The 57,325-nt window shown below is 66.1% G+C and carries 50 protein-coding genes, 1 tRNA gene and 1 pseudogene (1 of these 52 cut by a window edge); 29 read left to right on the top strand and 23 right to left on the bottom strand.

The features are described 5' to 3' along the window. A protein-coding gene (locus CH339_RS05780) for a bifunctional 2-C-methyl-D-erythritol 4-phosphate cytidylyltransferase/2-C-methyl-D-erythritol 2,4-cyclodiphosphate synthase (protein ID WP_111433366.1) crosses the window boundary here: on the bottom strand, positions 1-1,123 show its 5' portion. The gene continues 110 nt to the left of window position 1, outside the view; the window shows 1,123 of its 1,233 coding nt (coding positions 1-1,123); its start codon is at positions 1,121-1,123; the stop codon falls past the left edge of the window. 179 nt (positions 1,124-1,302) lie between these two features. On the opposite strand from CH339_RS05780, the gene dusB reads away from it, so the two are divergent. From dusB to hflX, 9 genes are all read left to right on the top strand, one after another. Then, on the top strand, positions 1,303-2,319 hold the full coding sequence (gene dusB, locus CH339_RS05775; RefSeq protein WP_111433364.1) for a tRNA dihydrouridine synthase DusB: 1,017 nt from the start codon (positions 1,303-1,305) through the stop codon (positions 2,317-2,319). Next, positions 2,319-3,455 carry a two-component system sensor histidine kinase NtrB gene (locus CH339_RS05770; RefSeq protein ID WP_111433363.1) on the top strand — a complete coding sequence of 379 codons (1,137 nt, stop codon included), beginning with the start codon at positions 2,319-2,321 and terminating at the stop codon, positions 3,453-3,455. Before dusB ends, CH339_RS05770 begins: the two co-directional genes overlap by 1 nt. Continuing rightward, positions 3,452-4,894: a nitrogen regulation protein NR(I) gene (ntrC, locus tag CH339_RS05765; protein WP_111433361.1), complete on the top strand. Its 1,443-nt coding sequence runs from the start codon at positions 3,452-3,454 to the stop codon at positions 4,892-4,894. Before CH339_RS05770 ends, ntrC begins: the two co-directional genes overlap by 4 nt. Before the next feature lie 179 nt (positions 4,895-5,073). Further along, positions 5,074-7,341, top strand: a complete 2,268-nt coding sequence (locus CH339_RS05760; RefSeq protein ID WP_111433359.1) for a sensor histidine kinase NtrY-like — start codon at positions 5,074-5,076, stop codon at positions 7,339-7,341. Positions 7,342-7,346: 5 nt separating this feature from the next. Beyond that, positions 7,347-8,714 carry a nitrogen assimilation response regulator NtrX gene (ntrX, locus tag CH339_RS05755; RefSeq protein ID WP_111433358.1) on the top strand — a complete coding sequence of 456 codons (1,368 nt, stop codon included), beginning with the start codon at positions 7,347-7,349 and terminating at the stop codon, positions 8,712-8,714. A 141-nt stretch (positions 8,715-8,855) separates the two neighbouring features. Then, positions 8,856-10,232, top strand: a complete 1,377-nt coding sequence (gene trkA / locus CH339_RS05750) for a Trk system potassium transporter TrkA (RefSeq protein ID WP_111433357.1) — start codon at positions 8,856-8,858, stop codon at positions 10,230-10,232. Positions 10,233-10,252: 20 nt separating this feature from the next. Continuing rightward, complete coding sequence (locus CH339_RS05745) at positions 10,253-11,719, top strand: TrkH family potassium uptake protein (protein WP_111433355.1); 1,467 nt, start codon at positions 10,253-10,255, stop codon at positions 11,717-11,719. Between the two features lie 259 nt (positions 11,720-11,978). Continuing rightward, positions 11,979-12,236: an RNA chaperone Hfq gene (hfq, locus tag CH339_RS05740; protein WP_111433354.1), complete on the top strand. Its 258-nt coding sequence runs from the start codon at positions 11,979-11,981 to the stop codon at positions 12,234-12,236. Continuing rightward, complete coding sequence (gene hflX, locus CH339_RS05735; protein ID WP_111433352.1) at positions 12,237-13,643, top strand: GTPase HflX; 1,407 nt, start codon at positions 12,237-12,239, stop codon at positions 13,641-13,643. It abuts the gene before it with no gap. Between the two features lie 33 nt (positions 13,644-13,676). Here hflX and mazG read toward each other — a convergent pair whose 3' ends face one another. Together mazG and CH339_RS05725 are read right to left on the bottom strand one after the other, a co-directional pair. Continuing rightward, positions 13,677-14,501 carry a nucleoside triphosphate pyrophosphohydrolase gene (gene mazG, locus CH339_RS05730; protein ID WP_111433350.1) on the bottom strand — a complete coding sequence of 275 codons (825 nt, stop codon included), beginning with the start codon at positions 14,499-14,501 and terminating at the stop codon, positions 13,677-13,679. Between the two features lie 188 nt (positions 14,502-14,689). Next, positions 14,690-15,193, bottom strand: a complete 504-nt coding sequence (locus CH339_RS05725) for a hypothetical protein (RefSeq protein WP_111433349.1) — start codon at positions 15,191-15,193, stop codon at positions 14,690-14,692. Positions 15,194-15,388: 195 nt separating this feature from the next. On the opposite strand from CH339_RS05725, the gene CH339_RS05720 reads away from it, so the two are divergent. Continuing rightward, positions 15,389-16,036 (top strand): aspartate/glutamate racemase family protein, encoded by a 648-nt coding sequence (locus CH339_RS05720; protein WP_111433444.1) that lies wholly within the window; start codon positions 15,389-15,391, stop codon positions 16,034-16,036. Positions 16,037-16,365: 329 nt separating this feature from the next. Here the strand turns inward: CH339_RS05720 and CH339_RS05715 are convergent, their stop codons facing one another. From CH339_RS05715 to CH339_RS05680, 8 genes are all read right to left on the bottom strand, one after another. Next, positions 16,366-17,175 carry an MBL fold metallo-hydrolase gene (locus tag CH339_RS05715; RefSeq protein ID WP_111433348.1) on the bottom strand — a complete coding sequence of 270 codons (810 nt, stop codon included), beginning with the start codon at positions 17,173-17,175 and terminating at the stop codon, positions 16,366-16,368. 118 nt (positions 17,176-17,293) lie between these two features. Further along, complete coding sequence (locus CH339_RS05710) at positions 17,294-18,073, bottom strand: TatD family hydrolase (protein ID WP_111433347.1); 780 nt, start codon at positions 18,071-18,073, stop codon at positions 17,294-17,296. Continuing rightward, on the bottom strand, positions 18,073-19,635 hold the full coding sequence (gene metG / locus CH339_RS05705; protein WP_111433346.1) for a methionine--tRNA ligase: 1,563 nt from the start codon (positions 19,633-19,635) through the stop codon (positions 18,073-18,075). Before metG ends, CH339_RS05710 begins: the two co-directional genes overlap by 1 nt. Before the next feature lie 38 nt (positions 19,636-19,673). Further along, the gene (locus CH339_RS05700) at positions 19,674-20,759 is read right to left on the bottom strand and encodes a DNA polymerase III subunit delta' (RefSeq protein ID WP_111433344.1); all 1,086 of its coding nucleotides are present in this window, start codon (positions 20,757-20,759) and stop codon (positions 19,674-19,676) included. Further along, complete coding sequence (gene tmk, locus CH339_RS05695; RefSeq protein WP_111433343.1) at positions 20,752-21,420, bottom strand: dTMP kinase; 669 nt, start codon at positions 21,418-21,420, stop codon at positions 20,752-20,754. Before tmk ends, CH339_RS05700 begins: the two co-directional genes overlap by 8 nt. A gap of 140 nt (positions 21,421-21,560) precedes the next feature. Further along, positions 21,561-22,694 (bottom strand): D-alanyl-D-alanine carboxypeptidase family protein, encoded by a 1,134-nt coding sequence (locus CH339_RS05690; protein ID WP_146610119.1) that lies wholly within the window; start codon positions 22,692-22,694, stop codon positions 21,561-21,563. Between the two features lie 189 nt (positions 22,695-22,883). Beyond that, positions 22,884-24,455 carry a septal ring lytic transglycosylase RlpA family protein gene (locus CH339_RS24940; protein ID WP_244668973.1) on the bottom strand — a complete coding sequence of 524 codons (1,572 nt, stop codon included), beginning with the start codon at positions 24,453-24,455 and terminating at the stop codon, positions 22,884-22,886. 460 nt (positions 24,456-24,915) lie between these two features. Continuing rightward, entirely contained in the window at positions 24,916-25,584 is a 669-nt protein-coding gene (locus tag CH339_RS05680; protein WP_111433340.1) for a nucleoside/nucleotide kinase family protein, read from the bottom strand. Positions 25,585-25,717: 133 nt separating this feature from the next. Between CH339_RS05680 and CH339_RS05675 the strand changes: the two genes are divergently transcribed. From CH339_RS05675 to CH339_RS05635, 9 genes are all read left to right on the top strand, one after another. After that, complete coding sequence (locus CH339_RS05675) at positions 25,718-26,827, top strand: LacI family DNA-binding transcriptional regulator (RefSeq protein ID WP_170138419.1); 1,110 nt, start codon at positions 25,718-25,720, stop codon at positions 26,825-26,827. A 132-nt stretch (positions 26,828-26,959) separates the two neighbouring features. Then, positions 26,960-28,297 carry an extracellular solute-binding protein gene (locus CH339_RS05670; protein WP_111433338.1) on the top strand — a complete coding sequence of 446 codons (1,338 nt, stop codon included), beginning with the start codon at positions 26,960-26,962 and terminating at the stop codon, positions 28,295-28,297. Positions 28,298-28,474: 177 nt separating this feature from the next. Then, positions 28,475-29,335 (top strand): carbohydrate ABC transporter permease, encoded by an 861-nt coding sequence (locus CH339_RS05665; RefSeq protein ID WP_201240905.1) that lies wholly within the window; start codon positions 28,475-28,477, stop codon positions 29,333-29,335. Beyond that, the gene (locus CH339_RS05660) at positions 29,328-30,149 is read left to right on the top strand and encodes a carbohydrate ABC transporter permease (protein ID WP_111433334.1); all 822 of its coding nucleotides are present in this window, start codon (positions 29,328-29,330) and stop codon (positions 30,147-30,149) included. The genes CH339_RS05665 and CH339_RS05660 overlap by 8 nt, the downstream gene beginning before the upstream one ends. Before the next feature lie 40 nt (positions 30,150-30,189). Next, entirely contained in the window at positions 30,190-30,954 is a 765-nt protein-coding gene (locus CH339_RS05655) for an SDR family NAD(P)-dependent oxidoreductase (protein WP_111433332.1), read from the top strand. Positions 30,955-31,010: 56 nt separating this feature from the next. Further along, on the top strand, positions 31,011-31,901 hold the full coding sequence (locus tag CH339_RS05650) for a sugar phosphate isomerase/epimerase family protein (RefSeq protein WP_111433331.1): 891 nt from the start codon (positions 31,011-31,013) through the stop codon (positions 31,899-31,901). 119 nt (positions 31,902-32,020) lie between these two features. Then, positions 32,021-33,130 carry an ABC transporter ATP-binding protein gene (locus tag CH339_RS05645; RefSeq protein WP_111433329.1) on the top strand — a complete coding sequence of 370 codons (1,110 nt, stop codon included), beginning with the start codon at positions 32,021-32,023 and terminating at the stop codon, positions 33,128-33,130. A gap of 36 nt (positions 33,131-33,166) precedes the next feature. Next, positions 33,167-33,940 carry an SDR family NAD(P)-dependent oxidoreductase gene (locus CH339_RS05640; protein WP_111433443.1) on the top strand — a complete coding sequence of 258 codons (774 nt, stop codon included), beginning with the start codon at positions 33,167-33,169 and terminating at the stop codon, positions 33,938-33,940. Positions 33,941-34,193: 253 nt separating this feature from the next. After that, positions 34,194-34,283, top strand: a tRNA-Ser gene (locus CH339_RS05635). 229 nt (positions 34,284-34,512) lie between these two features. Here CH339_RS05635 and CH339_RS25365 read toward each other — a convergent pair. From CH339_RS25365 to CH339_RS05625, 3 genes and pseudogenes are all read right to left on the bottom strand, one after another. Then, positions 34,513-34,737 (bottom strand): annotated as a pseudogene (locus CH339_RS25365) (hypothetical protein); the annotation flags it as partial. A 4-nt stretch (positions 34,738-34,741) separates the two neighbouring features. Further along, positions 34,742-35,995, bottom strand: coding sequence for a cation:proton antiporter (locus CH339_RS05630; RefSeq protein WP_111433442.1), 1,254 nt, complete (start codon positions 35,993-35,995; stop codon positions 34,742-34,744). Between the two features lie 310 nt (positions 35,996-36,305). After that, positions 36,306-37,151, bottom strand: coding sequence for a LysR family transcriptional regulator (locus CH339_RS05625; protein WP_111433328.1), 846 nt, complete (start codon positions 37,149-37,151; stop codon positions 36,306-36,308). 95 nt (positions 37,152-37,246) lie between these two features. Here CH339_RS05625 and CH339_RS05620 point away from each other — a divergent pair, with 95 nt between their 5' ends. Then, entirely contained in the window at positions 37,247-38,206 is a 960-nt protein-coding gene (locus CH339_RS05620; protein WP_111433441.1) for a quinone oxidoreductase family protein, read from the top strand. Positions 38,207-38,237: 31 nt separating this feature from the next. On the opposite strand, the gene CH339_RS05615 is transcribed toward CH339_RS05620, so the two are convergent. Beyond that, the gene (locus tag CH339_RS05615) at positions 38,238-39,143 is read right to left on the bottom strand and encodes a LysR family transcriptional regulator (RefSeq protein WP_244668974.1); all 906 of its coding nucleotides are present in this window, start codon (positions 39,141-39,143) and stop codon (positions 38,238-38,240) included. Positions 39,144-39,240: 97 nt separating this feature from the next. Between CH339_RS05615 and CH339_RS05610 the strand changes: the two genes are divergently transcribed. Continuing rightward, positions 39,241-39,981, top strand: a complete 741-nt coding sequence (locus tag CH339_RS05610) for an SDR family oxidoreductase (protein ID WP_111433326.1) — start codon at positions 39,241-39,243, stop codon at positions 39,979-39,981. A 26-nt stretch (positions 39,982-40,007) separates the two neighbouring features. Here the strand turns inward: CH339_RS05610 and CH339_RS05605 are convergent, their stop codons facing one another. Next, positions 40,008-40,364, bottom strand: a complete 357-nt coding sequence (locus CH339_RS05605; protein ID WP_111433325.1) for a MerR family transcriptional regulator — start codon at positions 40,362-40,364, stop codon at positions 40,008-40,010. Between the two features lie 77 nt (positions 40,365-40,441). On the opposite strand from CH339_RS05605, the gene CH339_RS05600 reads away from it, so the two are divergent. Continuing rightward, positions 40,442-41,236 carry an alpha/beta fold hydrolase gene (locus CH339_RS05600; RefSeq protein ID WP_111433323.1) on the top strand — a complete coding sequence of 265 codons (795 nt, stop codon included), beginning with the start codon at positions 40,442-40,444 and terminating at the stop codon, positions 41,234-41,236. Between the two features lie 27 nt (positions 41,237-41,263). On the opposite strand, the gene CH339_RS05595 is transcribed toward CH339_RS05600, so the two are convergent. After that, a complete protein-coding gene (locus CH339_RS05595) occupies positions 41,264-41,746 on the bottom strand; it encodes a MarR family winged helix-turn-helix transcriptional regulator (RefSeq protein WP_111433322.1) in 483 nt (160 codons plus the stop codon). A 67-nt stretch (positions 41,747-41,813) separates the two neighbouring features. On the opposite strand from CH339_RS05595, the gene CH339_RS05590 reads away from it, so the two are divergent. Then, positions 41,814-42,275: a carboxymuconolactone decarboxylase family protein gene (locus CH339_RS05590; protein ID WP_244668975.1), complete on the top strand. Its 462-nt coding sequence runs from the start codon at positions 41,814-41,816 to the stop codon at positions 42,273-42,275. A gap of 66 nt (positions 42,276-42,341) precedes the next feature. On the opposite strand, the gene CH339_RS05585 is transcribed toward CH339_RS05590, so the two are convergent. Then, on the bottom strand, positions 42,342-43,376 hold the full coding sequence (locus CH339_RS05585; protein ID WP_111433321.1) for an aldo/keto reductase: 1,035 nt from the start codon (positions 43,374-43,376) through the stop codon (positions 42,342-42,344). A gap of 17 nt (positions 43,377-43,393) precedes the next feature. Continuing rightward, entirely contained in the window at positions 43,394-44,581 is a 1,188-nt protein-coding gene (locus CH339_RS05580; RefSeq protein WP_111433319.1) for an MFS transporter, read from the bottom strand. 101 nt (positions 44,582-44,682) lie between these two features. Here CH339_RS05580 and CH339_RS05575 point away from each other — a divergent pair, with 101 nt between their 5' ends. Then, positions 44,683-45,588: a LysR family transcriptional regulator gene (locus tag CH339_RS05575; protein WP_111433317.1), complete on the top strand. Its 906-nt coding sequence runs from the start codon at positions 44,683-44,685 to the stop codon at positions 45,586-45,588. Between the two features lie 22 nt (positions 45,589-45,610). Here CH339_RS05575 and CH339_RS05570 read toward each other — a convergent pair whose 3' ends face one another. Then, entirely contained in the window at positions 45,611-47,341 is a 1,731-nt protein-coding gene (locus CH339_RS05570; RefSeq protein ID WP_244668976.1) for a thiamine pyrophosphate-binding protein, read from the bottom strand. A gap of 198 nt (positions 47,342-47,539) precedes the next feature. Between CH339_RS05570 and CH339_RS05565 the strand changes: the two genes are divergently transcribed. Next, positions 47,540-48,109 (top strand): MarR family winged helix-turn-helix transcriptional regulator, encoded by a 570-nt coding sequence (locus CH339_RS05565; RefSeq protein WP_111433316.1) that lies wholly within the window; start codon positions 47,540-47,542, stop codon positions 48,107-48,109. Between the two features lie 99 nt (positions 48,110-48,208). Here CH339_RS05565 and CH339_RS05560 read toward each other — a convergent pair whose 3' ends face one another. The 3 genes from CH339_RS05560 to CH339_RS05550 are packed head-to-tail and all read right to left on the bottom strand — an operon-like array spanning position 48,209 to position 51,296. Next, positions 48,209-49,198: an ABC transporter substrate-binding protein gene (locus CH339_RS05560; protein ID WP_111433314.1), complete on the bottom strand. Its 990-nt coding sequence runs from the start codon at positions 49,196-49,198 to the stop codon at positions 48,209-48,211. A gap of 24 nt (positions 49,199-49,222) precedes the next feature. Beyond that, positions 49,223-50,389, bottom strand: coding sequence for a Gfo/Idh/MocA family protein (locus CH339_RS05555; RefSeq protein ID WP_111433312.1), 1,167 nt, complete (start codon positions 50,387-50,389; stop codon positions 49,223-49,225). Further along, positions 50,379-51,296, bottom strand: coding sequence for a PDR/VanB family oxidoreductase (locus tag CH339_RS05550; protein ID WP_111433310.1), 918 nt, complete (start codon positions 51,294-51,296; stop codon positions 50,379-50,381). The genes CH339_RS05555 and CH339_RS05550 overlap by 11 nt, the downstream gene beginning before the upstream one ends. Before the next feature lie 165 nt (positions 51,297-51,461). On the opposite strand from CH339_RS05550, the gene CH339_RS05545 reads away from it, so the two are divergent. The 4 genes from CH339_RS05545 to CH339_RS05530 form a co-directional block, all read left to right on the top strand. Then, a complete protein-coding gene (locus CH339_RS05545) occupies positions 51,462-52,745 on the top strand; it encodes a Rieske 2Fe-2S domain-containing protein (protein ID WP_111433309.1) in 1,284 nt (427 codons plus the stop codon). Positions 52,746-52,921: 176 nt separating this feature from the next. Then, the gene (locus CH339_RS05540; RefSeq protein ID WP_201240906.1) at positions 52,922-54,370 is read left to right on the top strand and encodes an aldehyde dehydrogenase family protein; all 1,449 of its coding nucleotides are present in this window, start codon (positions 52,922-52,924) and stop codon (positions 54,368-54,370) included. Between the two features lie 80 nt (positions 54,371-54,450). Further along, on the top strand, positions 54,451-55,434 hold the full coding sequence (locus tag CH339_RS05535; protein WP_111433306.1) for a TAXI family TRAP transporter solute-binding subunit: 984 nt from the start codon (positions 54,451-54,453) through the stop codon (positions 55,432-55,434). After that, on the top strand, positions 55,431-57,325 hold a 1,895-nt coding region (locus CH339_RS05530), incomplete at its 3' end, for a TRAP transporter permease (RefSeq protein WP_210207370.1). The genes CH339_RS05535 and CH339_RS05530, both read left to right, overlap by 4 nt.

The raw sequence follows: 57,325 nt of genomic DNA, 5'->3' as shown, positions 1-57,325 counted from the left end.
TGACGGAGACACGGTCGACGGCAAGGTCGCAGAGGTAGGCGAGGCTCTCACGGATCGCATCCCGGTGCGGTCCGATCTTCGGCGCCTCGCAGATGATCGTCACGTCGATATGGGCAATGGCGCCACCGCGTTTGGCGACCAGCGAAACGGCCTTTTCCAGAAAGATCTTCGATGCCGCGCCCTTCCATTGCGGGTCCGAAGGCGGAAAATGGCTGCCGATATCGCCGTCGCCGAGCGCACCGAACAGGGCGTCGGTCACCGCGTGCATGGCGACGTCCGCATCCGAATGGCCGCTGAGGCGCCTGTCGTGGGGAATCGCGACGCCGCCGAGGATGACCTCGAAGCCTTCGACAAAGGCATGGACGTCGAAGCCGGAGCCGACCCGGATGTCGGCCATTTCCATCAGCGCTTCCATCTTCAGTCTCCGGTCGGCGCTGGCGAGGTCGCCGGCCGTGGTCAGCTTGACGTTGTCGCGGTTGCCGGCGACGAGCCGCACCGCGGCACCGTACCATTCGGCCACCGCCGCGTCGTCGGTGAAGTCGGAGCGCTCCGATTCGGCTGCCGCGCGATGGGCGCCAAGGATCGGCGCGAAATGGAAACCCTGCGGCGTCTGCGCCGACCACACGCCGGCCCGCGGCACCGTCTTGGCGATGTGGCCGTCCTCGGTTTCCGTCTTCAGGGTCTCGATGGCGGGCAGGGCCGCGATCGCCCCCTCGCTGTCCGAGAGGGCATCGATGACGTCGTCGATGACGGAGGAAGCAACGAACGGGCGCACGGCATCGTGGATGAGGACGATGTCCGGCGGGGCGGGGAGGGCGGCCAGATGCTCCAGGCCGCACAGTACCGAGGCCTGCCGCGTCGCACCGCCCGGAACCGTCATGACGTCCCTGCCGGCCGCGCCGGTCGCCTCGGCGAAGGCCGCGCCGTCGTCCCGGTGGATGACGGCAACGACGGGGCCGACGCGCGGATGGTCCCGGAACACCTTGATCGAGCGGGCGATAACCGAAACGCCACCGATTGTGCGATACTGTTTGGGACTGGTGTCCGAGGCGCTAGCGGCCCGCGATCCGCGTCCGGCGGCAACCAGGAGGACGGCGACCGTCGTGTTTTCGTCGATTTTCATGGGCGACACGGAAAATGTGAGTGGTTCGGGGCCATTAATTTGCTATGTGATCGTTCCATATCACGATGCGGCGGCGGGCGCATATGTTGCAGGAATGCCGCGCTTCGTCACGCCGTCAAGGCGTCGCATTGACTAATATCAGTGCAGCCCGTATATCTGCCTATGAAGTGAGCAAAAGCATGCGACGGACCGTGTGGAACCACGCTCCCACGATCGGTGATCTGCGGCTGAAAAATGCCGTATTCCTGGCGCCGATGGCGGGCATTACCGATGCGCCGTTCCGGCGGTTGGCGCATCGCTTCGACGCGGGTTTGGTGATTTCGGAAGTGGTGGCAAGCAACGAACTGATCACCGGCGGTGAGGAGGCCCATCTGCGTGCCGAATCGGCCGGCGTCACCCCCCACGCGGTGCAGCTCGCCGGACGCGAGGCGACAGCGCTCGCCGAAAGCGCGCGCCGGCTGGAAGCCGCCGGCGCCGACCTCCTCGACATCAACATGGGCTGCCCGTCGAAGCGGGTGACGACCGGCTATGCCGGCTCCGCCCTGATGCGCGATCTCGACCACGCAACGCGGCTGATCGATGCCGTCGTCGGCGCCGTCTCCGTTCCCGTCACCGTCAAGATGCGGCTCGGATGGGACGACGACAACCACAATGCGCCGGAGCTTGCCAGGCGCGCCGAACAGGCGGGCGTTGCCCTCGTCACGGTCCATGGCCGCACCCGCTGCCAGTTCTACAAGGGCAGGGCCGACTGGAAGGCCATCGCCGCCGTCAAGGAGGCCGTCTCCATCCCCGTCATCGCCAATGGCGACTGCGAGAGCTTCGAAGATGCAGCGGAAATGCTCAGCCAGTCCGGCGCCGACGGCGTCATGATCGGGCGCGGCGCCTATGGCCGTCCCTGGTTCCCCGGCGCCGTCGCGCGCTATCTTTCGACCGGCATCACCCCGCCGGAGCCGGCCAATGACGAGATCGCGGCGATCGTCGCCGAACACTATGAGGGTATCCTCGACCATTACGGTCGTGACCTCGGCCTTCGTGCCGCCCGCAAGCACCTTGCCTGGTACATGGACCGCAGCCCGCGTATCGACGCCGACGCAAAAGCCTTGCGCAGGGACATTCTGACCGCAGAGAACCCGGACACCGTGCGCGCACTTCTGACAAGCTGGTTCGATGCGGCCGACCAACGGGATGCCGCCTGATGCTGAACCGCAAGAACACCCCCGCCAACGGTGCCAGCGAAGTGCAGGCGACCGCCATCATCAACGCCCTGCCGCATCCGGTGCTGCTCGTCGACGAGGACATGAGCATCATCACCGCCAACGATTCAGCCCAGTCCTTCTTCCAGGCGAGCCTTTCCAGCCTGCGCAAGCATGGCCTGTCCTATTTCGTGCCCTTCGGCAGCCCTGTGCTGGCGCTGATCGACGAAGTCGTGCGCCGGGGCACCCCGGTCAACGGCTACCGGGTCGACATCTCCTCGCCGCGCATCGGCTCGGAGCGCATCGTCGACATCCACGCAGCCCCGCTGATAAATCGCCAGCCCGGCACCGTCGTCATGCTGCAGGAACGCTCCATGGCCGACAAGATCGACCGGCAGCTCACCCATCGTGGCGCCGCCCGCTCGGTCATGGGCCTGGCGTCGATGCTCGCCCACGAGATCAAGAACCCGCTGTCGGGCATCCGCGGCGCAGCGCAACTGCTCGAACAGTCCGTCGGCGACGAGGACCGGGCGCTGACCCAGCTCATCACCGCCGAGGCCGACCGTATCGTCAAGCTGGTCGACCGCATGGACGTCTTTTCCGACGAGCGGCCGGTGGAGCGCGCGCCGGTCAACATCCATGTCGTGCTCGACCGCGTGAAGCGGGTCGCCACCACCGGCTTTGCCCGCGACGTGACGATCCGCGAGGACTACGACCCGTCGCTGCCGCCGGTCTGGGCCAATTCCGACCAGCTCATCCAAGTCTTCCTCAACCTCATCAAGAATGCCTGCGAGGCAGTGAAGGACCGGCCCGACGGCGAGATCGAGCTGTCGACGGCGTTCCGCCCGGGCATCCGGCTGTCGGTTCCGGGCAGCGCTGAAAAAGTCAGCCTGCCGCTGGAATTCTGCGTCAAGGACAACGGCCCCGGCGTCTCCGAGGACCTGCTGCCACACCTGTTCGACCCGTTCGTCACCACCAAGACCAACGGCACCGGCCTCGGCCTTGCCCTCGTCGCCAAGATCGTCGGCGACCATGGCGGCGTCATAGAATGTGACATGAAATCGGGCATGACCGTATTCCGCATCCTCCTGCCAGCCTTTACGCCCGCCACCGCGGGCGACGCCGGAGACACCCAATGACGCAGGGAAGAATCCTCGTCGCCGATGACGATTCGGCAATCCGCACCGTCCTCAACCAGGCCCTGTCGCGCTCCGGCTACGACGTCCGCCTGACCTCCAATGCCGGCACGCTGTGGCGCTGGATCAACGAGGGCGACGGCGATCTCGTCATCACCGACGTGGTGATGCCGGACGAGAACGCCTTCGATCTCCTGCCGCGCATCAAGCGCATCCGGCCGGACCTGCCGATCGTCGTCATGAGCGCGCAGAACACCTTTATGACGGCGATCCGCGCCTCCGAGAAGGGCGCCTACGAATACCTGCCGAAGCCCTTCGACCTGAAGGAGCTGATCTCCATCGTCGGCCGCGCCCTGTCCGAGCCGCGCCGCGAGCAGCGGGTCGGCGACGACGACGAGGGCGGCGAGAACATCCCGCTGGTCGGCCGCTCGCCGGCCATGCAGGACATCTACCGGGTCCTCGCGCGCTTGATGCACACGGACCTGACGGTGCTGATCTCCGGCGAATCGGGCACCGGCAAGGAACTGGTCGCCCGCGCCCTGCACGACTACGGCAAGCGCCGCAACGGCCCGTTCGTCGCCATTAACATGGCGGCGATCCCGCGCGACCTCATCGAATCGGAGCTGTTCGGGCACGAGAAGGGCTCCTTCACCGGCGCCCAGACCCGTTCCGTCGGCCGCTTCGAGCAGGCCGAGAGCGGCACGTTGTTCCTCGACGAGATCGGCGACATGCCGATGGACGCCCAGACCCGGCTCCTGCGCGTCCTGCAGCAGGGCGAATACACCACCGTCGGCGGCCGCACGCCAATCAAGACCGACGTGCGCATCGTCGCCGCCACCAACAAGGACCTGCGCCAGCTCATCGACCAGGGCCTGTTCCGCGAAGACCTGTTCTTCCGCCTCAACGTCGTCCCCATCCGGCTGCCGCCCCTTCGCGAGCGCACCGAGGACATCGGCGACCTCGTCCGGCACTTCTTCCTGCAGGCCTCCCGCGAGGGCCTGCCGGCCAAGCAGATCGACGCCGCCGCCCTTGAGGCGTTGCGCCGCTATCGCTGGCCGGGCAACATCCGCGAGCTGGAGAACCTGATCCGCCGGCTTGCCGCATTGTGCCCCGACGAGGTCATCAACAAGGAGCACATCGAGGCGGAGCTGGAGCGGCCGTTCGCCGAGCCGCTGCCGGAGCCGGCCCAGGAGAGCGAGTCGCTGACCGTCGCCGTGGAGCGGCACCTGGCGAAATACTTCTCCCAGTTCGGCGACGAATTGCCGCCGGCCGGGCTCTACCAGCGCATCCTCCGGGAAATCGAGCAGCCGCTGATCACGGCAGCGCTCGCCGCCACGAGAGGCAACCAGATCCGCGCCGCCGACCTCCTCGGCCTCAACCGCAACACCTTGCGCAAGAAGATCCGCGACCTGGAAATCCAGGTCTATCGCGGCATGCGCTGATCGGCCCGCAATCCGGGATTTGCCGGGCGGCTTCGGCCGCCCGGTCGCTTTCGCGCGCGCAACGGTAAACTTTTCTGCCCCGCTTCTGTCGCATTTTCGCAACATTGTTGTAGGATTGCGACTTTCCGGAATCATCGGACCTGCCTTCACCGACGACTGCCACGGGCCTTCTGCCGCGCATGACCTCTTCGGCCACCACATCGGACCCTTCCAGACAGACCGACCAGCGCACCGGCTCGGGCGGCGATGGACGGCGCCTGGTCCGGCGCATCGGCCTCATCACCGTGGTGGTGGCGCTGGTCGCGGCGACCATTTCCTTCATCGTCCTGACCGGCCTGTCGCCGATCAACCCGACGCCCGAGGTGATCCGGGCGGCGATGGTCATCAACGGCATCCTCGTCGTCATCCTGCTTGTCACCATCGCGCTGGAGGCCCGCAGCCTGCTGCTCGCCCGCCAGCGCGGCCGCGCCGCGGCGCGCCTGCATGTGCGCATCGTCACGCTGTTCAGCCTGATCGCCGCTGTCCCGGCGATCATCGTCGCCGTCATCGCCGTGATCACCCTCGATGTCGGCCTCGACCGCTGGTTCCAAGACCGCACCCGCCAGATCGTCTCCAACGCGGTCACCGTGGCCAACGCCTATGTGCAGGAGCACACGCGGGTGCTGCGCTCCGACCTCATCGCCATGGCGTCGGATTTTTCGCGCGCCAAGCCCCTCTATGACGAGGAGCCGCTGCGCTTCGACCTGTTCTTCAAGACCCAGCTCACGCTACGCCAGATCCCGGCCGCCTATCTCCTCGGCTCCGACGGCAGCATCATCACCAGCGCCGTCATCGACTCCGACGTGAAGATGCTGATGCCGCCGCAAGGGGTGCTGGAGCGGGCCGAGGACGGCGAGCCGGTGCTGATCGCCCCGGGACCGTCGAACCTCGTCGGCGGCGTCATGAAGCTGACCGGATATGTCGATACCTACCTCTACATCGCCCGGGCCCTGGACAGCCGGGTCGTGGAATATCTGAGTGTCACCAAGGAGAAGGCCTCGGAATACGCCCGCCTGGAGGAGAGCCGGTTCGGCGTCCAGGTCGCCTTCGGCATGATCTATGTGGGCATGACCCTGGTGCTGCTGCTGTCCGCGATCTGGATCGGCCTCGGCTTCGCCAACCGGCTGGTGACGCCGATCCGCCGGCTGATCGGCGCGGCCGACCAGGTCTCGCGCGGCAACATGGACGTGGAGGTCGCCATCGGGCGCCGGGAAGGGGACCTGTTCCGGCTCGGCAACACCTTCAACACCATGATGAAACAGCTCCGCAGCCAGCGCGGCGAACTGCTCGCGGCCAACGACCAGATCGACCGCCGCCGCCGCTTCACCGAGGCGGTGCTGGCCGGCGTTTCCGCCGGTGTCCTCGGCATCGACGAGGACAGCCGCATCTCGCTCGCCAACAACTCCGCCCAGCACCTCCTGGCGCTGTCCTTCGACGAACTCGTCGGCCGCCCGATCGACGAAGCCGTGCCGGAATTCTCCGGCATCGTCCCCGCCGCCCACGCCGCGGCGACGGGCAACCGCACCGAGGAAGTGGTGCTGGTGCGCGACGGCCGCGAGCGGACCTTCTCCGTCCAGGCGACCAGCGAACAGTCCACCGGCCGCGACCACGGCCTGGTGCTGACCTTCGACGACATCACCGACCTCGTCGCCGCGCAGCGCTCCACCGCCTGGGCCGACGTCGCCCGCCGCATCGCCCACGAGATCAAGAACCCGCTGACGCCGATCCAGCTTTCCGCCGAGCGCATCAAGCGCCGCTACGGCAAACAGATCGAGGACGACCGCACAGTGTTCGACCAGTGCATCGACACCATCGTGCGCCAGGTCGGCGACATCGGCCGCATGGTCGACGAGTTCTCGTCCTTTGCCCGCATGCCGAAGGCGGTGATGGAGGAGCGGGACCTCACCGACACCGTCAGCGAGGCGGTGTTCCTGGTCGGCGTCGGCCGCCAGGACGTGGAGTTCACCACCGAATTCGAGGAGCAGCCGATGATCGGCCGCTTCGACCACCGGCTGATCGGCCAGGCCGTCGGCAACGTCGTCAAGAACGCCACCGAGGCCGTGGAGGCGGCGATTGCCGCCGACGAGCGCGAGGGGCACATCCACGTGCGCGTGCACCGCGACGGACCGCGCTTCGTCATCGACGTCATCGACAACGGCATCGGCTGGCCGAAGGAAAACCGCCAGCGGCTCCTGGAGCCGTATATGACGACGCGCGAGAAGGGCACCGGGCTCGGCCTCGCCATCGTCGGCAAGATCGTCGAGGAACATGGCGGGCGCATCGAGTTGCGCGACGCGCCGGCCGTCGCCGAAGGCGGCAGCGGCGCCATGGTCCGTCTCACACTGTTGGTCAATGGCGGCGGCGCGGCCGCGTCCGATGCCGCCGAAAGCCTGACCGAGGGAGCATAACCACAATGGCCAGCGATATTCTCATCGTTGACGACGAAACGGACATCCGCGACCTCGTCGCCGGCATCCTGGAGGACGAGGGGCACGCGACCCGCACCGCGGCCGACGCCGACGGCGCCCTTGCCGCGATCGGCGACCGCCGGCCCTCGCTCGCCTTCCTCGATATCTGGCTGCAGGGCAGCCGCCTCGACGGCCTTGGCCTGCTCGACGAGATCAAGGCCCAGCACCCGGAACTGCCGGTGGTGATGATCTCCGGCCATGGCAACATCGAGACCGCCGTCTCGGCCATCAAGCGCGGCGCCTACGACTATATCGAAAAGCCGTTCAAGGCCGACCGGCTGGTGCTGATTGCGGAACGCGCGCTGGAAGCCTCCAAGCTGAAGCGCGAGGTCCGGGACCTGCGCCAGCGCTCCGGCGAGGCGCTGCAGCTCGTCGGCGATTCCTCCGTCATCAACCAGCTCGGCCAGACCATCGAGCGCGTTGCCCCGACCAACAGCCGCATCCTGATCACCGGGCCGTCCGGCTCCGGCAAGGAGCTCGTCGCGCGCACCATCCACAACAGCTCGGCCCGCGCCTCCGGCCCCTTCGTGGTGCTGAACGCGGCCACCATCACGCCGGAGCGCATGGAGGAGGAACTGTTCGGTATCGAGGCCGAAAGCGGCGCCCAGCGCAAGGTCGGAGCGCTCGAAGAGGCCCATGGCGGCACGCTCTACCTCGATGAGATCGCCGACATGCCGGGCGAAACCCAGAGCAAGATCCTGCGCGTGCTGGTCGACCAGAAGTTCCAGCGCGTCAATGGCGGCACCAAGGTCCATGTCGACGTGCGCATCATCTCTTCCAGCGCCCGCAATCTGGAGGCCGAGATCGCCGAGGGCCGGTTCCGCGAGGACCTGTTCCACCGGCTCGGCGTCGTCCCGCTCAGGGTGCCGTCCCTGTCGGAGCGGCGCGAGGACATCCCCGGCCTCGTCGATTTCTTCATGGACCAGATCTCGCTGGCGACGGGCCTGCCGAAGCGGCGCATCGGCGACGACGCCATGGCCGTCCTGCAGGCCCATGACTGGCCCGGCAACATCCGCCAGCTCCGCAACAATGTGGAGCGGCTGATGATCCTGACCCGCGGCGACCCGGAGGCGACGATCACCGCCGACCTGTTGCCGGCCGAGGTCGGCTCCATGCTGCCCTCGCTGTCGTCGTCGGCCGGCGGCGAGCACCTTCTCGCCATGTCGCTGAGGAACGCCCGCGAGGCCTTCGAGCGCGACTACCTGAAGGCCCAGATCGACCGCTTCGGCGGCAACATCTCGCGCACCGCCGAATTCGTCGGCATGGAGAGATCGGCCCTGCACCGCAAGCTGAAATCCCTCGGTCTCGGCTGACCGTCCGGCGATCGGGGAACCGCGCCGTTTCCACGGCGTTCTCGCTTTCCTGCTGCTGCGCTGTTTCGTGCGCCCCGCTAACCCGCTAAAAGGGCAGGAGCAACAAGCGCGAAAGGCGCCGCCCATGAGAGTCGCAACCCCATGAGAGTCATTGTCTGCGGAGCCGGCCAGGTCGGCTACGGCATCGCCGAAAAGCTCGCCGCCGAGCAGAACGACGTCACCGTCATCGATTCCTCGCCCGAACTGATCAACCGCATCCGCGAGGCGCTCGACGTGCGCGGCTTCGTCGGCCACGGCGCCCATCCGGACGTGTTGTCCCAGGCCGGCGCCGACCAGGCCGACATGATCATCGCCGTCACCCTCTATGACGAGGTCAACATGGTCGCCTGCCAGGTGGCCCATTCGCTGTTCGCGGTGCCGACCAAGGTCGCCCGGGTGCGCGCCCAGAGCTATCTGCAGCCGCACTGGCAGGACCTGTTCTCGCGCGATCACATGCCGATCGACGTCATCATCTCGCCGGAGATCGAGGTCGGCGAGATGGTGCTGCGCCGGCTTGCGCTGCCGGGCGCGGTGGAGACCGTGCGCTTTGCCGACGACAAGGTCGTCGTGGTCGGCGTCGTCTGCGAACCGGACTGCCCGATCGTCGACACGCCGATCCGCCAGCTCACCGAGCTGTTTCCCGATCTCGGAGCCGTCGTCGTCGGCATCTTCCGCGGTAACAACCTGTTCGTGCCGCACATCAACGACGCCATGCTGGAAGGCGACCTCGTCTATGTCGCCGCGCGCCGCGAGCAGGTCGCGCGCACCCTCGGCATCTTCGGCCACGAGGAGCCGGAGGCGAACCGGGTGGTGATCGCCGGCGGCGGCAATATCGGGCTCTATGTCGCCAATGCCCTGGAGCAGCGCCATGCCGGCTCCAAGGTCAAGATCATCGAGACCTCGCGCGAGCGCGCCATCGACATCGCCGACGGCCTGAAACGCACGGTGATCCTGCACGGCAGCGCGCTCGACCAGGCCATCCTGACCGAAGCGGACGTGCGCCACGCCGACACCATGATCGCGCTGACCAATGACGACGAAGCCAACATCCTGACCAGCGTCATGGCCAAGAAGCTCGGCTGCCGGCGCAATCTCTGCCTCATCAACAACACCAGCTACCACGCCTTCGCCCGCGCGCTCGGCATCGACGCCCACATCAATCCGCGCGCCGTCACCGTCTCCAAGGTGCTGCGCCACGTCCGGCGCGGCCGCATCCGCGGCGTCCATTCCCTACAGAACGGCAGCGCCGAGGTGATCGAGGCCGAGGCGCTGGAAACGTCGCCGCTGGTCGGCAAGCCGCTCCGCGAGCTCGACGTCCCGGACGGCATCCGCATCGGCGCCATCTACCGCGCCGGCAACGTCATCATCCCGCGCGGCGACACCCAGATCCTCGCCAACGACCGGGTCGTCATCTTCACCGTCGGCGGCCGGGTGCGCCAGGTCGAGCGCATGTTCCGCGTCAGCCTCGAGTTTTTCTAGGATCCGGGCATGGCCGGTTCATGAGCGGTATCCTCTACCATTTCTCGCTCGTCCTGACCGGCATCGCCGTGGCGCTGCTCCTGCCGGTGGCGGTCGCCGCCAGCTATGGCGAGACGGTGGCGCTCGTCGATTTCGGCCTGACCGCCGCGCTCACCTCCGTCGTCTCCGTCTCCGCCGCCATCGCGCTCACCGGGCGCGAACGCCGGCTGGTGCACAAGAACGGCTACATCCTGCTCATCATGGTCTGGGCGCTGGTGCCCGCGATCGCCGCGATCCCGGTGGTGCTGATCACCGGGCTGGCGCCGATCGATGCCTATTTCGAGACCGTGTCCGGGCTGACGACAACCGGAGCCACGGTCTTCAAGACCCTCGATCCGCTGCCGCGCGCGGTCATCTTCTGGCGCGCGGAGCTGCAATGGATCGGCGGCTTCCTGACCTTGCTCTCGATCGTGCTGATTCTCGCCCCGGCTGGCGTTGGCGGTCTTCCGGGGCGCCAGATCCGCCTGCTGGAGACCAGCGAGCGCACCGATATCAGCCGCGCCACGCAGATCGTGCTGGACACCGCAACCGCCTATGGCGCGGCCACCTTCATCTGCTTCGTCGGCCTGTTCGTCATCGGCGCACCGGCCTTCGACGCCTTCTGCCTGACCTTTTCCACCGTCTCGACCGGCGGCTTCATGCCGCGCGACGGCGACCTGTCGGTCTATGGCCTGCCGGCGCTGGAAGTCTGGCTCGCCATCTTCATGGTCATCGGCGCCACCAGCATCCTGTGGCACCGGATGGTGCTGCAGCGCCGCTTCCAGCTCCTCAGGGAGCACCGGGAAAGTTATGTCCTGATCGCCGGCATCGTCGTCCTCGGCGTGCTGACGGCCGCGGTGCTGTTTCAGGCCGCGGGCTCGGCCAGCGTCCTGTCGCCGCTGTCGGCCCTGCGAGAGGGGCTGGTGACCGCCGCCTCGATGGTCTCGACCACCGGCTACGAGACCCGCACCGGCGGCCTTGCGCTGCTGCCCCTGCCGCTGGTGCTGATGGTCATCTTTATCGGCGGCAGCGCCTTTTCCACCGCCGGCGGCATCAAGGCCTACCGGTTCGGCGCCATGGCGACCCAGTCGGCGCGCGAGCTGACGCGGCTGCTCTATCCGCACGGCATCCGGCCGGCGAAATTCGGCAGCCAGCCCTACGACATGCAGCTCATGAAGGCGATCTGGAGCCATTTCGTGGTGACCGTCATGGTCCTCGGCATCATCACCCTCGTCGTTGCCGGCGAGGCGATCGACTACGAAAACGCACTCCTGGCAACGGCCGCGACCTTTTCCAATATCGGCCCGGTCTATGAAAGCCAGTGGCAGACCGGCGTGCGCCACTGGCAGCTCTTTGAGGAGTTCGGCGTCGTCGCCAAGCTGGCCCTATGCCTGACCATGATCGCCGGCCGGCTTGAGATGCTCGCGCTCCTGGGCGCGGTAAACGGTCTCATCTGGTTGCGCAGATAGCCGTAATGGCGTTAAAACTGCGGCAAATCGGGCTGTGGGCGAAAAACCTGCACGTGTACCTTGAATTCGTGCGGCATTTGCGTTTGCATTTCACAAAATAATCGTAGTTTCATTCCAGCGATGCGTCGCCTATGATTTGCTATGCTCGCAGGTGACCGATGCCCGCTTGCGGCAATATTATTCGTCGGCATGGCTTCCGGCGGCATAACGACAGAGAACGGACGCAACGTCCGAAGAAAGACAAAAGGCAATAACAACAATGGCGGACCGCGGACAGAATCTCCAGGACACCTTCCTGAACAATGTACGCAAGAACAAGATCCCCCTGAAGATCTTCCTGGTCAACGGCGTGAAGTTGCAAGGGGTGGTGACCTGGTTCGACAATTTCTGTGTCCTGTTGAGGCGAGACGGGCATTCCCAGCTCGTCTACAAGCACGCTATTTCGACGATCATGCCGAATCAGCCCGTTCAGCTTTTTGAACCGGGCGAGGAAACGGGCGAAAAGGCCGCTGACTGATTGAAGCCGCAAGACGGGCAGGGCGGGGCCGAAAAACCACCGGCCGGTGAGCAGGTGGCGAGCGATCCCGTGCGCGCGCTCGTGCTGGAACCGGACCTGACCCACCGCAAGGGCGGATCCGGACGCGGCGAGGCGGCGCTCACCGAGCGCTCCGCCGAGGGCCGGCTCGCCGAGACCGTGGGCCTTGCCGAGGCGATCGCGCTCGATGTGATCGGCTCGTCGGTGGTGCGCGTCGCCGATCCCAAACCGGCAACCCTGTTCGGCTCCGGCAAGGTGGAGGAGATCGGCCTTGCCGTGCGCGTCGACGACATCGGCCTCGTCATCGTCGACCATGCCCTGACGCCCATTCAGCAGCGCAATCTGGAAAAGGCCTGGAACGCCAAGATCCTCGATCGCACCGGACTGATCCTGGAGATCTTCGGCGAGCGGGCGCGGACCAGGGAAGGCCGTCTCCAGGTCGAACTGGCGCATCTCAATTACCAGAAGAGCCGGCTGGTGCGGTCCTGGACCCACCTGGAGCGCCAGCGCGGCGGCTTCGGCTTCCTCGGCGGCCCGGGCGAGACCCAGATCGAGGCCGACAGGCGGCTGATCCAGGAACGCATCACCCGGCTGGAAAAGGACCTGTTGCAGGTCAAGCGCACCCGCGGCCTGCACCGCAAGGCGCGCAAGAAGGTGCCGCGGCCCGTCGTCGCGCTCGTCGGCTACACCAATGCCGGCAAGTCGACGCTGTTCAACCGGTTGACCGACGCCTCCGTGATGGCCGAGGACCTGCTGTTCGCGACTCTCGATCCGACGCTTCGCCGGGTCGAGCTGCCCGGCGGCATGGAGGTAGTGCTGTCCGACACCGTCGGCTTCATCTCCGACCTGCCGACCCATCTCATCGCCGCCTTCCGGGCAACGCTCGAAGAGGTGATCTCGGCCGACATCGTGCTGCATATCCGCGATATCAGCCATCCGGAGACCGAGGCTCAGGCGACCGACGTCGCCGACACCCTCGACGCGCTGGGCATCGACGCAAGGGACACCAGCCACGTCATCGAAGTCTGGAACAAGATCGACCTTCTCGTGCCCGACCAGCGCCAGCGGATGCTGGACAGGGCCGAGGAGGGCGGTCCCTACCCGGTCTCGGCGCTCACCGGCGACGGCGTCGCGCCGCTGCTCGCCGAAATCGCCCGCCGGCTGACCGCCAACCGACAGGTGCTGCGGCTCACCCTGCCGCCGAGCGACGGCGCGCTTCTGGCCTGGCTCTATCGCAGCTGCGAAGTGCTGGAGCGGGACGACGACGAGGACGGCATCCACCTCACCATCCGCATTCCCCCGAAATACGCCGACGAGGTGCGACAGCGCTGTGCCATCTATGTCGACGGCCGGATGCGGCCGCAAAAAGATGCGGAACGATCACTTTAATTTTCTTTTCTAGATAATTGTTTTAAAAACGTTCTACGGCTTCGGCGACTTATGCTTCTTGGCCGCCTGCCAGAGCGCTTCCATCTCGTCGAGCGTCGCGTCCTCCGGCGTCTTTCCCTCAGCCTTCAGGCTCGCTTCGATGTGCCTGAACCGGTCGCAGAACTTGTCGTTCGTGCCCCTCAGCGCCTTTTCCGGATCGACGTCCAGATGGCGGGCGAGATTAGCGACGACGAAGAGAAGGTCGCCGACTTCCTCCTCGATGCGCTCCTGGACCGGTTCGGCCGCGTCCATTTCGGCTTCCAGCTCGCCCAGCTCCTCGTGCAGCTTGGCGATGACGGCGCGGACATCGTTCCAGTCGAAGCCGACCCGGCCGGCGCGCTGCTGCAGCTTCACAGCGCGGGTCAGGGCGGGCAGGGCGACGGTGACGTCGTCGAGGATGCTGCGCGTTGCCGCATTGCCGTGGCGCTCGGCCTTTTCGCGCTTCTCGACCGCCTTGATCGCCTCCCATTGCGCCTTCGACATGCCGGCGGTGCGCGCCTCCGCATCGCCGAAGACATGCGGGTGCCGGCGCACCATCTTGCGGTTCACCGCCAGCACCACGTCGCTGAAATCGAAGCTCTTTTCTTCCTCCGCCATGCGCGCATGAAAGACCACCTGGAGGAGGAGGTCGCCGAGTTCGTCGCACAGGTCGCCGCGGTCGCCGCGACCGATCGCGTCGGCCACCTCATAGGCTTCCTCGATGGTGAAGGGGGCGATGGTCGCAAAATCCTGCTCCAGGTCCCAGGGACACCCGGTACCCGGCGTCCTCAGCGCCGCCATGATTTCCAGAAGGCGTGAAATGTCCCGCGAGGGCTCCATGGCAAGGCTCCGGATTTTTTCTCGGGCGGAAGGAATACGGCGGAAAGAGTCGCGGTAAGGAGCCTAGCACGACCGGCTGCGCGCGCGCACCGGCGGCGAGGGCGCACATCCGGCCCTTTGGGAGACGCACGAAAAAAAGAGGGCGGCCGAAGCCGCCCCCGATCAACTCCTCGGAGCTTTCTAAAGCCTCAGCGGCTGCACTGGCGCGCCAGCCGCCGGATGTTCTTGGCCGCGCCCTGGACCGTGCCGCGCGTATTCTTCAGGCACCAGTCGTAATGTCCCTGATAATAGCTGTGAACGCCCCGACTGGGATCGAGACAGTTCGGATTGCGGTCAATGGCGTTTTGCGACACCCGGGCGGCATTGGTCGCATATTTTTGGCAGAACTGGGGACTCGTCCGGCCGTTCGGCCCGCCCGCCTGGCGGGTACACTGGCGCGCCAGGCGCCGGATGTTGTCGGCTGCGCCTTCGACCGTCTTGCGCGGGGTCTTGCGGCACCAGTCGTAGTGCGCCTGATAAACGCCGTGCACGCCCTTGCTCGGGTTGAGGCAAGCGGGGTTCTTGTTGATGGCGTCCTGGGCGACATCGGCGGTGGTTGAGGCGTATTGATGGCAGAAACGGTCGCCGGCGGCCAGCGAAGGGCCGGTCAACACCGCCAAGGCGAGTACAGTGGCAGAGAAGATCCTGATCATTTTGCGATCGTCCTGAAAAGGGAAGAAAAGCCAAGTAGGAACAGGAACTATTCTTATTTGCAATTTAAACTGAACACAATGTATTCCAGTAGCGGTGCCGGTATTTCGCAACGACCGGGAAAGCGGCGGAATTCCGGCCCGTTGCCGCGGCACCGCCGCCAGGAAAAGCCGCTCCAAACCAGAAGGGTGACCCGAGTGCTGCTCAAATGCCTCCATAGCGCGGCGAGCAACGTGGCGATCTTCGACGCCGCAGCCAGACACCTCGGACTGCCGGACGGCACGCTGGAGCATTTTGTGCGCCCGGAGCTTCTTTTTGCCGCCGAGGCGGCAGGCGGCCTGACGCCGCAGATCGCCGACGACACCGCGGCAATCCTTTCCGGACTTGCTGCGAATGCCGATGCGGTTCTCCTGACCTGTTCGACGCTCGGCCCCGTCGCCGACGCCGTTGCTCCGACATCGGCAGTGCCGGTCATCAGGATCGACAGGGCGCTGGCGGAGGAGGCGGCAGCAAAGGGCGGCACCGTCGTCGCGCTATGCGCCGTGGAGACGACGCTGGAGGCGACCAGACGGGTCTTCGAGGAGGAAGCGACAAAGACAGGCGCCACGGCCGACATCCGGCTCGTGCCCGGCGCCTGGGAGCGTTTCAGGGCCGGCGACACGGGCGGCTATCTCGCGGCCGTCGCAACGGCCGCCGATGCGGCCTATGCCGACGGGGCGTCGATCGTCGCCCTGGCGCAGGCCTCCATGGCCGGTGCAGCACGGTCCGTCAGGAACGGCCCGACACCGTTGACGAGCCCGGCCGCCGGTCTGGCCGCGGCAATGGCGCGATGCGCATCGCGGTGATGCTCCGGTGCGCAACACGACATGCCGAAGGCGCGCCAGGGACATTGGCAGCGATCACCCTGAAGAAACGGGAGGGGAAGAGCGGCGAACGTCAATCCCGGCAGCCGCAGGGCACCCTCCCGTTACCTACACACAATTCGCATAAGATATATTATGGAATATTTTTGTATGGGAAAGACGGGAATTCGGGAGGTTCTGTCGTGGCGGCGCAGCGACGTTGTGACAGTCCCCCGGATTGCCTCGGTGACATGCTCGACGTTAGGCGCGGCTCGCCCATTGTAGCGCCGTCCGACGCGGTGGAAATAAATGAACGACCGAAGACGCGGCGATCAATCGGCGGCCGGCCGCACGATCGTCAGGCCGTCAAAGCCCGGCTCGATGCCGTCCGGCAGTTCGGCGCCGAGCGTCTCGTAATCCAGATCCACATGCATATGGGTCAGGATCGTCCGCCGCGGCCCGAGGCGCCCGGCCCAGTCGACGGCCTCGGCAACGGAAAAATGGCTCGGATGCGGCTTGTGCCGGAGCGCGCCGACGATCCAGGTATCGAGGTCGCGGAGATATGGCAGCGTCTCGTCCGGGAAGTCGCTGGCGTCCGTCGAATAGGCGAAATCGCCGACACGGAAGCCTAGAGACGGGATGCTGCCGTGTATCTGGAGGAATGGCTGCATCTCGATCGCACCGCCCGGTCCGTCGATGGTCACCGGTTCAAAGGCGCGGATCCTGTGCTCTTCCAGGATCGGCGGATAGTTCGAGGCCTTCGGCATGCGGAAACAGTAGTCGAAGCCGCCGCGCACGCGCTCCGACGTCTCGATGTCCATATAGACGTCGACGCGCCGCCGGTGGTTGATCGCAAAGGCCCTGAGGTCGTCGATGCCGTGGATGTGGTCGGCGTGCGGATGGGTGTAGAAGACGGCATCGACCCAGCCGATGCCGGCATCGATCATCTGCTCGCGCAGATCCGGTCCCGTATCGACGAGGATGCGCGTCGCCACGTCGCCCGAGCGCCGCTCGATCAGCAGCGCGCTGCGCCGCCGTTTGTTCTTCGGGTTTTGCGGATCGCACGCGCCCCAGTCATTGCCGATCCGCGGCACGCCCGGCGACGCCCCGCAGCCGAGCAGCGTGAAGACGTACTCACTCACAGCCCCGCGCTCCCGTGGAGTCCTGGAACGGGCTCAGGATGGCGAAGCGCTCCTCGAACCCGCAGGGTTCGCAAGCCCGGCCGGGCGCCGCGCGAAACTGCCGTGAGCGAAAAAAAACTCAATCTCTCGGCACCTTGGCAAACAGCCGGAAAAAATTCTCCGTCGTCTCCGCGCCGATCTCCTCCTCGCTGGCACCAACCGTCTCGGCCAGCACCTTGGCGGTATGGGCGACGAAGGACGGCTCGTTGCGCTTGCCGCGCTTCGGAACCGGGGCGAGATAGGGCGCGTCGGTCTCCACGAGCAGCCGGTCGCGCGGCAGTTCGGCGGCGATTGCCCGCAGTTCTTCCGACTTCTTGAACGTCAGGATGCCGGAGAACGAGACGTAGAGCCCGAGTTCGATGCCGGCGAGCGCGAGGTCCCGGCCGGAGGAAAAGCAATGGAGGAGGGCCGGGAAAGCCCCCTTCCCCATCTCGTCCCTCAGGATCGCGATCATGTCGTCGTCGGCATCGCGCGAATGGATGACCAGCGGCAGGCCCGTCTCGCGCGCCGCGGCGATATGGACGCGCAGGCTCTGCTGCTGCGCCTCGCGCGGCGCGTGGTCGTAGAAATAGTCGAGCCCGGCCTCGCCGATGGCGACCACCTTCGGGTGCTCGGCCATGCGCACCAGATGCTCGGTGGTGACGTCCAGCTCCTCCGCCGCGTTGTGCGGGTGGGTGCCGACCGAGCAAAAGACCGGATCGTAAGTCTCGGCGATGGCGCGCACGGCGTCGAACTGACGGACGCGGGTTGAGATCGTCACCATGCGGGCAACGCCGACGTCGAGGGCCCGCGCGACGATGTCGTCGCGCTCCTCGGCGAAATCGGGAAAGTCGAGATGGCAGTGGCTGTCGACGAGCATTACTTGCCCTCTTCCGGGGTCTCGTCAACGTAACGCGGATAGACCGGCTGCGGTTTCGGCAGCTCGGTGCCGGCCTTCAGCCGCCCTGCGGCGCCGAGCGTTGCGAAGGTCCGCTCCTCGGCGCCGAGCGCCAGGAGGTCGAGCAGCTTCTCGCTCGACGTCGGCATCACCGGCTGGGCGAGGATCGCCACCTGGCGGATGATTTCCGCCGTCACGTAGAGCACAGTGCCCATGCGCTCCGGATCGGTCTTCTTCAGCGCCCAGGGCTCCTGGGCGGCGAAATAGCGGTTCGCCTCGCCGACCACCTGCCAGACCTCGCCGAGCGCCAGATGGATCTCCTGGCGGTCCATGGCGGCCCGGCATTTCTCCAGCAGCGCGTCGGTCTGGGCAAGGATCGCCGTGTCGTCCTCGGTGAGCGGTCCCGGTTCCGGCAGCACGCCACCGAGATTCTTGGCGATCATCGACAGCGAGCGCTGGGCGAGGTTGCCGAGGTCGTTGGCGAGATCGGCATTGATGCGGTTGACGATGGCGTCGTGGCTGTAGTTGCCGTCCTTGCCGAAGGGCACTTCGCGCAGGAAGAAATAGCGGAGCTGGTCGACGCCATAGGCCTTGATCAGGGAATGCGGGTCGATGACGTTGCCGACCGACTTCGACATCTTCTCTCCGCGATTGAACAGGAAGCCGTGGGCATAGACCCGCTTCGGCAGGGCAACACCCGCCGACATCAGGAAGGCCGGCCAGTAGACCGCGTGGAAGCGCAATATGTCCTTGCCGATGACATGGACGTTCGCCGGCCAGTAGGTCGAGAAAAGCGCGCTTTCGGTGTCGGGATAGCCGACCGCGGTGATGTAGTTGGTGAGCGCGTCGACCCAGACATACATGACGTGCTTTTCGTCGCCGGGCACCGGGATGCCCCAGTCGAAGGTCGTGCGCGAGACGGAGAGGTCCCGGAGCCCGCTTTTCACGAAGCTGACGACCTCGTTGCGCCGCTCATCCGGGCCGATGAAGTCCGGATTGGCGGCGTAGTGGTCGAGCAGCGGCTGCTCGTATTTCGACAGGCGGAAGAAATAGCTCTCCTCCTCCACCCATTCGACGGGCGAGCCCTGCGGGCCGAGGCGCACGCCGTCGTCGTTCACGGTGGTTTCCGATTCCGCGTAATAGGCCTCGTCGCGCACGGAGTACCAGCCGGAATATTTGTCCAGATAGATGTCGCCGGCATCCACCATCGCCTGCCAGATCGCCTGGGTGGAGCGCGTGTGGCGCTCCTCGGTGGTGCGGATGAAGTCGTCGTTCGAGCAGGTCAGCACCCGCGCCATCTCCTGGAACAGCGGCGCCTGCTGGTCGGCGAAGTCGCGCACCGAAATGCCGTGCTTGGCCGCCGTCTGGATCATCTTCTGGCCGTGCTCGTCGGTGCCGGTCAGGAACCGGACGTCGAAGCCGTCGAGCCGCTTGAAGCGGGCGAGCGTGTCGGTGGCGATCACCTCATAGGCGTGGCCGATATGCGGCGCGCCGTTCGGATAGGAGATCGCGGTCGTGATGTAGAATTTCGGTTGGTCGCTCATTGGCGGAAAACTTTCGGGAGGTCGGCGCCTGTCCAGCGCTAGGTCGACTGGGGAGATAGCGAATTTCGGGCCGCTTCCGCAAGGGTGCGGAAGGTATCGAGCACCAGTTGCTTGCGGTCGAGATTGAGGACGGCGGCCGTGCGGTTGGCCTGGTTGATGGTCTCCCAGGCCTCGCTCCAGGCAATGAGATCGCCGGCCGAGGCGCCGGCCGCGGCCCCGTCGCGCACCCGCGCCGTCAGCCAGTCGCGGACGATATCCTTGAAGGTGGCAAAGACGTCGTCGGCATCGCGCGCGGCGACCCGGTCGGCCAAGGCGTGGATCGCCGCCCGGTCCATCTTCGGCAGGCCATGGGCGATGTCCTCGAAGGCATCCCAGAGCGCAACGCCGTCGGCGCGCAGGAGCAGGACGGAACGGCGCAGGCTTCCCGAGCCGAGGACGCTAACCCTGTGCAGCGTGCGCTCGTCGATGCCGCCGGCAAGGCCAAGCGCCTGAAGCTCGCCGGCGATCGTCTCCGGCGCCAGCGGGTCGAGCGCCAGCTTACGGCAGCGCGAGCGGATGGTCGGCAGCAGCCGGCCGGGATTGTGCGAGACGACGAGGAACAGCGCGCGCGGCGGCGGCTCTTCGAGGACTTTGAGGAGCGCGTTGGCGGCATTGGCGTTCATATCGTCGGCGGCATCGACGATGCAGATGCGCCAGCCGCCCTCTCCCGCCGTCGTACCGAACAGCGACGCGGTCCGGCGGATTTCGTCGACGGGAAGCTCGGTCTTGAAGCGTTTGCGCTTGTCGTCATAGGGCCGGCGCAGGTGCAGGAGGTCCGGATGGGACCCGGCAGCGACCTTGCGCGCCGCCGGGCGTTCCGCATCGACGGAAAAGTCTTTTGCGCTTGCGACCTCCGGCGCCTTCGGATCGGGGTGGGCGAGCACGAAACGCGCCATCCGGAAGGCCAGCGTCGCCTTGCCGATACCGCGGGTGCCGGACAGGATCCAGGCATGGTGGATGCGCCCGGAGCGGTAGGCCTCCAGCAGCTCCGTCTCGGCATGCGCCTGCCCGGCAAGCCGTTGCTGCTGCCTCGGATGCGGGACGCCGTCGATGGCGTCGGCATCGAGCGGTGCGGCATCAGCCATGGCGAGCCTCCGCAGGACTGGTCCCGGCAGGCAGCTCGAGGCGCCCGGCGACCGCGGCCCAGATGCGCCCGGCCACCGTGTCCTCGTCGCCCGAGGCATCGATGACCGCGCAGCGTTCCGGCTCGTTCTCGGCAATGGTCAGGAACGCCTCGCGGCGGCGGCGGTGGACGGCATCTGCCTCGCCCTCGAAGCGGTCGGGGTTTTCATCGCCGCGCCGCGCCGCAATCCGCTCCAGCGCCACTTCCACCGGCAGGTCGAGGATGAGGGTGAGGCCGGGGCGGACGTCGTCGACGGCGATGCGCTCAAGCTCCGCCACGGTCTTGGCATCGACCCCGTCGCCGTCGCCCTGGTAGACGCGGGTGGAATCGGTGAACCGGTCGCAAAGCACCACCGCGCCGCGCTCCAGCGCCGGACGGATGGTGTTCGCCACATGGTCGATGCGCGCGGCGGCAAAGAGCGTTGCCTCGACCAGCGGCCCGAGCGCCTTGGCCTTGCCGGAGAGCAGCACCTCGCGGATCGCCTCGGCGCCGGGAGACCCGCCCGGCTCGCGGGTCGTCACGACCTCAAGGCCGAGCGTTTCCAGCCGCGCGGCCAGCCGGCGGATCTGCGTCGACTTGCCGGCGCCCTCGCCGCCTTCGAATGTGATGAACGTTCCGGCCACCTGGCTGGGTCCCAATACCTATAACGCGCGCCCGCGCACTCTCAGCCCTTATATCGACCGATCGGCCGCGCGAGGAAAGCCCCCGGCCCGGATCGGCCGCAAACGGATTGCCTTTTTGCAGAGGACCGACGGTGACGGCGTCAGTACCAGAGCCCGGCGACGGCCTCGATCAGCGCGTCGAACGCCTTGCCGTGGAAGCCGCCGATGCCGACCGATTCGCCGGCAAAGAGCGGGATCTTCTGGACCACCGCCTTGTCGCGGACGATTTCCAGATTGCCGATCGGCTGGCCCTTTTCCACCGGCGCCACGACCGGACCCTCATAGGCGATACGGCCGTGGTAGCCCTTGACGACGTTCTCTTCCAGGAAGGCGATGACGGCGCCCTCGCCGACCAGCGGCACGTAGCTCTTTTCGCCGCCGAAGACACGTGCCTCGCCGACCGTCTCGCCGGCCTCGAAAAGCCGCACGGCCTCGAACGACCCGAATGCCCAGTCGAGCAGCGCCTTCGCCTCCTTCAGCCGGGCCGCCTTGGAGGGAAGCCCGTAAAAGGCGAGGATAAGCCTCAGGTCGCCGCGCTTTGCCGAGGTCACCATGCCGAGCCGGTTGATGCTGGTGCCGCCGATGACGAGCCCGTCGACCTGGAACGACGACATGGTCAGCATCGGGTTCTTGTTGCGCTGGGTGATGTCGTTCCAGGTGAATTCCGGCTCCGCGAACAGCTTGTAGAGCTCCGGATAGGTGCGGATGACGTGGCGGGCGAGAACGGCGAGGTCCTTGACCGTGGAGTAGTTCTTCGGGTCCTCGTAGCCGGTCGGATTGACGAAATTGGAGTCGGTCATGCCGACTTCGAGACCCCGCAGGGTCATCTGCTCGCCGAAGGCGGCCTCCGAGCCGGCGATGCCCTCGGCAAGGGCGATCGCCCCGTCATTGGCGATCTGGATGATGACGCCGCGAAGGAGATCGATCACCGGCACCGTGGAGCCGAGCTCGGCGAACATGGTGGTGCCGCCGGCCGGCGCGCCGCCCGTGCGCCAGGCGTGCTCGCTGATCTTGAATTCCTGCTCCCGGCTGAGCTGGCCGCGCTTGATCATGTCGAACACGGTCTCGGCCGTCATCAACAGCGTCAGCGAGGCCGGCGGGATGCGCTCTTCGGCGTTTTTCTCGAAAAGGATGGCGCCGCTTTCGGCGTCCATGATGATCGCCTGTTCGGCCGCCGTCTCGATCGGCTGCGCCAGGGCCGCGCCATGCGCGGAAAGGATCAGGCCAAGGGCCACGACAAGGGCAACGACAGGATGGCTGGACCACAGCCTCCGGCCGGCCCGAAAGCCCGGCCGCGACACGCGAAAAAAAGAAAACGGCACGGCTCACCCGCACTTATACCGACTGTCCCCCTCCGTTTTGAACGAAATCCGGTGAGATAAGTCAATCGGCAAATGGGGCGGAACACGTCGCGGGATGTCCGATCAGCGGACCGGATGGGCGCCCGCGGCACCGAGCCGCTCGGCGACGGCAATGGCTGCACCGGTCGACACGCCGGCCTTGATCTCGGTCAGCGACAGCAGCGTCAGCGCCTCGCCATTGGCCGTGACGGTGCGCCGGTCGATGCGGCCGAGATGGGAAAGACCGCGCTCCAGCTTGGCGATGCTCTCAGGATTGCGGAAGACGCCGAGGCGGATGTCGGCCCTGGCGGCGACGGCGCGCTGGCCGGCCGCTGCGATGCGCGCTTCCAGGGTGCTGAGCGGCACCGAATCGTCAGCGACCCTGGCAATCACCTGGTAGCCCGCCTCGATGCGGTCCGGACGGGCATAGAACAGGCCGCCGGACGTGAACACGGCGCCGGCATCGGCCGAAATCGGAACGTAGGGACCGCCGACATTGGCGGGCGGCGTGGTGCCGACGGGAGCCGGCGGTACCGGCGCGGAGCTGCGGCGCAGACGCAGGCCGGTGTCGTTGGCAACGGCCTGGCGCACCGGCTGCTGGCGCACCTGGGGCTGAAGATTGATGGGATTCGACGCGACACGCACGGGTTCGGCGCGTTGGACCGGAGCGGCAGCGCGCTGCGGCTTCGCGATATTGTCCTGCCCCGGCATGCGGTAGGTCACCGTGCGCACGCGGCGTGCATCGTCGGCCGCGTTCTCGGCAAGGGCGACGGTCGCATCCGGCGCGGCGCCATCGTCCGGGCTGTAGGTGCCGGTCACGGCGCTTTGCGCGGCACCGGCCGGCTCCGGCGTCGGAGAGGCAACGGGATTTTCAAGCGAGGCCACCATCACGCCGTCCTGGCCGCCGGCAAAGGCGGACGCCGGATCGAACGCGACCTCGGTCGGCGCGGTCGCGGCCCAGAACGGGCGCGGCTTCGGCACCGGGGCCTGGGCCAGCATGACAGGCGGCACCGGGCGCGCGGGCGTTGCGACCTCGGCGGCCGCAGGCGTCTTCGGCGTGGCGCTGGCGATCATCGTGCCCGGGAAGGTGCCGCCCGGCGTCGTCTGGCCCGGACCGCGATAGGAGGCCATCAGCATGGCATGGTCGTGGCCTTCCAGCGGCGCATCGCCGACATAGTCGACCTTCACCTTGGCAACGCCATGATGCCTGAAATCGAGCAGATCGGCGGTGCGTTTCGACAGGTCGATGACGCGCTTGCCGTGGAACGGGCCGCGATCGTTGACGCGCACGATCACCGACCGGTTGTTCTTCAGATTGGTGACGCGGACATAGGACGGCAGCGGCAGGGTGGTGTGCGCCGCCGACAGCCGGTTCATGTCGTAGACCTCGCCATTGGCGGTCAGCCGGCCATGGAAGGCGGAACCGTACCAGGAGGCGTAACCGGTCTTGGTGTATTTGCGGACCTTGCGCGGCTTGTACCACTTGCCGGCGACCTTGTAGGGCTTGCCGACCAGGTAGCGACCACCGCCGGAGCGGATCTTCTTGCCGTTCTTGGCGACCCGCGGGCTCGCCTTCACGCCGTACTTCTTTTCGGAGAAATATTCCTTGGAGCGCTTGCCGCTGCCCTTGTTGTCGGTGGCGCAGGCAGCAACCATCGCGCTGACCGCAAGGACCAGGACGACCTTGACCGGAAACTTTGCGAATCGCGCTACCCCAAGCGGTGTGTCCCCCGCCGGCGCTGTCGCTGACTGGTCGTTGATGCCGTGACGCATGCCGCCCTTACTCAATACGCTGTGTCGGCCTACGGAACGCCTGACCCGCTTGTCGCGTCCCGCCAAACCGACAGCAACGTTGCCATCCGCTTTGCGGTTGATGCGCCACGTTCGGGCGCGTCGGGTATCAAGCGCCGGATGCCTCCCCACACGTGCATCCGACACCCAACATCCACGAGGACTCTTACATCATCGTTAAGGTCGCGTCGAACTCTGCCGATCGACCCGTCGACAGTGCTCCGCTTCGGGTCAAAAAACGGCACAAATGTGGTCGTTCGGACCAATTTGAGAAGAATTTGACGCATCCGCACGCAGATCCTCGGAAAAATGCGCCCGGGCGCCACTAGGACGACGATGCGTCGCAGGCAATCCTGAGATCCGGCGCCAAGCTTTCGGCCACCACAAGGCGGGCGTTCGGCAGGTCATTTTCGGCGATCTTGGCTGCGGCCTCTGCAGAACTGAGTCTTTCCCAGCGTTGCTTGAGGCGTGCTTCGAGGACCGCGATATCGCAGTCGAGACCGACCGTCACGTCGAACAGCGGGGCGAGGTCACGCCAGCGCGGCCGGTCGAGCAGCAGGTAGTTGCCCTCCACGATGAGGGTGCGGACGCTCCGGGGAATGATCCGCGCCCCGGCGCGGGCGATTTCCAGACTACGGTCGAAGACGGGGACGGCGATCCCCTCCTCTTCCGCATTCGCCTTCAGCCGGACCAGCATATGGGCGAAGCCGGCGACGTCGAAGGTCTCCGGCGCGCCCTTGCGAGCCCGCAAGCCCCGGGCCTCCAGCACCATGTCGTCGAAATGGTAGCCGTCGAGGCCGAAGACGGCCGTGCTTTCCGGGGCGGCGACATTGAGGGCGTCGGCCAGACGGTCGGCGAGCGTCGACTTGCCCGCCGCCGGCGGACCGGCCAGCGCGACCATCAGCCTGCCGCCCTCGCCGCTCTCGCCGCTCCGGGCGCCGAGCCGCCCCACCAGGTCGTCGAATGCGATCGTTTCGGCCTTTCCCAGGGCCATTTTCCGTCTCCGTCACGGTGAGGCAGGATCCGTCGTCAATTTCGCCTTGCGTTGTATACTACGGTCCTGTAAAACGTTTTTCAGTAAATCGTTTTTCTAGACCGTGATCAAGCGGCAAACGATGCGAGAGGAAATGTCCGACAAGCCGGTATCCATCCGCGACGTGGCCAAAAAGGCTGGGGTTTCCCCCGGAACCGTGTCCAACGTCCTGACCGGCCGCAAGCCCGTCAACAAGGACCTCGCCGACCACGTCCGCAAGGTCGCCGCGGATCTCGGCTACCAGACCGACCGCCTCGCCTCGCAATTGCGCACCGGCAAGGCCCAGATCATAGCCGTTCTCGTTCCCGATCTCGACAACCCGTTCTTCACCTCCATCGTCGCAGCGATCGAAGGCTGCGTCAGCCAGGAGAATTACGAGATCATCGTCGCCAATTCCAATGACGACGAGGAGACGGAGCGCTCGCGGCTGGCCGCCATCCTCGCCTGGCGCCCGGCCGGCATCGTCGTCATTCCCTCCACCGACCGCTTTCCCAACCGCGACCTCATCGAGCGCGCCGGCGTGCCCTATGTCATCGCCGACCGCGTCACCCACAGCCCGCAGGCCGACACCGTCTCGGTCGCCAATGAGGAAGCCGGCGAGATGGCCGCGCGCCACCTCCTGGAACTCGGCCACCGCCGCATCCTGCTCGCCGCCTCCGTCCTCGGCCTTGGCAACATGCGCGAGCGCTGCGCCGGCGCTGCACGGGTCATCGAAGCGGCAGGCGCGCCCGCGCCGGAAGTGCTGGAGACCGGGCTCACCTTCGATGTCGCGTCCGAGCGGCTGTCGAAATGGCTCGACGGCCACGAACGGCCGACCGCGATCATCGGCTTCACCAATTTCACCACCCTCGGCGTCCTCACCGCGCTCGTTGAGCGCGGCATCCGCATCCCGCACGAGATGTCGGTGATCGGCTTCGACGATTACAAATGGATGTGCGCGCGGTCGGTCCCGATCACCGCCATCCGCCAACCGATCCAGGCGTTCGGCCAGGCCATCTGGTCGCGCCTGCGCAACCGCATCGACGGCGACACCGGCCCGCCGATGCGGGTCTACCTGTCCTGCGAGCTCATCGTCCGCGCATCCGCCGCGGCGATCGGGCCCAAGGGACCCAGAACCAGCAATGCAAACGATGGAAACGAACAAGACAATGTCAGGGAGATGGCCCGCCCCGATGCGGGAACGGGCGTAAAACCCGGCGCCTGACGCGCCGGCATCACACGAAAAACCGAGTCCTTCAGAAATGCCCGACGCGGCCCTTGCCGCGAACGGAGAGGCTTTGTCGATGCGGGCGCGATCGCAAAGCCGGCTACGAGCGCCCATCAATCGGAGGAAGCAATGACCAAACAATTGCTAATGGCAACGGTGGCGGCGTCGGTTGTCCTTGCCGCAGCGCCCGCTGTCGCCGAAACGGACTGGGATTCCCTGCTCGGGGATCACTCCGGCAAATCGATCAACATGATGGTCGTCAACGATCCCTATATCGAGGCGATCCGCAAGATGGAGTCGAAGTTCGAAGGCCTCACCGGGGCCGAGGTGACGACCGACGGCTTCGGCTACGACCCGCTGCACGAAAAGGAAATTCTCGGCTGCTCGCAGCAGGATGACCAGTATGACGTGCTGTTCATCGACGGCATCTGGGTCGGCGAGTTCGTCGAGGCCGACTGCCTGGAGCCGGTCGAGGATCTGTGGGGCGACACCGACCCCTCGATCATCGCCTGGGACGACTTCGTCGGCTCGATCGCCGGCCAGGCGCAATGGGACGGCAAGACCTACTGCCTGCCGGTCGGCGCCTACTGGCAGGTCATGCACTACCGCAAGGATCTCTTCGACAAGGCCGGCCTGAAGGTGCCGGAGACCTTCGAGGAGACGATGGAAGCGGCGAAGTTCTTCACCGACAACCCGGACTATCCGGGCATGTCCGGCTACGCCATGAACAACCGCCGGGGCGCGGCGGCCGGCCAGCAGTATTTCGAGTGGATCTACTCCGCCGGCGGCAAGCCCTGGGAGAGCAACTATCCGGGCTCCGAGGAACCCTATGCCGACCAGACGCCGCTGCTGAATTCGGAGAAGTCGGTGGAGCTGGTGAAATTCTTCCACGACATGGTGGCCTACGGGCCTCCGGGCGGCGAGCAGTACCAGTGGGACGACCGCTTCAACGCGTTCGCCCAAGGCAAGGTCGCCATGATCAATGCCTGGTCGGTGCGCACCCCCGGCCTCAGCGACCCGGACAAGTCCAACATCGTCGGCAAGTGGGCCTCCGCCCAGATGCCGCACGCAAAGGGCGAAAAGACCGTTCCGCCCGTCGGCGGCTGGATCATGTGCCTCAACAAGCACTCCAAGAACAAGGAAGCCGCCTGGGACTTCATGCGCTGGTTCGCCAGCCCGGAGATCCACAAGGAATGGGCGCTGATCGGCGGCGTGCCGAGCCGGCACTCGGCCTTCCAGGATGCGGAAGTCCAGCAAAAGCTGCCCTGGACCAAGGAACTCTACACCGCGGCCAAGACGGCCTGGACGGAAGGCCGTCCGCGCCATCCGCTGACCTTTGAAATGATCGATGCCATCGGCCTGCAGGTCAATCGCGCGATCATCGGCGAGGCGAGCCCGCAAGAGGCCATGGATACCGCCCAGGAAAAGGTGACCGAGATGCTGAAGTCCGAAGGCATCCTCCAATAGCCCGGCATGCAACGACCGGCGGACGCGGGAAAGGCACCCCTCGCGTCCGCCACCCCGAATGAGCCTTCAGGAAACGCGCCCGCAAAGGGCCCGGCAGAACGAGAAACCCCGATGTCGGCGAGCGAAATAACCATAGCCCGTCCCGCCAGCCGCCGGCTGGCCCGCAGCAAGGACCGCATGGAACGCCTGATGTTCCTCGTTCCCGCTGGCGTCTACCTGGTGGCGCTGACGATCTTTCCGTTCGTCTATTCGGTCTATCTGAGCCTGCACCAAGCCAAGCTGACGAAGCTGCACCGCATGCGCTTCATCGGCTTCGACAACTACGCCGAACTGTTCACCGACAGCCTGTTCCTCGATGCCTGCCGCAACATCGCGGTGCTGACGGTCGCCTCCATAACGGTGGAGATCCTGATTGGCTTCTTTGCGGCCAAAGTGTTCTTTTCCCTGCGCGAGACCCGTATCGGCGCGGTGCTCAGATCGGCATCGATCATGCCGATGATGATCACGCCGATCTGCATCGGCCTGATCTTCTCCTACATCTTCAATCCCAATCTCGGCATCGCCAACTTCCTGCTCGGCGAGATCGGCATTTCCCCGCTCGGCTGGTTCAGCGATCCGAGCCTGGCGCTCGCCACGGTCATCCTGATCAATTCCTGGCAGTGGACGCCGTTCATGATGCTTTTGATGCTCGCCGGGCTGATGTCGATCCCTGCAGAGCAGTACGAGGCGGCCGAGATCGAGGGCGCGAAGTGGTATCACATCGCCGCCTGGATCGAGATCCCGGCGATCCGCGGCATCGTCCTGGTCGGCATCATCCTCAGGGTGATCGACAATCTGCGCCTCTTCGACATCGTCTACGTGACGACCCGCGGCGGCCCCGGCTCGTCGACGGAGATCGTCACCTTCTTCGCCTACAAGCAGGATTTCCAGTACTTCCAGGTCGGCTACGGCTCGGCCGCGGCGGTCGTCATCCTCTTTGCCAGCGTCATCATCACCGCCATTACGGTGAAATACCTGCGGAGCGCCGAAGATGACTAGACGCACCCGGTCCGCCATCCTGCCGCTCATCGGCGCCCTCGCCATCACGCTCATTTTCGTGGCGCCGATGCTGTGGATGTTCCTCGCCTCGTTCAAGACCGTGTCGGGCATCTTCTCGATCCCGCCGCAATGGGTCCCGGACTTCACCTACACCGACAACTACGTGACCATGCTGAAGGACGACTGGCCGTATCTTCTGAACTCGGTCATCGTCACGGTCGGCGCCACCGTCTTGTGCGTGGTGCTTGCCCTGCCCGCCGCCTTCGGCCTCACCAATTTCCGCTTTACCGGCCGCAACTTCCTCGCCGACTGGATCCTGTCGACAAGGATGATGCCGCCGATCGCCGCCGGCGTGCCGCTCTACATGGTGTTCAACGGCTTCGGCATGCTGGATTCCATCTGGGCGCTGATCCTCGTCTATGCCGGCTTCAACATCCCGTTCGCGGTCTGGGTGGCAATGTCCTTCTTCCGCCGGGTGCCGCGCGAACTGATCGAAGCGGCCCAGCTCGAGGGCTGCTCCTGGACGCAAACGTTCCTGAAGGTCGCCCTCCCCGTCTCCAAGAGCGGCATCGCGACCGTCGCCACCTTCGTCTTCATCTTCGCCTGGAACGAGCTGCTGATGGCGCTGTTCCTGACCACGCGCGCGGCCAAGACCTTCCCGGTCGTCATCTCGTCCTACGTGACGACGGGCAACACCTTCTGGGAGCTGGTCGCTGCCGCCTCCGTCATCCAGGCGATCCCGCCGATCGTCTTCACGCTGATCATGCAGCGGCACATCGTTTCCGGCCTGACCATGGGCGCCGTCAAGGACTGACGCCCAGGGCCACGGCCATTCGTCGAAAGGAAAACACCCAATGATTCCGAGAAGAGGTGACAACCAGACGGTTCTGATCACCGGATGCTCGCGGGGTATCGGCCGTGCGATTGCCGAACGCTTTGCCGCAGAAGGATATTACGTGATCGCCAACGACCTGGACCGGCAGGCCGACGACCTCGCCGGCCTGAAGGCGGCGATCGAGGCCGCCGGCGGGCGCTGCGACACGCTGTTTGCCGACGTCAGCGATCCGGCATCGGTCGAGGCGCTGGTCTCCAATGCGCTGAAGCTCTCTCCGCGCATCGACGTTCTCGTCAACAATGCCGGCGTCCTGTCGGTCTTCAATGTGGAGGACATCGCGCCCGACGAGTGGGACCGCATCTTCGACGTCAACGCCAAGGGCACCTTCCTCGTCACCAAGGCGCTGCTTGCCCATTTCCGCGCCAACGGCAAGGGCCGCATCGTCAACATCGCCTCGGTCGGCGGCAAGCGCGGCGCGCCGGGCCAGGCCCACTACTGCGCCTCCAAGGCCGCGGTGATCCGATTCTCCCAGATCCTCGCCCAGGAAGTCGCCCATGACGGCATCACCGTCAATTCGGTCTGCCCCGGCATCATCGATACCGACATGGGCCGCAACAACTACCCGGACGAGGCGTCCCTGCAGGCGGTCAAGGACAAGACCGCGCTCGGCCGTCTCGGCTACCCGGAAGACGTCGTCGGCGCGGCGGCCTTCTTTGCCTCCGACGACGCCGCCTTCATCACCGGCCAGGCCCTCAATGTCTGTGGCGGCATCCTGTTCGACTGACCACACCTCCCCGGTCGCTCCACAGGAACAAACGAAAAGAATGAAAGGCAAATAAAATGAACAAGTTGGGTGTGCATGCCCTGGTCTGGACGGGTGGCTGGAGCCACGACGAGGCGGCCCGCGCGATCGGCTCGAGCGCCGAGCTCGGCTTCGACATCATCGAGATCCCGGCCCTCGACCCCAGGGGCATCGACATCGAATTCACAGCTAAGAAGCTGGAGGAGAACGGCATCGGCACGACGATCTCGCTCGGCTTGGACGCCTCCACCGACGTCTCCAGCACCGACAAGACGATCGTTGCCCGCGGCGAGGAGCGCCTCAACGACGCCCTCAACGTCGCCATCGGCATCGGCGCGACGCACATGTGCGGCATCCTCTATTCGGCGTTCCAGAAATACATGGAGCCGCCGACCGAGACCGGTATCGCCAACTCCGTGGAAGTACTGCAGCGGATCTGCGAGACCGCGGCAAAGCACGACATCACGATCGGGCTGGAAGTCGTCAACCGCTACGAGTCCAACGTCATCAACACGGCCGAGCAGGCCGTCGCCATGTGCCGGCGCATCGGCGCGCCCAACGTCAAGGTCCACCTCGACACCTACCACATGAACATCGAGGAGGCCGACAACGCCCGCGCCATCCGCGAGACGGGCGACGACCTCGGCTATTTCCACATCGGCGAATCCCACCGCGGCTATCTCGGCTCCGGCAATGTCGACTTCACGAAGATGTTCCGGGCGCTCGCCGAAATCGACTACCAGCATCCGATCACCTTTGAGTCCTTCTCCTCGGTGGTGACCGGCCAGCCGCTGACCGGCATTCTCGGCATCTGGCGCAATCTCTGGGACGACGGCGCCGACCTCTGCCGCCACGCCCAGGAGTACATCCGGACGGAAATGAAGTCGGCTAAGGAAAACGTCGCCGGCAGGGGCACCGCCGCAGTCTAAGGCGCGCCCTGCCGGACAAAATACTTATCCGGCTAAGGGTGTGCAAAACAGCAAATAGACCGGGGCATGCCGCATCGCCAACGCCGAACGCGGCACGCCTCGGAAAACGGGAGAGGAAGATGGGCCAGATCACGTTGGATCACGTCGTCAAGCGGTTCGGCCACCAGGAGGTGATCAAGGACGTCAGCCTGACGGTGGATGACGGCGCCTTCGTCGTCTTCGTCGGCCCGTCGGGCTGCGGCAAGTCTACGCTGCTGCGCCTGATCACCGGGCTGGAAGAGGTGACCAAGGGCCGGGTGCTGATCGACGGCGAGGATGTCACCGAGCTGCGGCCGTCGGAGCGCGGGCTCGCCATGGTGTTCCAGTCCTACGCGCTGTTCCCGCACATCACCGTGCGCGACAACATCGCCTTCGGCCTGAAGATCGCCGGCCTGCCGAAGGCCGAGATCGCGGCGAAGGTCGACGAGGCCGCGCGCATCCTTGCCCTTGAGGACTATCTCGACCGCAAGCCGCGCGAGCTCTCTGGCGGCCAGCGCCAGCGCGTCGCCATCGGCCGGGCGATCGTGCGTTCACCGGTGGCGTTCCTGTTCGACGAGCCGTTGTCCAACCTCGATGCGGCCCTTCGCGTCCAGATGCGGGTGGAGCTCAGCAAGCTCCGCGACACCCTGAAGACGACCATGGTCTATGTCACCCACGACCAGGTCGAGGCGATGACCATGGCCGACCGCATCGTCGTGCTCAACGAGGGCCGGGTCGAGCAGTATGCGACACCCCTGGAACTCTACGACCGTCCGGCCAACCTCTTCGTTGCCGGCTTCATCGGCTCGCCGCGCATGAACCTGTTGCCGGTCGACGGCATCGACGGCGATACCTTGAGGCTGCCCGGCGACCATGCCCTGCCCCTGCCCGGCCTTGCCGCCGACGGCGGCGCCCGCCCGGCGACCCTCGGTATCCGACCGGAACACATGACCTATTCGGCGACCGAGGGCCTGTGGTCGGGCGTCATTTCCGTCGAAGAGCAGCTCGGCAGCGACGCCTTCTTCCATGTCGAGGTCGGCGGCCTCGGCATGGTGACGGTGCGCGCCGTCGGCGAACGGGGGTTCAGGACCGGCGACCGCATCTGGCTCAACCTGCCGGCCGACAAATGCCACGTCTTCGATGACGCCGGCCGGCGCATCGACTTTTCCTCCGACGGCGCGGCCGCGCCGGCAGAAGCCGCGGCTGGCTGACCCTTTTCTCCCCCAAGAAAAATGGTGCCGAAAACCATGTACCTGGAAAAATTCTCCCTGAAGGACCGCATCGCGGTCGTCACCGGTGCCGCCCAGGGCATCGGCTTCGCCATCGCCGAGGCCTTGGCCGAGGCCGGCGCGTTTATCGTCGTCGCCGACCGCAACGTCGGGGCCGGCAAGGCCGCGGCGGACAAGCTCAAAGCTGCCGGCGCGACGGCCGAGTTCGAAGCCCTCGACGTCACCGACCCGGCCGCCGTCGATGCCGCGCGCGACGCCATCCTTGCCCGCCATGGCCGCGTCGATGTGCTGGTCAACAATGCCGGCATCGGCAAGGCCTTCGAGCCGGCCGAGGACATGGCCGACGACGTCTGGCGCTCCGTCATCGAGGTCAACCTCAACGGCCTGTTCTGGTGCTGCCGGAGCTTCGGCAAGAAGATGCTGGAGGCGGAAAAGGGCGTCATCGTCAATCTCGGCTCCATGTCCGGCGAGGTCGTCAACCGGCCCCAGGAGCAGTCCCAGTACAACGCCTCCAAGGCCGCGGTGCACCACCTCACCCGCTCCCTCGCCGCCGAATGGGGCGGCCGCGGCGTGCGCGTCAACGCCGTCGCGCCAACCTATATCGAGACCGAGTTGACCGCCTACGTCCACGATAATCCGGAGCTCAACCGCTACTGGATCGGCGGCACGCCGCTCGGCCGCATGGGGACGGTCGACGAGGTCGCCGCGGTCGTCCTCTTTCTCGCCTGCGACGCCTCGAGCCTGATGACCGGTTCGGTGGTGCTGGCCGACGGCGGCTATAGCTGCTGGTAGCTCCTCCTGGGAAGAAGAAGCCGCAACCTGGCACCTGGGGCGCGCCCGCCGCGCCCCTTTTCTTTTCAAGCACCGCGGACGGCGCCCATCGGTTCAGGGACGCGAAGCCGAAACGGCAACTCGCTCAACGCGATGTTGATCGCAAAGAACCATCCGGCTATGGATGCCCCGCGCTTCAGGCGCCGATCACACTGACCCGCTTTCTTTCGGGGATGCGGCGTAAATCAAAAGGCGTCATACTGAAAAGCGGCCTGGACGGGTGGCCGAGTGGTTGAAGGCACTGGTCTTGAAAACCAGCAGGCGGGCAACCGTCTCGTGGGTTCGAATCCCACCCCGTCCGCCATTTTCTGACTTCGCGCTGTCGCCCTCCGGGCTTCGCTCCAGTCAGGACCTCGCATCGGCTCGGGCGGCTGTTCGCCTTGCGAACTCTTTGAGTTCGAACGCTCTCCCCATTTGCCCGCCATCTTTCGTAACTCACGCCAGTGCGCTTCCTCGATGGCTTGCGCGTCGCGCAGGATGCGGCGGGCATACCGCAACGGCGTTCGTGCCGGATGCATCGGGATCATCCCCCGTGTCGTGCGCTTGAACAGGGTGACGCCGAGGTTCTCTTCAGCGTCGGAAATCCGCTTGCTGACCGCCGAGGCGAGATGTTTTCCTCCTTCGCAGCCTCGGCGATGCTGCCGGAGACGGTGACGGCGAAGCGAAGGGTCGTCGGATCGAGCGACATTTCCGGCCCTGCTTCGCGACGAAATCGCTCGAAACTCTCTAACTGTCTGCTTGTGCGTGTGTCTTTGCATCCGCTTAGCCCTGGGGCAGTTCAGGAGCCCGGCCGACCCGTTCGGCGAGCCGGGTCACGGTCAATCCCTGAACGACGATCGAGAACACCACGACGATATAGGTGGCCGTCAGGATCAGAGGCGTCCAGTCGCTTTCGGGCAGCGCAAGCGCCAGGGCGACGGAAATACCGCCCTTCAGCCCGCCCCAGGTCATGATCGGGATCACACCCCTGTTGAACGCCCGGAACGGTTTCAGCATCAGAACGGGGACCGCGACGGCAACCAGCCGGGCCAGCAGGGCCAGGACGATGGCCATGCAGCCTGACACAAGGAAATCGAATTCGAACGCCACCGCAAAAACCTCGAATCCGATCATCAGGAACAACACCGCATTGAGGATTTCGTCGATGAGTTTCCAGAAGGCCGCGACGTAGAGCCGGGTTTCCTCCGACATGCCGTATCTGGTGCCGATATCGCCGATCAGAAGCCCCGCGCAGACCGCCATGATGGGCGCGGAGACGTGGAGCCAGACGGCCAGCTCGTAGCCGCCGAAGGCAAGGCCGAGGGTGATCAGGACCTCCAGGGAATAGTCGTCGATCCGGCGCATGACCCGGAAGGTCAACCAGCCAAGGACGAGACCTAGGATCGCTCCGCCGAGCGCCTCGCGCACGAACAGAACCGCCGCGTCGGCAAGGCCAGAACCGTGGCCGTCGCCGGACGGAAACGCGAGCCCGATCAGCACGAGGTAGACCACATAGCCCACGCCATCGTTGAAGAGGCTTTCGCCGGCGATCTTGGTCTCCAGCGATTTCTGCAGTTCCGCCTCGCGCAGCACGCCGAGCACGGCCACCGGATCGGTCGGCGAAATCAGCGCGCCGAAGACCAGCGCGACCATCAGCGGCATGCCCGTGAGCCAGGAGAACCCGGCGCCGACGATGACGGTCGACAGGCCGACGCCGATCGTCGCCATCAACAGGATCACGAGCCAGTCCTTGCGCAGATCCGAAAGCTTGACGTGCAAGGCACCGGCGAACAGCAGGAGGCCGAGCATGCCCTCCAGCAGCGCTTCGGAGAATTCCAGCTCCAGCACCTCGGCGCGGATCGCTTCCTCGACGGTCAGCGACGGGAACAGCGCGTCCGTGCCGATCACCGCGAAAGACGCGACAAGCGCCACGACAAGGATGCCGATCGCCGAGGGGAGCCGCAGAAAGAGATAGTTGATGGTCCCGAAGGCCCCGGCCAGCACGATCAGCAGCGAAGCGATTTGAAGAAGCGACATGGCGGTCCCGTTCGAATTGAGGACGGTCATACTATCCGTGGCCCCGAGGAACCAACAGATCGAAATCCGCGGCGGACGTCCCGATCTTCAGTACGGTGTTGTCCAAGAGGCAGACGGGGCCGCGATCGGCTTCACGGCCCGGCCGAAAACCGGTGTGCCGGCAGACAGCAGGAACGATGGCTGTGGCCGAACGTCCGCCAGGGCCGGATTCGCGTGCCGCCCCGTTCTGATTGGGTCCACGATGCGGAAACCGCAGGGCCGCCGCGGCATGATTTGCGAATGGCCGTTTCGCTCCCCGCCATGGTTGGCCTTATCCGGCAAGCCCGGCCTTCAAGGCGTCGATGGTGGCGCGGATGCCCGGCGCGGTCCTCATGTCGGAATGGACGACCAGCCAGATGTCGCGGCGGAAGACCGGGTCGTCGGGGTTCACGCATTGAAGCGCGGCGTCCGCCTCGGCCAGGAAATCCGGCAACATGGCAACGCCCGCCCCGGCCCTTGCTGCCGCCGCCTGTATCTCCGTCGTGCTCGCTGTGAAGGCGATGGGTCGGCCTCGCGCGATGTCGCGAAGCTTCACCTGTTGCGGCGCGGCGGCCATCGCCCCGTCATAGCCGATGAAGGTCCAGTCCGGCTCCGGCGTCTCCTGCAGATAGGCCGCGCTGGCATAGAGGCGGAACGCCATCGCGCCGAGCTTGAAGATGGTGAAATCGCCCTCCTCCGGACGGCTCAGCCGGATGGCGATGTCCGCCTCGCGCCGTTCCAGCGCCGCACCGCGCGACTCGCCGATAAGCCGTATCGCCAGCCCGGGATGCTGCTTCCGCAATGCGGCAAGCGGCGCGGCGAGCCGGGCGGCCGCAAAGGCCGGCGGCGCGCTGATCGTGATCTCACCGCGCAGTTCGGCCCGCGCGCCGGCCGCCGCACGCTCGATCGCCGCGGCATCGCCCTCCATCGCTTCCGCAAACGCCGCGACCCGCCCTCCATCGGGCGTCAGCATCAGCCGGCGTCCGCGCCGGTCGACCAGCCTGACCTGAAGATGCGCTTCCAGCGCGGCGATCCGCCGGGCGACCGTCGCATGCTCCACCCCCAGCACGCGGGCCGCGCCCGTCAGGCTGCCATGGGTCGCAAAGGCGGAAAAATGGCGCAGGTCCTCCCAATCCATATGTTCATTTATTCCCATTGAATGGGAGATTAAAGGGAATTTTCCCACAAGCCGGAAACCTGCATCGTCGCCTCGGTCAGATGGAGGCAAAGATCATGGATATTGAGATTCGCATGACCGGGCGCGGCGGCCCTGAGGTGCTTGGGGCAATCGAGACCACACCGCAGGTGCCCGGCGCGGGGGAAATCCGCCTGCGCCAGCACGCCATCGGCGTCAGTTTCATCGACATCTACCATCGCCGCGGCCTCTACCCTCTGCCGGAGCCGCACGTGCCGGGCGTCGAGGGTGCCGGCATCGTCGAGGCCGTGGGGCCGGGCGTCGAGGACATCGGAATCGGGGATCGGATCGCCTATGCGGGCGTTCCGGGCGGCTATGCCGCGACCAGGCTGCTGCCGGCATGGCGGGCTGTCCGGCTGTCCGATGACATCCCCTTGGAGATCGCCGCCACATCGATGCTGCGCGGCCTCACCGCGCACATGCTGCTGACTGTCACCTATCCGGTGGCGGCCGGCACGGTCCTGCTGGTCCACGCCGCAGCCGGCGGCCTCGGCGTGATGCTGACGCGCTGGGCAAGACATCTCGGCGCAACGGTGATCGGTACGGCCAGCACGGAGGAAAAAGCGGCCTTCGCCATCGCCAACGGCGCCGATCACGTCATCGTCGGCCGATCCGCGGACATCGTGCAGAACATCTCCAATCTGACCGATGGAAAGGGCGTCGATCTCGTAATCGACGGCATCGGCGGGGAGATGCTGCAAAAATCCCTCGGATGCGTGCGCCCATTCGGCACGGTCGCGAGCATCGGCTGGGTGGCGGGACCGGTGCCGCCGATCCGCATCGAGGACCTCGGCCTCGCCGCGCTGGCAAAGCCCAGCGTCATGGCCTATTCCGCCGACCCGAACCGCTATGCTGACGCCAGCCCGGCGGTCATCGCGGCGCTGCAGGCGGGCATTGTCTCGGAGATCGGCGGCACCTATCCGCTGGCGGAGGCCGCCAGAGCACATGCGGATCTGGAGGCCGGCCGCACGACCGGCAGCCAGGTCCTGGTGCCATGACGCACCGCCGCATGGGCAGGCCGAGCGCCGCTCAGACCTTCGCGTGCATCCGCTTGACGTGGTCGACGAAGGCACGCAGCACCGGCGCCATCTGCCGGCGGCTCGGGTAGTAGACGAAAAAGCCCGCGAACGGCGGCGTCCAATCGGTGAGGAGCCGCACCAGGTCACCCGATTCCAGATAGCGATCGACCTGGTGGGAGAACTGATAGGCGATCCCGATACCCTCCAGCGCGATCCGGGGCAGCATCGCGGGCTCGTCGACAATGATCGGACCCGACACCGTCACCTCCCGCCGGTCGTCGCCGCGCTCGAACTCCCAGCGATAGGGGGAACGGTCGCTGGGATTCCGGTAGCAGAGGCAGCGATGCCCCTTCAGGTCGTTGGGATGGCGCGGCTCGCCGTACCGCGCGAGATAGGCGGGCGAGGCCACCACCTTCATCGTCAGATCGCCGGAAAGCGGCACCGCGATCATGTCCTGATGCAGCTTCTCGCCGAGCCGGATTCCGGCATCGAATCCGTCGGCGACCACATCGACCAGGCGGTCATCCGTCACGATGTCCACGGTCACGTCGGGATGATCGCGCAAGAAGCCGCCCAAGATCGGCGCCAGATAGATATTGGCGGCGACCCGGGAGACGTTGAGGCGCAACGTCCCGGAGATCCGGCCGGCGTGTGCTGCGACCTCCGTGTCGACGTTTTCGAGCAGATGCAGGGCGGGCTCGATCCTTTCATAAAGCGCCCGCCCGGCCTCCGTCGCGGCGACGCTGCGCGTCGTGCGGTTCAGCACGCGCAGGTCCAGGCGCTCCTCCAGGTCCTTCACGATCTGGCTGAGCGCCGAGGGCGACAGGCCGAGATGGGCGGCCGCACGGGCGAAATTGCCGTGTTCGAGGACGGCGCAAAACGCCTTTAGCTGAAACAGGTCGCGGCCGCGCATCATGCACCATTTTCAAAATACCATTGTCAGATTGTACCGCATAAACAACACAGTCCGAAAAGGCTAAATCCCTGTCATCAGGAAACGGGGACAGTTGGCTATGGATCGGTTCAAGGGAAAACGCGTGCTCATCACCGGGGCGACCAGCGGCATCGGGCTGGCGGGCGCCGTGCGGATCGCGGCCGAGGGCGCAACTGTCATCGCGACCGGTCGCGACGAAGCGCGCCTCGACGCATTGCGCAGCAAACTGCCACCGTCGGCGACCGTACTCCACAACGACGCCGCGCGGCCGGAGGATGTCGACATCCTTGCCCGCAGCGTCGCTGCCGCCGGAGGCCTCGACGGCCTCTGGCTCAACGCCGGTTTTGCCCGTGTCGGACCGATCGACGAGGTGTCGTCCGAGGCGTTCGACCTCATCATCGGCGCCAATCTGAAGGGGCCGATCCTTCAGATGGCCGCGCTCACCGGACATCTGCGCGACGGCGCCTCGGTTGTTTTGACCAGTTCGACCTCCGCCTACGAAGGCCTGCCCGTGGCAAGCCTCTATGCGGCCGCCAAGGGCGCGATGATCTCGGTTGCGCGGTGCTGGGCCTCGGCCTTGGGGCATCGGAACATCCGCGTCAACACGCTCGTTCCCGGCCCGATCGACACAAACTTCAGGGATTTCATGGAGCCGGATGTCCGCAACGCCTTCGAGGCCGATGTCACCTCACGCCTTGCCCTGCCCCGCGTCGGAACCGCTGAGGAGGCCGCCGCCGTCGCCGCATTTCTGCTTTCCGACGACGCCTCCTTCGTGACCGGCAGTCAATATTCTGTCGATGGCGGGCAGGTCATGCACTGAGGGCCTGTCGGCGCCCGGTCGGACCGTCAGATCCCCGCCTCGACCTCTTCCAGATAGCGGCCGATCACGGTGCGGCTCTGCTCCAGCGCCCCGATCCGGTCATCGAGCCGCGCAACCTCGCCGCGCAGCGCCGCCAGGAGGTCGGGACACGGGTCGAAATCCGGCCGGTCGCTGGTCACGCAGGGCAGGAACCGGCGGATCAGATCGAGCTTCAGACCGGCCTCGTTCAGCATCCGGATCCGGTGGACGGTCTCCTCGTCCTCCGGGCCGTAGTCCCGATAGCCCGAGGCGCGCCGGGCCGGGGCCAGCAACCCCTCTGCCTCGTAATAGCGCAGCATCCTGACGCTGACGCCGGTGCGTTCGGAGAGCGTTCCGATCTGCATTCTTTTGCCCCTTGACCCTGACATCGCTGTCAGACCTTAGCCTGCCGGCAGAACAGTGCAAGCAAGGAGATGCAAGAATGCCGTTCGTTACCTTTGAAGACGCCCGGGTCTCGTACAAGATCGACGGCAATGGTCCGCCGCTGATCCTGGTGCATGGCACCGGCGGCAATGCCGAGACCAATTGGGGTGCGCTCGTCGAGCGCTTTGCCCGCCACTGGACGGTGATCCGGCCGGACTATTCCGGCTCGGGCGCGACGACCGACGGCGGCGGCGCCCTGTCGGCCGAGGGCGTGGCAGGCCAGATTCTTGCGGTGGCCGATGCGGCCGGTGCGGAGCGGTTTCACCTCATGGGCTTTTCGCTCGGCGCGGCCATCGCCGCAAGGATCGCCGGCGAGTTCCCTGATCGTGTCGACTCGCTCGTCCTCCTGGCCGGGTTCCAGAGCGCGGCGGACAGCCGTTCAAGGCTGCAGTTCGGCCTCTGGCGCCACCTGATCGCCACAGACCGCGAGGCGATGGCGCGGCTTGCCGTGATGACCGGGTTCAGCCCGGACGCCCTCGCCGCCTGGCCCGAAGATGCGCTTGCCGAAGCCGTCGCCGAAACGCTTTCCGGCACGGACTGGCCCGGCATGGCACGTCAGGTCGACCTCGATCTGTCGATAGACGTCTCGGACAGCGTTCGCCGGATCGCCGCGCCCACCCTGGTCGTCGGCTGTACCCACGACCAGATGGTCCCCATCGCCCATTCCCGCGCGCTGGCGGGTGCCATTGCCGGCGCCCGATATGCCGAACTGCCGACGGGCCACCTCGCACCAATGGAACGGCCGGACGGCCTCGCCGATCTGGTCGAGGACTTCTTGCTCCGCCAGCCATAAGGCCTTGCGGCGACGTCGGATGCCCGCTCAGCCATCGCTCAGCCGTGAGGAAATGCTGGCGAGCCATTGCCTCAGCCTCTGCTCCTCGTCGGCGCCGACGCCGTCCGTCAGCTCTTTCTCAACGGCGTTCACGCGCCGTTTCGCGGCCGTCAGGAGCGTTCGCCCACTGTCGGTCAGAACGAGCTGCTGAATGCGCCCGTGGACGGCATGGGGACGCCGGGTAACGATCTCCGCTTTCACCAGATTGCCGATGATCACGCTGACCGTCTGCGGCGTCAGGAAGGTCAATCTGGCAATATCGGCGTTGGAAAGACCGGGATAGGCGGCAATCATCGTCATCACCGAAAACTGCGGCGGCGTCACCTCGAGATCGCCCAGCACGCGGGACAGATGGGTCTGATAGGCATGCGCCGCCTGGCGCAACAGGTAGCCGATATAGCCGGTTTCGCCGCGTCTCCCCTCCCCGGGAGCCGGAACGGGTCCATCGATGGGGGGATCGGTCTTGCGCATAATATCAAAGCTCTGATATGTTATTCGTGCTCTTATATTATAGCCTCGAATGGGAAATGGCCAGCCGATGACGCGCGATCCGACCGCAATGACCTATGACGCTTTCAGGAGGTCCCAGACGACGGCCCATGACGCGCTGATCGCACTCGGCAAGACCGTCGACGATGGCGGGCTGGAAAAAGACCTGACCGAACTCGTCAAACTCCGGGTCTCGCAAATGAACGGCTGTGCGTTCTGCGTCCAGCTCCACCTGAACATCGCGCGCAAGCTGGCCGTCGATGAGGTCAAGCTGGACCTGGTGTCCGCCTGGCGCGACGCCGGCGTCTTTTCACCCCGCGAACGGGCCGCGTTCCAATGGGCGGAACGGCTCACGCGCCTCCATGGCGAGGAAGCGTGCGACGCCGACACCGCGGGCTTGCACGACCACTTCGACGATCGGGAGGCCGTGCTTCTGACGATCACCATCGGCACCATCAACGCCTGGAACCGCATCGCGCGCGGCCTGCGTTTCGCCCCGCCTCTGTCCTGAAGACGCGCGCCGACCCGGCGGGGAAGTTCCCGTCATATGCCGGAAGCAGTCATACGACAGCCGTCGTCACAGCATCGGCGGGTCGAGCCGCGCGAAGCCCTCCTGGCGCCGGTACGGGAAATGCGGGTACGGCGCGGTGACCGCGCTTGCCGCATCGAGCCGGGCGATCTGGTCGCCCGTCAGCGCCCAGCCGACGGCACCCAGATTGTCGCGGAGCTGCATCTCATTGCGCGCGCCGATGATGACGGAGGAAACGGTCGGCCGCTGCAGCAGCCAGTTGAGCGCGATCTGCGGCACGGTCCGGCCGGTTTCCTCCGCGAGCCCGTCGAGCGCATCGACGACGGTGTAGAGATGCTCGTCCGGTACCGGCGGCCCGAAGCTTGCGGTCTCGTGCAGGCGGCTGCCTTGCGGGATCGGACTTCCGCGGCGGATCCTGCCGGTCAGGCGCCCCCAGCCGAGCGGGCTCCAGACCATGGCGCCGAGCCCCTGATCCGCCCCGAGGGGCATCAGATCCCACTCATAGTCGCGGCCGACGAGGGAATAGTAGACCTGGTTGGCGACATAGCGCGGCCAGCCGTATTTTTCCGCCACGGCGAGCGACTTCATGATCTGCCAGCCGGAAAAGTTGGAAACGCCCACATAGCGGATCTTGCCCTCGCGCACGAGCCGGTCGAGGGTCGACAGCACCTCTTCCACCGGCGTGAAAGCATCGAAGGCATGGAGCTGGAAGATGTCGATACGGTCCGTGCCGAGACGCTTGAGCGCGGCGTCGACGCCCGCGATCAGGCGGTACCGCGACGAGCCGGCCTCGTTCGGCCCGTCGCCGAGCGGAAGGCTCATCTTGGTGGAGAGCAACAGCTCGTCGCGCCGGCCCTTGATGGCTTCGCCGAGCACCTCTTCCGAGGCGCCGTTCGAATAGACGTCGGCGGTATCGAACAGGGTGATGCCGGCGTCCAGGCAGATGTCGACGAGCCGCCGCGCCTCGGCGACGTCCGACGTGCCCCAATGGCTGAACAGGGGTCCCGAGCCGCCGAAGGTGCCGGCCCCGAAGCTGAGCGCGGGAACCTTGAGGCCGGATTTTCCGAGGTGGCGGTATTCCATGATGCTGATCTCCTTATCTAGGATGCGGAGGATTGGATGGGTTGCTGACAAACGGGCCGCCGGCGCTCCAGGCCCATCGCGGCAAGCGCGACGACAATGGCGAGTAAGGGAAAGACTGCCGCGGCAAGCGGCAAGGCGGTGAGCCCGGGACCGTCAGAAATCACGACGCCGCCCGCCCAGGCGCCAAGCGCATTGCCGAGATTGAACGCCGCAATGTTGAGGCTGGAGGCAAGGCTCGCTCCTGCCCCGCTGGCCTTCGACAGCACCCATGCCTGCAGTGGCGGCACGGTGGCAAAGCCCGCAGCGCCGAGGAGACCCGTCAGCGCGACCGCCGCGACCCGGTCGTGAAACCCGACGGTCATCGCCGCCAGCACCACCCCGAGCACCGCCATGCTGCCGATGACCGCGGTTTTCAGGCGGCGATCCGCCAGCCGGCCGCCAAGGAGGTTGCCGGCGACGAGGCCGCCGCCGAAGACCAGGAGGATCGGCGAGACGGCGCTGTCGGCAAAGCCGCTGACCTCGGTCAAGAGCGGCGCGATATAGGTGAAGAGCGCAAAGACGCCGGCAAAGCCGAGAACCGTCGTCACGAAGCCGAGCAAGACCGGCGGCCGGGACACCGCCCTCAGGTCGCTCCGCCAGTTCGACGGCACCGGCTTCGAGCGGTCCGACGGGACGAGGACGACGAGGATGGCGAGCGCGGCTATGCCGACCGCCGTCACCGCCCAGAAGGTCATGCGCCAGCCGAATTGCTGGCCGAGCCAGGTGCCGGCGGGCACGCCCAGAATGTTCGCCAGCGTCAGCCCGGTGAACATGATCGCGATCGCCGAAGCCTGCCGGTCCCTGCCGACGAGGCCGCCGGCAAACACGGAGCCGACGCCGAAATAGGTGCCATGGGTGAGCGCCGTCAGAACCCGTGCGGCCATCAGCAGGCCATAGGTCGGCGCCAGGGCGCAGGCCGCATTGCCGGCAATGAAGATGACCATCAGCCCGACCAGCACGTGCTTGCGGTTCCAGCTTGCGGTGAGAATGGTCAGGATCGGCGCGCCGACGGCGACCCCGAGCGCATAGCCGGAAATGAGCAGGCCGGCGGCAGCGAGCGAGACGCCGAGGTCGCGGCTGACCTCAAGCAGGAGGCCCATGATGACGAATTCGGTGACGCCGATGCCGAAGGCACCGGCCGCCAGCGCATAAAGGGCAAGGGGCATGAAAGGTCCGGTCCATCAGGATTTCGATGGACAGACCCTAAACCGCGCCCTAATCATGAATAATCGGGCCTGTTGGAATATCAGAAGTGAATTGACGTCATATGTCGCGCACCGGCACGAACCGCAGCGGTGAGATGGAGGTCTTCGTCCAGGTCGTGGAGCGGGGCGGGTTTTCCCATGCGGCGCGGCAACTGGGCCTCTCCCAGTCGGCGGTCAGCAAGCTGGTGTCCCGGCTGGAAGCCCGTCTCGGCGCGCGGCTCTTCAACCGCTCCACCCGCCGCCTCGACCTGACCGCCGAAGGCTGCGCATTCTACGAGCGCGCGGCGGCGATCCTTGCCGACATGGACGAGGCGGAACGCCAGGCCCGCCGCGGCGAACAGCCGGTCGGCCGCATAAGGCTGAACACCAGCGCGTCCTACGCCGTCCATGTGCTGGAGCCGATCCTGCCGGCGTTCGTCGAGCAATATCCGCAGATCCTGCTCGACCTCGTGTTGACCGACACGGTGATCGACCTGCTGGCGGAACGCACCGACGTCGTGGTGCGGGCCGGGCCGCTGAAGGATTCCCGCCTCGTCGCCCGCAAGCTCGGCGAGACGCCGATGTGGATCGTCGCCTCCCCGGATTACCTGCACCGGGTCGGCACGCCGCGCGACATCGCCGACCTCGACCGGCACCGCCGGATCGGCTTCGGCTATCCACGCGAGATCGAGGGGTGGCGGTTCTTGCGCGACGGAGAAACCGTCCACGCCTCGCCCGCCGTTTCCATCCAGGCAAGCGACGGCGAGACCATGCGCCGGCTGGCGTTGCAGGGGCTCGGCCTCGCCCGCCTTGCCGCCTTCACGGTGCGGGACGACATCGCGGCCGGGCGGCTGAAACCGGTCCTTGAAGACCTCGCCGCGGACGACCGGGAGGCCTTCCACGCCGTCTATACCGGCCAGGGCGGACCGCTCCCGGCGCGCGTCCGGGCGTTGTTGAACTTCCTCGCCGAGCGCGGCTCGGTCGCCTGAGGCGATACCGCCTCGCTCTCACTCAGCCGTCCGTCGTCATGCCCTTGGCCATCGCCTCCGAATAGGCCGGCTCGACCCGTGCATCGATGAGCACCGCGGCGCCTTCCTTGACGAGCCGGAGCCCTTCGGCAACGGCCTCGGCAAGGGCGTCGGGCGAAGCGACCGGACCGATGCCAACGAGCCCTTGCGCCCGTGCCATCGCTGCGAAGTCGAGGTCCGGACCGGTGATCGCCTGGCCGACCCATTTGTTCTCGACGGGGCGGTTGCGCGCCTTGGCGACCTTTTCCTGGTGGACCTCGTCGTTGAAGTAGGACCGGTTGTTACAGACGACAGCGAGCATCGGGATCTGGTAGCGCGCCGCGGTCCACAGCGCGGAAATCCCCATCATGGTGTCGCCGTCGCCGAGAACCGCGACGGGCAGGCGCTCGCTGCCCTGGAGGGCGAGCGCGGCGCCGACCAGCATGCCGGGACCGGAGCCGATGCCGGCGCCGCCGTCATAGCCGAGATAGTCGAGCGGATGGCGGAAGTGCCAGGTCGAGGCGTCCCAGCCAAGCGGCAGGCGCACCAGGGTGACGAGGTCGTCGCCGAGGCCTTCGCCGAGGGCCGCCGCAAAGCCACGCATGGAAATCGGCCCGGTGCTCGCCTCGAACGGCACGGCGGCAAGCGCCGGCAGCGATGCCGGCACGGGTCCGGGCTGAAGCTCCAGCGCCTTTGCCAGACCGGTAACGCAATCGTCCGGCATGGCGGCGATGTGGAGCACCGCGCCGATCGGCCCGGTATGGTCGAACGACCAGCCATTGGCCAGGTGATGGTCGATGGACACGTTGACGACAGGCGCTTCGGCGCCGGCCTGCTTGATCGCCCCGGCAACGTCGACCCAGTCGAAAGCGACGATGAGGTCGGCGGCGCGCAGGGCCTCCGCCTGCGGCCCGGAAAGGAAGAACGACGGCGGGCCGACATGAAGCGGATGGTCGGTCGGGAACACCGCGCCGGTCTTGATGTCCGTCAGCACCTTCGCCCCGAAACGCTCCGCAAGCGCGACCCGCGCCGCCCAGTCGGCCTCCGATCGGGACATCCGGCCCATCATGAAGACCGGATTTTTTGCCCCTTCCAAGCGCTGCTTGAGGTCGTCGATCTGGCCCGGCGCCGGGAGCGGCGCATCGGGGACGGCGAAAGCCGCCGGGTCCGGCAGCTCCGGCAGGTCGTCGAGCCGCGTCTCCTGGACGGTGACGTCGAAGCACACATAGGTCGGGGCCTGGGGTGCGGTCTTGGTGACGACGCTCGCCTGCGCCATGGCGCGCAAGGAAGCATTGAGGCTGGCCGGCTGGTCGTCCCATTTGACATAGGGACGGATGATGGCCGCCTGGTCGCGCGAGGTATGGATCCAGTCGATCCACGGACGGCGCAGATCGGCGTCGACTGGACCGCCCGCCCCGAGGATGACCATCGGCACCCGGTCGCACCAGGCATTGTAGATCGCCATCGTCGCATGCATGAGGCCGACATTGGCGTGCAGCACCACGGCCATCGGCTCGCCCGTGACCTTGGCCCATCCATGGGCCAGCGCAACGGCGTTCTCCTCGTGCAGGCAGAGCAGCATCTTCGGATCGGCATTGCCGAGATAGTTGACGAGGCTGTCATGCAGGCCGCGAAAGCTGGACCCCGGATTGAGCGCCACATAGCCGACGTCCAGCCGGCGCAGCATTGCGGCGAGGGCATCGCTGCCCCACAAGGAGCCGATCTCGGATGCCAAAGGGGTTTCTGCATGCGTTTCTTTTCTGGAATGTGTCACCTTAAGGTCCCTTCAGTCTTGTCACGGCCGGTTCGGCCTGCAATAGAGCTGGACTTCTAGAGTGTGCGTGAGATTCATTGCGTCGTAACTGAGCGCGTGCGATTGCACGCACCGGAAGAACTTTCGTTTTTTTAACCCCACGGGGTCGCCAAGCGAGCAATGCCGACAGATTTCGATGAACCCGGGAAAGCGTCCCTGGCGAAAGAGGACGCAGACACCGACCTGGCTCCGGGTCGCGCCAGATCGTATGACGACGAGCGCGTCGCCCATCTGGTGCGGCTGTGCGCCCGCGGGTTCAACCGCTCGCTGGCCCGCCGGCTGGCGACCCACGGCATCACCTTCGGCCACTGGATATATCTGCGCATCCTGTGGAAGCAGGAGGGACTGACCCAGCGCGACCTCAGCCTCGCCGCCAACCTGACCGAGCCGACCACCCACACGGCGCTCAGCAAGCTGGAAAAGCTGGGCCTCGTCGAACGCCGCTCGATGGCCCCGAACAAGCGCCGCCAGTGCACCTTCCTGACCGAGCGCGGACGCGAGCTGCAGGAGGTGCTGGAACCGCTTGCCGTGGAGGCCAACGAAGTGGCACTCGCCGGCATCCCCGCAACGCGCCAGGAGCAACTCCGCCTCGACCTGATCACCATCCTCGGCAACCTCGACGCCGACGAGGACGAAGCCGAAGCGCGCGGCATGCGCGTGCCTGCGACCCGGTCCAGTTTTCTCGAATAGCGGCGACCGGCGGCACCGACCGCCGTTCCCTGCCCCGCCCCGCCGGCGCCTTTCGGCAGCCGGTCGGCGCGCAATCCCCCAGCCTTCCCCATGGCGCACTTACAGGCTGTAGGCTTCGTAGGCGGCCGGATGGAAGATTTCGTCCACGGCAAGGCGACGCGCCGACAGGCCCTGCCTGTGGTGCAGGTCGAGGAAGGTGTCGAGCACACGTTCGTTGCCGGGAACGCCGTAGGTCCAGATCTGCGGGCCGATGAGCCGGCGCGCGGCGGCGAGCGTATCCTCCACGAACGGCATCGTGACCTTGGTGGCTGACGTGTCCTGCAGCGCCGTTTCGGCCATCGCCTTTGCCTGGGAGAACGCCTTCAGGAGCGCGCCGGGCAGCCACGGATTGTCTTCCGCGATGGCCCTCTTGATGCCGAGGAGGTGCATGATCGGGAAAACGCCGGTGCGCTCGAAATGCTCCGAGGCCGCCCTGAAGCCGTCATGGAACAGGCGCCCGACATTCGGGTGCCCCTCGTCGAAACAGCGCAGCGAGCGCGGGCCGACGAAGCCGTCGATGTCGCCACTCCGCAGCATGCCGTCGAGCGTCGCGCCATCCGGCGCCGCCTCGATCGTCACGTCGTCGGGCACATTCACGGGGATCTTTTCCGGCCGCCCGGCCGTGTGCATGCCGCCGCGCACCCAGGTGATGTCCGATTGCTTCACCCCGTAGTCTTCCAGGATGCCGCGGACCCAGACATTGGCGGTCAGTTGCCATTCGGCGATGCCGATCCGCCGGCCCTTCAGGTCGGCCGGCCCGTCGATGCCGCGGTCGGTGCGGATATAGACCGAGGAATGGCGGAACGCCCGGGACAAGAAGACCGGCACGGCGACATAGGGGCTCTCGCCCCTGGAATGCCTGACGCAATAGGACGAGAACGACAGCTCGCTGATATCGAAGGCCTCGTGGCGGAAGGCGCGAAAGAACATTTCCTCCGGCGACAGCAGCATGGTCACCGGATCGACGCCGTCGATCTGCACCCGTCCGTCATGGATCGGACGGGTCCGGTCGTAATCCCCCATGGCGATCGAAAGTCGAAGCTTTCCCATTAAGCGTTTCCCCAATTGTTGTTTTCAGGATTGATGTTGCAGCGTGACGGGACCGCCCGTTCGGGCGCTGTCCAGGATGGCATGGCAGAGTTCGAGGCTCGCCCTCCCCCATCCGCCGGATTGGAGCGGCGGGTCGTTGCCGCGGACGGCGTCATGGAGGCCTTTCAGGACCTCCGCGCGCGGCGACGGATCGGCGGGCGTGGCGATGAACGAGCGCTCGGTGTCGCCCCAGACCTCGATGCCCTTGGCGGTGAGACGGAGGTCCGCCCGGTCGCAACTGACGATGATCGGGCCGAAATGCTCCGCGTGGGGCGCTACGGGCGGCACATCCACGGCGCCGAAGGTGCGCCCGGACTTGAGGGCGGCTTCTTCCTCGGGGCTGGAGACGGTGGCAAGGGCGCGGCGCGCCGCGCCGTATCGGCCAAGGTCCTTGACGGTGCCGAGTTCGCCGATGTCGTCCTGCCAGGTATCGCTGTCGAAATGGGCGTAGCCGGAATAGACGAGGTTGGCGAAGCGCCCGCCGTCGAACTGGATGAGCGCGGCATAGGCGCCCTCGGTCGGGCGCGCCGGGTCCCAGGCCCCGGTCATCGCCGAGACGGTGAGCGCCTCCCCGCCCATCAGGACGCGGACGACGTCGACCTGGTGCACCGCCTGGCTGAAGACGACGCCGCCGCCGAGTTCCGTCGACAGCTCCTCCGGCCGGCGCGGGCGATAGAGAAAGTCGGTGTAGTTGAGGGCATGGATCATACGAACGCGGCCGAACCGGCCCTCGTCGATGAGCCGCCGCGCGGCAAGGACGGGCTGGTCGAAGCTGTGGCTCGGGCCGGTAACGAGCTTGACCCCGGCCCGAACCGTCGCGTCCACGATCGCCGTTGCGTCGTCCATGGAAATCGCGAGCGGTTTTTCGACGAGCAGGTGCTTGCCGCCGCCAGCGAGAACCTCTGCGTGCTCGCGGTGCATCTGGTGCGGCGTCGCGATATAGACCGCTTCCACGTCCGGATCGGCGGCCAACTCCTCAACGCTCGCATAGGCGCGCCCGCCGAACTCGGCGACGAACGCCTCGCGCGATTCGGAACGCGGTGCAGCAGCGGCGACGAGCCTGACATGGTCGTCCGCCAGGATGCTCGGCAGGGTCAGCATGAACCCGCGCCCCAGGCCCGCAACCCCGAGGCGGACGGGATCAGAGGTCAATGGTCAGATCCCCGCTCTTGGCCCGCGAGACGCAGATCATGATGTGGTCGGACTTTTCCTCGTCCATCAGGACGTGGTCCCGGTGATCGACTTCGCCTTCGATGAGCCCGCATTTGCAGGTGCCGCAGGTGCCGCTCTCGCAGGAACTGACGGTGTGCAGCCCCGCATCGCGCAACGCCTCCAGGATCGACCGGTCGGCAGGCACCTCGACGGTCCGCCCCGTCTTGGCCAGCGTCACCTTGAACGGCACATCGTCGGCGCGCACCACGTCGACCGGATTGAAATCCTCGAAATGCACATGCCCGTCGGACCAGTGGCCCGTCAGCCCCTTGATCTCTTCCATCAGGGGCGCCGGACCGCAGCAATAGACATGCTCGTTGCCAGGTTTTTCCAGCCGGTCCCAGAAATCGAACAGAAGCTCCAGATCGCCCTGGTCGTGGTGGGTCGTCGCATGCTCGAAGGCCGATATCTCGTCGAGATAGGCGGCGTCTTCCGCCGTCCGCGCGCAGTAGATCACCTCGAACGGTTTCCCGTTTGCGAATAGGTGGCGGGCCATCGCCAGGATCGGGGTGATGCCGATGCCGCCGGCGATCAGAAGGTACTTGTCGGCATCGACGAGTTCGAACTCGTTTTCCGGCGCCTCGACGGTCAGCGTCGTGCCCTCCACGGCCTTTTCGTGCATCGAGGACGAGCCGCCGCGCGAGTCCGGTTCGCGTTTGATCGCGATCACGTATTCCTGCGGATTCTGGCCGTCATTGACGAGGGAATAGCGCCGCATCGCACCGTCCGGAGTCTCCACCGTGATATGGGCTCCGGGCGTGAACGACGGCAGCGCCGTATCGCCTTCCGGGACCAGCGTGAACTCGTCGATTTCGGGCGTCAGCTTGCGGCGCGCCTTGATGCGCATTTCAAATCGCTGTGTGGACGTTTCCAATCGTATCCCCCTTGTCAATGGCCGAAACCTTATGATATTAGATTTCTAAATTCCTATATTAGATATCTAAGATAACTGTCAAGACAAGGACCCGGACGGCAGAACGAACCAGGGTCTTGAAGGGAAGGAAGGAACGCCATGTTGACGAGGGAAGAGAACGATTTCCTGACCAAGGTCGAGGACGATGCGCCGATGGGCACGCTGATGCGCCAGCATTGGGTGCCGGTGTGTCTCATCGAAGAGGTCGAGGAGCCGGACGGCACGCCGATTCTCGTGGAGGCCATCGGACGGCGATACGTCTGTTTCCGCGACACGGACGGCCGCGTCGGCCTGCTCGACGAGCTCTGTCCGCACCGCAAGGCGTCCCTCGTCTTCGGCCGCAACGAGGAATGCGGCCTGCGCTGCCTCTATCACGGCTGGAAATTCGACGTCGACGGCAACTGCGTCTCGATGGCGTCCGAGCCGGAAGGCTCGCCGATGCACGGCACCGTCAAGCACCGGTCCTATCCGGTAACGGAATGCGCCGGCTTCATCTGGGCCTGGCTCGACACAGAGCGCGAGGCGCCGGAGTTCGAGCGGCCGCCCTTCTCGCCCGACGACGAGACCACCGTCGCGATCCTGAAGATCCGCATCCCGGCCAACTGGGCGCAGATCACCGAAGGCCAGATCGACAGCGCCCACTCCTCCTCGCTGCACTCCTCCGACATGGTTCCGGCGCGCGTCACCGGCGCCGCCGCGGATGATGAATCCTGGTACCGCCCGTCGACCGACAAGTCGCCGCGGATGCAGGCGGAGAAGACCTCCTACGGCTTCCACTACGCGGCGATCCGCAAGCCGATGAAGAAGGCGGCGACCCACAATTATCTCAGGATCACCGAATATGTGGCGCCGTTCATCTCGCTCATTCCGCCGAACAGCTCCTACAACGTCGCCACGGTGATCGTGCCGATCGACGACGAGACCAGCCAGTTCCATTTCATCGCCTGGGGCGGCGTGAACTGCCCGACGACGGAGCAGTGGCGCAAATTCGCCTATGCCCGCAAGGGCGTCGACGTCGACGAGCGCTGGGTGCCGAAGCGGACCATGGAGAACAACTTCCTGCAGGACCGCCAGGCCATGAAGCTCGGCGACTTCACCGGCATCCAGGGCATCCCGAACCAGGACATCGCCATGTGGGTGTCGATGGGCGCACGCGTCGACCGCTCCACCGACCTGCTCGGCTCGTCGGACCTTGCCATCGTGGAGTTCCGGCGCCTGATGAGCGAGGCCGCCCAACGCGTCGGCGAAGGCGAGCCGGCGATCGGCACCACGGAGCCGCGCGTTCCCCAGGTGACGATCTCCTCCAAGGAGGGCGTCTACTCCAAGGAGACCGATTGGCGCACGCTCGGTGTCGACGAAAGCAACGCCAACGCCGCCGAATAAGAGCTATCCTGCGGCAGTTGCCGCAACACTGACGTGAGCGACCGGCAATGTCCGGTCGCTGCCGGCAAAAGACCCGGCATGACAACGAAAAGCGTCGTCCAAGGCGCGAAGGCCAAAAAGGCCAATGTTGCAAGGGGAGTCCCGTGGAGGAAGACGTTCGAGAGTCTTCGGGCCGAGTGCTGCCGATCTTTCCGGTAGAGCAATATATCGGCGGCGAATGGCATAAAGGCGGCGGCGCAGAGCGCCCGGTTGTATCACCCAGTGACGGGCGCCTGCTGGGCGTCGTCGCCGATGCCGATGGCGACGATCTGGATCGCGCCGTCGACGCGGGCAGGAACGCCCAGGACGGCTGGCGCCGGGCCGGGCCCGGAGCCCGCGCGGCAGCGCTGCGCCAGGCGGCACAGCGGCTGCGCGACCATGCCGAGGACCTTGCCCTGATCGATGCCCTCGACAGCGGCAATCCGATCGCCGGCATGCGTTTCGACGTCACCCTCGGCGCAACCCTCATCGACTATTTCGCCGGCATCGCGACGGAAGCCAAGGGCGAAACCATCCCCCAGCGCGGCGGCCGCATCACCTATGTGACGCGCGAGCCGCTCGGCGTCGTCGCACGGCTGGTCGCCTTCAACCACCCGCTCCTTTTTGCTGCCGCCAAGCTGGCGGCCCCGCTCGCGGCCGGCAACGCCGTCATCGTCAAGCCGTCGGAGGAAACGCCGCTGTCCGCCCTCAGGATGGCGGAGATCATCGGCGACCTCTTTCCCAAGGGCCTGCTCTCCGTCCTCACCGGCGGGGCCGATCTCGGCGCGGCGATCTGCGCCCATCCCGGCATCGCGGCGGCAAGCCTGATCGGCAGCGTACCGACCGGCAAGGCGGTGCTCAAAGGATCCGCCGACACATTGAAGCGGGTCCAGCTCGAACTCGGCGGCAAGAACGCCCTCGTCATCTGTCCCGATGCCGATGTCGACGCCGCCATCGCCGGCGCCGTCAAGGGCATGAACCTCGGCTGGACCGCCGGCCAGTCCTGCGGCTCGACCAGCCGCGTCCTCGTCCATGAGAGCCTCAAGGAGCGCGTCGTCGACGGCATCGTCCGGGCGTTCGAGGCGCTCCGCCTCGGCGATCCGACCGACGAGGCGACCCAGATGGGCAGCCTCTCGACCCGCGGCCAGTACCGCAAGGTCTGCGGCTACATCGAACAGGCCGCCGCCGAGGGCGCGACCATCGCGACCGGCGGCAAGGCCGAGGGCCTATCGCCGGACGGCTTTTACGTCCGCCCGACGCTCGTCACGGACGTGACGGCGGATATGAGAATTGCGCGTGAAGAGGTTTTCGGCCCGGTCCTGTCCGTCCTCTCCTGGCAGGACGAGGCCGAGATGCTCGACATCGTCAACGGCCTCGATGTGGGCCTCACCGCGTCGGTATGGACGCGGGACCTCGACACGGCAATGCGCCTGACGGATCGCATTCAGGCGGGCTACGTCTGGGTCAACGATGCCAGCGACCACTATCTCGGTGTGCCGTTCGGCGGCGTGAAGAGCTCCGGCCAGGGGCGCGAAGAATGCCTGGAGGAGTTGCTCGCCTACACCGAACAGAAGACGGTCACGATCGTGCCGTCGGGGACGACCTGAAGCGCGTATTCCCGAACCCGGAGTTCGGACGGGATTACGTGCAAAAACAAATGCAAGAACCAGCAGAAGGGAGACGTCTAATGAAATTCAAAACACTCGCCATCGCGCTCTGCGCCGGACTTGTCGCGGGCGCGGCCAACGTCGAGCCCCTCAACCTCACCCTTTCCGGCGGCAATCCCGGGGGCCTGTGGTCGCTGCTCGGCGCCGGCATGGACCGGGCGGTGAAAGCCTCGGACCCGAATTCCGTCATCACCTACCAGGCGACCGGCGGCGGCTTTGCCAATATCGGTCTCCTCGGCGCCAACCGCACCGATCTCGGCATGGTCCACGACGCCGAGGTCAAGCTCGCCCTCACCGGCCAGCCGCCCTTCCCGGCGCCGATCAAGAACATGATGGCCATCGGCTACATGTACAACTGGGCGCCGATGCACTTCTTCCTGAACAAGAGCATTGCCGAGGAATACAAGATCGACAGCATCGACGACATCGCCTCGTCGAAGGCGCCGCTCTCGATCGGCATCAACCGCTCCGGCAACATCACCGGCAACGTCGCCCTGTTCATGCTGGCTGAGGCCGGCCTCGACGAAGCGACGCTCAGCGCCAATGGCGGCAGCTTCGTGCGCGCCGGCGCCAACGAGCAGGGCGAACTGATGAAGGACGGCCGCATCGACATGGCGACCAACGGCATCTTCATCGGCCACTCCTCGTTCCGGGCCATCGACGAGAACGTCGACGTCGTGCTCCTGAAGATCCCCGAAAGCGTCATCGAAGCGACGAACAAGGAATTCGGCACCTCGGCCTACACGATCCCGGCCAAGAGCTATACCAACCAGGCCGAAGACGTCGACACCATGGCGCTCGGCGCGATGGTCGTCGCCACCGACAAGATGTCGGACGAAACCGCCTATACCCTCAGCAAGGCGTTCGTCGACCACATCGACGAGATCCGCGGCGTCCACAAGGCGATGGCCCAGTTGACCCCGGAGCTGATGGTGAGCCAGACGGTTCTGCCGTTCCATCCGGGTGCGGAGCGCGCCTTCAAAGAAGCGGGCCTGCTTAAGTGAGTATCTCGTTTCTCGCAACGGGTCGGCGGCGCATCTTCAAAGGTGCCCCGCTGACCGTGCTCACCGTCGTCGCTGCGGCCTTCGCATGCTGGGTGATCTACGCGAACATCTTCGTCATTTCCGATCCCCTGGTCCTCGGGATCCTGTTCGTCTCGAGTATCTACACGCTCCTGTTCATCGTCATCGGCCACTCGCCGAGGGCGCCGAACAGGCCGACCTATCTCGACTGGGCGCTGGCATTTCTGAGCCTTGCCGCCGGGGTCTTCTTCTTCCTCAATGCCAAGGAGATCTCCGACCGGATATCGCTGCTGCAGCCGTTCACCACGGCGCAGTTCTTCTTCGGCTCGGCCCTTCTGTTTCTGACGCTTGAGGCGACGCGGCGCACGACCGGCCTGGGTCTCACCATGGTCGTCGGTCTGTTCCTGATCTACAACCAGTTCGGATATTTGCTGCCGCCGCCCTTCGGGCACGGCATTTCGAGCTTTTCCTACCTGCTCGACATCCTCATCTTCACGACCGACGGGCTGTTCGGCGTCCCGATCCAGGTCGTCGCCAGCTACGTCTTCCTGTTCGTCCTCTTCGGCACCCTGCTGTCGAAGGCGGGCGGCGGAAATTTCTTCTTCAACCTTGCCGCCTCGCTGACCGGCAAGAGCCCCGGCGGCCCGGCCAAGGTCGCCGTCATCTCCTCCGGCCTCTACGGCACCATGTCCGGCAGCCCGACCTCCGACGTCGTCGCCACCGGCTCCATCACCATCCCGATCATGGAGCGCCTCGGCTACAAGAAGCGCTTCGCCGGTGCCGTCGAGGTCGCGGCCTCCACGGGCGGCAGCGCCATGCCGCCGATCATGGGTTCGGCCGCCTTCATCCTCGCCGAATATACCGGGACGCCGTACCGGGAGATCGTCTATGCGGCGATCATCCCCGCCCTCCTCTACTATCTCGGCATCTTCCTGCAGGTCCATTTCCGCTCCGTGCGCCACAATCTGCGTCCCTATGAGGACGACGTGCCGCCGCTTGCCGAAACGATGAAGCAAGGCTGGCCCTATCTGATCCCGATCGGCGTCATCGTCGGCGTGCTGATGGTCGGCTATTCGCCGGTCTTCACGGCGGGCGCCGGAACGCTTGCCGTCATCGTCGCCAGCTTCATGACCTCCGGCACGCGGATGACACCCTGGCAGATCATCGAGGGCCTCGGCGAGACCACCCTCAGGATCCTTCCGGTCGCCGGCGCCTGCGCGGCCGCAGGGCTCGTCATCGGCGGCCTGTCGATGACCGGCCTCGGCATGAAGGCGGCGAACGTGATCCTGATGGTGACCTCCGGCGTCGACGTGCTGACGCTGGTCATCGCCGCGGTCGTCACCATCATTCTCGGCCTCGGCATGCCGACGCCGTCGGCCTATATCCTCGCCGCCGTCCTCGTCGGCCCGGCGCTGGCAAAGATCGGCTACCCCGATTTCCAGAGCCACATGTTCCTGCTCTACTTCGCGATCCTGTCGGCGCTGACGCCGCCGATCGCGGTCGCCGCGCTCGCGGCCGCCGCGATCGCCCAGGAGGACCCGATCATTATCGCGGTCGATGCCGTCCGGCTTGCCGCCGTCGGCTTCCTGCTGCCGTTCGTGTTCCTCTGGAACCCGGCCATCCTCGGCCTTGCGGACCCCGCATCGGTGGTGCTGGCGAGCCTTGGCGGCGTCTGCGCGGCCGCGGCAATCGCGGTCTCGCTGGAATGGGTGTGCTTTCCCGGCGGCGCGGGCATGGCATGGCTCCTGCGGGCCGCCCTGCTCGCATCGGCGATTGCCGCCGTCGCACCGGTCGCCGCCGTCTCGATCCTCGGCATCGGATCCGTCGGCACGATCCTCAGCATCGTCTACATGCATTCGCGGCGCGTCGCCGC

Source organism: Rhodobium orientis (assembly GCF_003258835.1).
Classification (GTDB): domain Bacteria; phylum Pseudomonadota; class Alphaproteobacteria; order Rhizobiales; family Rhodobiaceae; genus Rhodobium; species Rhodobium orientis.
This window is presented reverse-complemented; position numbering and strand designations above follow the sequence as displayed.

What these genes read in the sequence shown, in the direction of transcription:
- dusB (WP_111433364.1), top strand. Translation starts at nt 1,303, where the DNA reads ATGCGACGGACCGTGTGGAACCACGCTCCCACGATCGGTGATCTGCGG.
- CH339_RS05770 (WP_111433363.1), top strand. Translation starts at nt 2,319, where the DNA reads ATGCTGAACCGCAAGAACACCCCCGCCAACGGTGCCAGCGAAGTGCAG.
- ntrC (WP_111433361.1), top strand. Translation starts at nt 3,452, where the DNA reads ATGACGCAGGGAAGAATCCTCGTCGCCGATGACGATTCGGCAATCCGC.
- CH339_RS05760 (WP_111433359.1), top strand. Translation starts at nt 5,074, where the DNA reads ATGACCTCTTCGGCCACCACATCGGACCCTTCCAGACAGACCGACCAG.
- ntrX (WP_111433358.1), top strand. Translation starts at nt 7,347, where the DNA reads ATGGCCAGCGATATTCTCATCGTTGACGACGAAACGGACATCCGCGAC.
- trkA (WP_111433357.1), top strand. Translation starts at nt 8,856, where the DNA reads ATGAGAGTCATTGTCTGCGGAGCCGGCCAGGTCGGCTACGGCATCGCC.
- CH339_RS05745 (WP_111433355.1), top strand. Translation starts at nt 10,253, where the DNA reads ATGAGCGGTATCCTCTACCATTTCTCGCTCGTCCTGACCGGCATCGCC.
- hfq (WP_111433354.1), top strand. Translation starts at nt 11,979, where the DNA reads ATGGCGGACCGCGGACAGAATCTCCAGGACACCTTCCTGAACAATGTA.
- mazG (WP_111433350.1), bottom strand. Translation starts at nt 14,501, where the DNA reads ATGGAGCCCTCGCGGGACATTTCACGCCTTCTGGAAATCATGGCGGCG.
- CH339_RS05725 (WP_111433349.1), bottom strand. Translation starts at nt 15,193, where the DNA reads ATGATCAGGATCTTCTCTGCCACTGTACTCGCCTTGGCGGTGTTGACC.
- CH339_RS05710 (WP_111433347.1), bottom strand. Translation starts at nt 18,073, where the DNA reads ATGCTCGTCGACAGCCACTGCCATCTCGACTTTCCCGATTTCGCCGAG.
- metG (WP_111433346.1), bottom strand. Translation starts at nt 19,635, where the DNA reads ATGAGCGACCAACCGAAATTCTACATCACGACCGCGATCTCCTATCCG.
- CH339_RS05700 (WP_111433344.1), bottom strand. Translation starts at nt 20,759, where the DNA reads ATGGCTGATGCCGCACCGCTCGATGCCGACGCCATCGACGGCGTCCCG.
- CH339_RS24940 (WP_244668973.1), bottom strand. Translation starts at nt 24,455, where the DNA reads ATGGTTGCTGCCTGCGCCACCGACAACAAGGGCAGCGGCAAGCGCTCC.
- CH339_RS05680 (WP_111433340.1), bottom strand. Translation starts at nt 25,584, where the DNA reads ATGGCCCTGGGAAAGGCCGAAACGATCGCATTCGACGACCTGGTGGGG.
- CH339_RS05675 (WP_170138419.1), top strand. Translation starts at nt 25,718, where the DNA reads ATGTCCGACAAGCCGGTATCCATCCGCGACGTGGCCAAAAAGGCTGGG.
- CH339_RS05670 (WP_111433338.1), top strand. Translation starts at nt 26,960, where the DNA reads ATGACCAAACAATTGCTAATGGCAACGGTGGCGGCGTCGGTTGTCCTT.
- CH339_RS05665 (WP_201240905.1), top strand. Translation starts at nt 28,475, where the DNA reads ATGGAACGCCTGATGTTCCTCGTTCCCGCTGGCGTCTACCTGGTGGCG.
- CH339_RS05660 (WP_111433334.1), top strand. Translation starts at nt 29,328, where the DNA reads ATGACTAGACGCACCCGGTCCGCCATCCTGCCGCTCATCGGCGCCCTC.
- CH339_RS05655 (WP_111433332.1), top strand. Translation starts at nt 30,190, where the DNA reads ATGATTCCGAGAAGAGGTGACAACCAGACGGTTCTGATCACCGGATGC.
- CH339_RS05650 (WP_111433331.1), top strand. Translation starts at nt 31,011, where the DNA reads ATGAACAAGTTGGGTGTGCATGCCCTGGTCTGGACGGGTGGCTGGAGC.
- CH339_RS05645 (WP_111433329.1), top strand. Translation starts at nt 32,021, where the DNA reads ATGGGCCAGATCACGTTGGATCACGTCGTCAAGCGGTTCGGCCACCAG.
- CH339_RS05640 (WP_111433443.1), top strand. Translation starts at nt 33,167, where the DNA reads ATGTACCTGGAAAAATTCTCCCTGAAGGACCGCATCGCGGTCGTCACC.
- CH339_RS05630 (WP_111433442.1), bottom strand. Translation starts at nt 35,995, where the DNA reads ATGTCGCTTCTTCAAATCGCTTCGCTGCTGATCGTGCTGGCCGGGGCC.
- CH339_RS05625 (WP_111433328.1), bottom strand. Translation starts at nt 37,151, where the DNA reads ATGGATTGGGAGGACCTGCGCCATTTTTCCGCCTTTGCGACCCATGGC.
- CH339_RS05620 (WP_111433441.1), top strand. Translation starts at nt 37,247, where the DNA reads ATGGATATTGAGATTCGCATGACCGGGCGCGGCGGCCCTGAGGTGCTT.
- CH339_RS05615 (WP_244668974.1), bottom strand. Translation starts at nt 39,143, where the DNA reads ATGATGCGCGGCCGCGACCTGTTTCAGCTAAAGGCGTTTTGCGCCGTC.
- CH339_RS05610 (WP_111433326.1), top strand. Translation starts at nt 39,241, where the DNA reads ATGGATCGGTTCAAGGGAAAACGCGTGCTCATCACCGGGGCGACCAGC.
- CH339_RS05605 (WP_111433325.1), bottom strand. Translation starts at nt 40,364, where the DNA reads ATGCAGATCGGAACGCTCTCCGAACGCACCGGCGTCAGCGTCAGGATG.
- CH339_RS05600 (WP_111433323.1), top strand. Translation starts at nt 40,442, where the DNA reads ATGCCGTTCGTTACCTTTGAAGACGCCCGGGTCTCGTACAAGATCGAC.
- CH339_RS05595 (WP_111433322.1), bottom strand. Translation starts at nt 41,746, where the DNA reads ATGCGCAAGACCGATCCCCCCATCGATGGACCCGTTCCGGCTCCCGGG.
- CH339_RS05590 (WP_244668975.1), top strand. Translation starts at nt 41,814, where the DNA reads ATGACGCGCGATCCGACCGCAATGACCTATGACGCTTTCAGGAGGTCC.
- CH339_RS05585 (WP_111433321.1), bottom strand. Translation starts at nt 43,376, where the DNA reads ATGGAATACCGCCACCTCGGAAAATCCGGCCTCAAGGTTCCCGCGCTC.
- CH339_RS05580 (WP_111433319.1), bottom strand. Translation starts at nt 44,581, where the DNA reads ATGCCCCTTGCCCTTTATGCGCTGGCGGCCGGTGCCTTCGGCATCGGC.
- CH339_RS05575 (WP_111433317.1), top strand. Translation starts at nt 44,683, where the DNA reads ATGTCGCGCACCGGCACGAACCGCAGCGGTGAGATGGAGGTCTTCGTC.
- CH339_RS05565 (WP_111433316.1), top strand. Translation starts at nt 47,540, where the DNA reads ATGCCGACAGATTTCGATGAACCCGGGAAAGCGTCCCTGGCGAAAGAG.
- CH339_RS05560 (WP_111433314.1), bottom strand. Translation starts at nt 49,198, where the DNA reads ATGGGAAAGCTTCGACTTTCGATCGCCATGGGGGATTACGACCGGACC.
- CH339_RS05550 (WP_111433310.1), bottom strand. Translation starts at nt 51,296, where the DNA reads ATGCGCATCAAGGCGCGCCGCAAGCTGACGCCCGAAATCGACGAGTTC.
- CH339_RS05545 (WP_111433309.1), top strand. Translation starts at nt 51,462, where the DNA reads ATGTTGACGAGGGAAGAGAACGATTTCCTGACCAAGGTCGAGGACGAT.
- CH339_RS05535 (WP_111433306.1), top strand. Translation starts at nt 54,451, where the DNA reads ATGAAATTCAAAACACTCGCCATCGCGCTCTGCGCCGGACTTGTCGCG.